This window comes from Salipaludibacillus aurantiacus, assembly GCF_900111295.1.
Taxonomy (GTDB): Bacteria; Bacillota; Bacilli; order Bacillales; family Salisediminibacteriaceae; genus Salipaludibacillus; species Salipaludibacillus aurantiacus.
This window is the reverse complement of sequence record NZ_FOGT01000010.1, coordinates 115,344-173,014: the sequence shown is the minus strand read 5'-3', so window position 1 is coordinate 173,014 and position 57,671 is coordinate 115,344. Positions and strand designations below refer to the sequence as shown.

Below are 57,671 nucleotides of genomic sequence, written 5' to 3'. Positions count from 1 at the left end.
TCAGGCCTCTTTTCAGCGCCTCCCGCTTAACCCACTTGCGGTATCCAACCTTCTGCACTTCCCCGGTCAATGTGTACTTTTTTCCATAAAGCTTGCCTTTAGGGGCAAGAGGAAGTTCAACCATAGCAGCTGATCGTGTCTTTAATGGTTCTACGATACTATTAAAGTCAAAATATAACGTCGAGCGTTCATCATTAGCCGTTTCAGGGAAATAAAAATCGATAAATTCTTTTGCAAAGTCCCTCGGCGTCCCTTCCATCGGGAATAAGTGGCCGCCTAATCCAGGCCGGGAATTGACTTCAATCACGACGCCTGAGCCGTCTTCATCATTTACGATGATGTCCACACCGCTTTGGGCTAAGCCCGGGATCGCTTTCGTGGCATCTCTCGCGATTTTTTCCAGTTCAGGTGACAATTCATTTGTCACGTCGACAGAATCTCCCCCGTTCGAGAGGTTACTTTGAACTCTGAGATAAATCCGCTTGTCCTTTTCAAGGACAGAGTCAAGTGTATAACCTGCCTGCTCGACCATATAAACCACTTCTTTATCGATGCGGATCATACGGCTAGTCAGGTGAGGATTTTTCTTTCTGAAAGCGTTCTTGCTTGCAATTAACTGTCTGATTGTCTGCTTACCGTCACCGACAACGTTAGCCGGGATACGGTGCATCGCTCCTAATACACGGTCTTCAATTACAATGACCCGGAATTCTTTCTCACCAGGCACGTGGGTTTCAACAATTACTTCAGGATATTCCAGCTCTTTTCTGACATATGGAATCGCGCCCTTCAAAACATCTTCATCCTGGACGTTTGCGAATACGCCTTTCCCGCCGTTTGCGCTGACCGGTTTTAATACAAGCGGATACCCTAATGAATTAGCATATTCCAGAATCTCTTCGTCTGTCGCTTCAGGAGAGAACTTTTTCCCCAGCGGCACTGGAACGCCTGCTTTAGATAAGTATTTCTTTGTTAAATCCTTATCATCGCAAATGTCAAAAGCTTCTTCAGTTACTTTATCGCCTTTCGATAAGGCAAAATGGTGCTCCCGGTCTTTGTACTTTAAACTGTAACGGACTTTCAACTTGTTCTCTTCGTCGAATGCACTGTAAAATCTGAGCCTGATGCCCCGTCGCCAGCCTTCGAGAGCAACGGTGTACGTACTAATTCGTTTGCCCTGCCCGGCTTTAGGCACGGCATCTTCCAAGTGCGGCAGCCATTTATACTTTGTATCAGTCACGGTGAATCCTCCATTTTCAAAAATGATCTATTTTTCTCTATGTCTCATTCTACCTGATTTTTTACAAAAAAATAGTTTTAATTTATCTAAAAAAGTCGTTTTTTACCTTTTTATCACTTTTCTAAACGGGCCGGCGGCTTTTGATAATGCCTGTTTCTTAAAGTTGCCGAGCCGCTTTTCAGCACGGTTAATATCTTTCGTAAGCAATTCATATTCGTCCAGTTTCTTCTCCCGTTCAATTATAAAGTCGCCTCCGTCCAGTACGCCCTTTTCAAGAATATCAAAGCGGGCACTGATCGGCCCGGCTGTATCCCCGGTGTGTACTTTTAACGGGCCGGCTTCATTAAGAATCTTTAAGAGAGAGTGGACAGCCTCTTCAACTGCCTCCTCTGACGGGTGGCCTAAAAGAAACTCAAACTGTTTGCTGCTGTTAATTTTAAAATAACCTGAAAAGCTCCCGGAAAGAAGATAATCTTTTACTTTGCTTTTCAGATGAGTCATCGGACTGGCCGATGTAATCACTGTTTTCTTAATGCAGAGCTTGTTCCCCGGGCAGGGAGCCATTTCCACTTCATCAGCCAGGTTTTGTTTCAGCACATATTCACTGTCCTTCATCCTGAAAAAAATGTTTGAGCCACTGGTAGAGATGTGCGCTGTTTCTGGAAAATAGTAATCGATAAGAGCTTTAGGAATATCTCTCCCCTTCCCTTCAATAGGAAAAAGGTGAGAGCCGAGCCCCGGCCTTGTATTCAGCTCTATAACAGCGGCTGTGTTATTTTCACGGTCCACAATCATGTCAAGCCCGCAATGGGTTAACCCGGGCACCGCTTTAACCGCAGCGGCTGCTATATCTTTCATTTCTTCTGTGAGCGTATCCGTTACATCAACAGGGTCGCCGCCTGCTGATATATTGCTTACACGCTTCAAAAACACCCGCTCCCCTTTTCCTGGAACGGTGTTTAGAGTGATGCCGAGCGCACGCGTTGTATTATAAAACTGTTTATCAAGTTTAATCGGCCGGTTGTATAAGTGCGGGACCATTTTTCTTTCTTCATTTTTCTCTTCAATGAGCTGGCCAATCGTTTTCTTGCCGTCTCCGATGACATTGGCAGGCAGCCTGTTCACCGCTCCCAGCACTTGTCCTTCCAATACAAACACTCTGTATTCTTCACCTTTAACGAATTTTTCAATGATCACATCTTTAAAGTGAAGCTGCTGGCGGACATAGGCTAGTCCTCTTCTGAGCTCTTCTTCAGAAGTGATATTGACGATGACCCCTTTACCGCCGGACCCGTTGGTAGGTTTCAGGACGAGTGGAAATCCAATTGTTCCTGCTTCTGAGACTATGTCATCATCCGTGCGGTCGTCACTGAATTTTACCCCGCGCGGCACAGGAACATTCTCCTTTAACAACGCTTCATAAGTTAAATGTTTATCATCGCAAATGTGCTGCGCTTCATCTGTAATTCTGTCGCCTTTCGACCCTTGAAAATGGTGTTCCCTGCCTTGATAGGCAAGAGAGTAGCGGAGGTGCCTTTCATTATCGTCTCCACGTTCCATATAAAATTTCAAGTCGAGGCCTCTTCGCCAGCCTTCGAGGGCGATCGTATAAATACTGATCTTTTTTTGGGTCGCCTCAATTGGAATAGCATCGATGAGGTGCGGAGGCCAATTAAACTGACCGGATTCCATAAGCATACCTCCGTTACGTTCAGTTATATGTCTTTATTTAAATGCCGTTTATTTGCCTGGCTCTTTTAAAGGTAAGTGTTGATCTTTAAATACACTCGCTTGTTTCCTGCGCCGCTCCGCTTGCTCGTCACACGAAAAGATCTGCCGCGGGCAAGGCTTCAGCTAATCGGGGAAAACCACCCCGATGGATCTTCTGCTTCTGCGCCACTCCGCTTGCTCGTCGCAAATGAATTAGCTCTTGCTTTTCCCGCAGGCGTCTCGTAATTTTAAAATCAACAAAGTATATTAACAGAGCCTTCTACTTCATGACGTTAACGGGAAGAACGGACCCGTGAGTAAACGTTTAAACCCGTCAGCATGACTTTTCTTTTGAGCCTGAGCCTTTTCAGCTTTTTATCGACCTTGTGTAAATCAGCCCGTCTCTGGTTCCGGGGCTCAACGATTCTGAATCCCTGTTTGAAAAAGGCCGGGGTCTCTGAGGCAGTGTCTTCTGTGAGATAATCCTCGCCGGTCAGTTCCTTCGCTTCATTAATAAAGTCGTTAAGCTGATCCGGTGTGCCGGAAGCCGCAGCTAACTCATAGTTATCAGATGAGCGGTATTTTAAGTATCCTTGAATATTCCGCTTCACTGCTTTTTCTGTCAGGCGTTTTTTGACTTCTAACCAGTTGAGAGGCCCGCTTACCGTAAACAGCCGGGTGCTAACCGGCGGGATTGGCGGGGCAGGCACTTTAACAGCCACGGCTATTTTCTTCTCCAACGGGAGGAGTGTTTCCTTAAAGTCGGGATAAACAAGCCTGTTAGCTTCTTTGACAGCCTTGGAAGCGGGAAAATAATAATCAATGATTGCTGAAGGGATATCCCGGCCTTTTCCCGTCATGGGGTATAATAATGAGCCGATTTGAGCGGTTGGATTCACTTCAATTACTTTAGCTGCCTCGTTTCTGTTTCCGTCTGCCGGAATGATAAGATCCACGCCTCCGTGCGGAAAGTCAGGGAATGCTTTTAACGCGTTAACCGCAACTATTTTGACCTCTTCGGGAAGATCATCCAGCCTGTCAACCGGATCCCCTCCGAGTGAGATGTTGCTTGTTTCTCTTAAAAAAATAACCTCACCTTCCGCTGGTACTGTCTGGAGCGTCCTGCCTCCCGCGGTTAAGTAGTGTTTGACCTGCTCATCAACCACAATTGGACAGGTGGCTAATCGCGGATTCTTTTTCCGCTCGCTGTTCTTGCTGTTTATTAAGTGATCGATGGATGATTTCCCGTCGCCCGTGACGTTTGCGGGCACCCGTTCAATCGCCGCTGCCGCCTTTTCACCTACGACATAAAGGCGGTATTCCGTTCCGGGCACATACTCTTCTACGATGACATCCTTGTAGCCGGATTTTTCCCTCACTTCGTAAAGGGCATTTGTAAGTTCCTGACTGTTCTTAAGGTTCGTGTAAACGCCTCTTCCGAAACTTCCGTCTACCGGTTTTAACACGACTGGATACCCTGTCTCTTCTGCATAACTGATCACCGACTGATCGGAGTCGGCAGCAGTAAACTTCTCCCCTGCAGGCGCCGGAACGCCGGCCTGCTTCAGAATATCGCGGGTCTGCTGCTTGTCAGCTCCGGCTTCCACTGCCTGATTAGATACTTTATCGCCTCTGGAGCGGAAAAAATAATGGCTCTCTGTTTCTGCAGATAATGAGAAAAGCTTTCCAGGCTTATGGACAAACCATGTCTTCATCGATTTAAATGGGGCGGCCTCACTGCTGTGCCACTTTAACGTTAAGCCCCGCCTCCATCCTTCAAGAGCGATCGCATATCCGCAGAGCAAATGGCCTTTCGCTTCCTCCATGACCTGGGGAGGAAGGTGGGAGAGCCATTCATATTCCTTTTGTGTCATCGTTCCTTCCTCCTTAAGATCGTTCATCGGTGGTGTTATTCCTGAATTCAGGAAACGGCTTGCCATTAAGCAAATCACTCATGAGCCTTCCTTCTGCCTGAAGGTAATACTCCCCCAGCAGCTGATCGGTCTGTTTATTAAAATGGTCGTAATTCCCCGGTTTAGGGGTGATTTCGCCAAAGATGAGCCCTTTATCGCTCGAAAGGAAATCGATCCGGCAAAAAGGAGCCGGGATTTTTAAGCTGAACGCTTCGACTTTTGCTAAGTCGGCTTGTGAAAATCCGTTTCCTTTCATCAGGGCTTTTTCATATTTACCTGTGCGGATCTGTTTGCCCTCCGGTGTCCACCAGCAGTAAGCCGGCTCTGGAAATCTCTTAACTTCAAGGATGAGAGCCGCTTTTCCGTAAAAACAGTAAAACTTTAAATCTCTAGCCGGTTCGCTATGGGCCTGATCATTGTAAAACAACTCCTCTGTTTTCCATTGATCGCTGCTGACCCAGTTCAGGTGGAGATCTTCAGCCATGTTTTCGTCAAGCTCGCTGACATTCGTTAACACTTCTGACCTCTTGACATCTAAGATACGGTCATTATTAACAATAAGGTAAACACCTCTCGCACCTGCTCCGTTTACTGGCTTAATGACCGTTCCTTTTTCTTTAGGAAGTGAAACTGACGTCCAGATTGACTCGTGCACTGCAGGTATGGTGAATCCGTAGTTTTCGGCAAACTTATAAGCGGCCTGTTTGTCGTCCAGCTCCCATTCAGGGAGAATTTCTCCAAGCTGACGCCTTCGCAGTCTCGTTGTCAGCTGGCCTCTGAATGAGGACAGCGGTTCAAGAGACGCTGTTTTGCGGTCTTCCATGCCCCGCAATAGAAATTCCGGAACTTCATCGGGTTTTAAGCCGTCCAGAATCTTCTCATAGACAGCCAGTTTTAACTCCTCGATTTCCCCTGCCGCCTTTTTCGCCACAGCCAGAAACGCCTCATTGCAGGAAGAATTTTTGCGGGTTTTTAAATCTGTGAGCCGGTCCAGGCTCTCAAAAATTTCTCCTTTTTCATACGCTGCTTTTACTAATTGGAGCAGCTCCTCAGAGCCTGCCTGATCCGTTTCTTCTTTTAACAGGCGGACTTCCGAGCGCAGCTGGTCCAGGGCATCTTCCGACTCTTTTAACCGGTCTTCTGTCGCCCTTAATCTTCGGCGGTATTTACCTGCCTCTGTTTTGAGCTTCCTGTTATCGATCTGCAGGCGGTTAAATGACCGCCCTGTTAAAGGGGTACGGAGTTTTCTTACGATTTTTTTCAGCAAGGTTTTTGCCTTTTTCACGTTTATGACGAGCCGGACGAGCGGATGACGCGAAAGGGCGTGGTGCTTTTCCCGAAGATCATCCAGCTGATCTTTCGTCTGTTCGTAATCAGTATGGACTTTTTTTCTTTGAGCCTCTTTTTTCATATACTGACGCCATTTTTCGTCGTTATGATTCCCCACACTCAGCCCTCCGTTTTCCCGGGTCATCCGTTATTCGGCATCTGTCTTAGGAAGATTCTCCAGTCCTGGCCAATACTGCGTTCTAAGATTGGCAAGTCCGTTTTTTCTTTTTGCAGCCTGGTCAATTTTGTTTTGAATGGCCGTGTCTGATGCAAACCACAGTGGCTTTCTGCCGAAATAGCTTTCAGCCCGCTCTTCGGTATTCCTGCTATTATCCGGCAGTTCAAGCGTTTGTCCTTTTGAAGATCCTTTAATAAGAATAGCAGTTTGTCTGCTTTTCACTTCAGGCACGAATTTCTGGTAGTCATCTAAAGTGGATGGTTCAGAAACGACGAGCCAGTCGCACGTTACTTTTTCACCGTAGACGATCATCTCTGCCACTCCGACGTTAACCAGATCCCTGTATAACTGATCTACGTCTTTATACGGTGAAGAAGTGTATTTATACAGCTGGATGAAACCGAGCCGCTTTCCTTCTTTCCGGGAGAGGGTGATCAGGCTGTCAATTTCCTGCTTTCGCAGAGCGTTTTTATTTCTAAAATCAGCCGCAACAATGATATCGAACGGTCTGAACCCGTCCTGATTCTCTTCTCTTACGGGACGCATCGGCTCCGGCACCGCAAATGGGCGTTCCGTTTGAGGGAACGGATAATAAAGATTCTCAGCCGACTGATGGTGGTCATCATGCGCCATTTCATACTCTCTCCGTGCGCCCATTTTAAAATTAGGCAACCCGAATACTTCATTGCCTGTTAAGGAATTGTCGCTTTGGCGCTGGTATGATAATGGCCCACTCTGTAATTCAGCTACCGCTTGTTCGCCAAAAATTTTATATACACGGTAAATAAACTCGGAGTCCCCTGCAAATCTGACGGAATCCCAGTAACCAAGTTTCTCCAAAACTTTCTCTCTTCTGAACATAAAAGAGGACATGTTTTTGAAAATATATTCCCCTTCCCGGTTGCGGCGGTAAAAAGTTAAGTCCTCTGTCATCCGGGCCTGTTCAGACATATTGCCGACATAGTTGGTATTGTTAATCAGGTGAAGAACCTGCTTTTCTATTTTTTCAGGGTGGGACCAGTCGTCCGCATCATTAATGGTGATAAAGTCCCCGGTTGCCTGTTCAAGCGCAAGGTTTCTCGCAACGTATGGGCCGCCGTTTTCAGGAGCTTCAATCAAGACAATTCTGTCATCTTTATCCTGATAGTTTTTAACAGTTTCTACTGTCTTATCACTAGACTTATCATCAACCACAATTATTTCAAGGTTTGTCCATGTCTGTGCCTGGATCGACGCCAGTGACGAATGGATCACTTCTTCAGCATTATATACCGGCATAATGACGGTCACCTTATTGTTCAGGAGCCGCTCATTTTCAACTAACGTTTTTTTGGCGCTTGGTACGAGCGAATCATAAGGCGACTTGCTTTTCATTTTGTCTTTGTCCAGTTCCACTTCCATAAGTTTATAATGCCTGTACACTTTATTCATCCAGTCTGCACGAGTCTCAAGCTCCTGTTCTGTATTGGCAGCTGCCAGGTAAACATCCGGGTGGGACTGCCGTCTTGCCAGGTAGCCTGTAATTTCCGCAGCTTTATCTGTATACCCGAGACGGTCAAACGCTTCTGCGGTCAGGATCGTAGCTCTTCGGATCACTTCGGGACGGACTTCATTTTTCAGAACGACCTCAAGGTAATCTAACGCTTTTTTGGCATCTTCTTTTGTTGGCTGGTTAGTGTGCCACACTGCAAGCTGCCATGCGATATACTTTTTAAGCTTCGGGCTGCTTGTTCGGTTGTAGAACGCTTCGAGATCTGCCTGCCCGCGTTCAGTGAATCCGAGGTTTTGCATTTTGTGTTTCATGCCGAGTACCCGGGCTGTTGGGAGGCCGATGAAAGGCAGCACCTTTTTAATTAATTCTTTTTGTTCCTTCGTCAGATTTTCTTTTAAAGCTTTCTTCACCTGCGTTATTTTGCTCATATGATGACAACCCCTTTTCTGATTAGTTTATAGAGTTAGGTTGTTTCCCTGCTTTCAGAACGCTTCTTCGCCTGCTTGCCTGCGGAACCGGCCAACCGGTTCTTTTTTCGCTTTTTAGTCTTTTTCTTAACGTTATATTTCTTTCTGTAAAGCTCAATTGCCTTTTCCGGCTCGCCGTCGTACTGGATTCTTCCCTGATCCATCCAGATCGCTCTTGTGCAGATTTTTTCGACGAATCCCATACTGTGCGAAACGATAATGACGGCTTTGGCCATCTCCATCATATCCTGAATCTTTTCACTCGCTTTCTGCTTGAACGCGATATCACCTGTGGAAAGCGCTTCGTCAAGAATGAAAATATCCGGTTTTAAGGTTGCGGCAATACTGAAACCAAGCCTTGCCTGCATCCCGCTCGAATAATGCTTAATTGGTTTGTCAATCGCTTTTTTCAGTTCAGAGAACTCAACAATTTTATCAAAATCCCTGTCTATTCTCTTTTTTGGAATGCCTAAAAGCATCCCATTCAAGTAAATGTTATCCGCACCGGTCAGCTGGCTGTTAAAGCCGGTGCCGTAGCCGAGGAGCGCCGTTGTTTCCCCTTGAAGATTCAGCGTCCCTTCATCCGGGGTTAATATATTTGTCATCAGCTTACAAAGGGTACTTTTTCCTGCCCCGTTATGGCCGATAATCCCGACGACTTCCCCTTCTTTAATTTCAAAAGAGTTATTTCTTAACGCCCAGAATTCTTCTTTATTTAACTGATAGGCCACACCGATATTTTCCGCTTTAACAATCGTGCGGTCTTTAATCGTTACATCTGTTTTATCAATTTCGAGACGCTTATTACGACGCGGCTTCCTTTCAGGGACAGAGGCTTTATACATCTCTGTGACTTCTTTCGGGTCGCCGTTTGCTTTGATTACCCCTTTATCAAGCCAGATCAGCCTGTCACAATTCCGCCTTGCGTACTTGAGACTATGGGTGACGAGAATAACTATCTTTGCTTTTTCTACTAATTCTTTCATTTTTTCCGCTGCTTTCTGGCCGAACGCAGCATCACCTGTATTTAACGCTTCATCCAATATGAGAATTTCCGGTTCCATAAATGCGGCAACACTGAAACCGAGGCGCGCTTTCATCCCGCTCGAATATGTTTTAATCGGCGTGTCCATAAATTTACCCAAACCTGAAAACTCGTGGATTTCATCGATAAACTCGTTTATTTTCGCCTTAGGAATGCCAAGCATCATTCCGTTTAAGTACACATTCTCCCGGCCGGTCAGTTCCTTATCAAATCCCATACCGAGGGAAAATAAGGCGGAAACCTTACCGTCTACGTGCAGATTGCCTTCATCAGGTTCGAGAATCCCCGAAATCATTTTGCAAATGGTCGTTTTACCAGACCCGTTCGAGCCGATGATTCCGAGAATTTCTCCTTTGTATCCTTTAAAGTTAAGGTTTTTTACAGGCCAGACAACTTCTTTTTCTTTTGTCTCTTTTTTACCGGTTAACAGGTTGAGCATGTGGGACTTATAATCGTCCGCGCTGTTGCCGGTAGTAAATGTGACACCGAGGTTGTCAGCCTGAATAACGACTTCCTGTTCATCACTATGCTGTTGAAGCCTTTCTGATTTGGTAACCATAACAAACCCTCTTTTTTATAATGCTTTAATAATCTTAAACTCGTTTTTACTGTAATAATACAAAAACATGGCGAGAAACAGCATCGAGGCTACCCCTATTGAAAATAATGCCACGAGGTTAGGCGACGACTGGTACATCAGAATGTCCCGGTACGAGTTAATGATCTGTGCCAGCGGATTAATATCTACTACCCATTGGTATTCATCAGGCATTCGTCCGCCCTGCCAAATTATTGGAGACGTATAAAACCAGATACGGGTGACATGGGAAAGCAGATTATCAACATCTCTTACAAAAACAGAAATATACGCAAGGAATAAACTGATAGCTAAAAGAAAGATTAATTGTACAAAAACGATTAACGGCATATAAATGATCTGCCAGCCTGGTATAATTCCGTAAACGGCCAGGAAGATTGCGACAATGATCAGCCCGAACGAAAAGTTTACGAGCTGGGAAAGTGTTCTTGTCATCGGAAAAATGGATTTTGGCAGGTAAACCTGATTGATAATTGACGAATATCTGAGAATCGCTTTGGCTGAACTGTTCAGTGTGGTACTTGTCCATCGCCAGGCGACAAGCCCGATAACGAGGAAGACGGCAAAGTTTTCCCCACCTCGTCCAAGAATAACACCAATAAGGAAATAATAAATAAGGACACCGATTAAAGGATCCAGCAGCCACCAGAAATAACCGAGATAACTGTTTCTATGTTCTGCTTTTAAACCTGATCTAATGAGATATATAATTAAATCTTTCCGTTTTACTATTTCTTCTAAATACTTTCGCATATGTGTTAGTGACACCGCCATTCTTATTCATATCAAGAGACAAAAAATATAATTATTTCTTTAAATACTTTTTGGTTTTCAAGTAAATATAATGAAGGAAATACCAAATGCTTTTCAGCAGACTGAGCTTTTCAATCTCCCGGTAGACTTTCCAGTTTTGTTTAGCCATCTTAAATTTATTGCTTGAAATAGACTCGCCTTTGATCCGATACAGGGCTAAAGGCTCTTTGAGGTTGTAGGCCGGAAAGCCTCTTTTGCATAATTCAAGCCACAGCACATAATCCTGGCGCGTGCGGATATTTACCATTTTAACCGGCCCTGTTTTCTCAAGGTCAAGCATCACTGTCAAACATCCTATCACGTTGCTTTTTATGAGCTGATTGTACTCTATTTTATCAGGAATTTCATCCTCGACAGCTCCTGCCTTTTCTCCAGCTTCATTTACAGGATAATACTGTGTAAATGAAAATGCGACATCATTGGCCTGCATAAACTGAAGCTGCTTTTCCAGTTTCTCCGGCAGCCACTGGTCGTCACTGTCTAAAAAAGCAAGAAATCTTCCTTTTGCTTCTGCGATTGAGGTATTCCTGGCCACCGCCGCCCCCTGATTTTTTTCCAGCTGAATCAGCTTAATCCTGTCCTCTTTCTCCTGGAAAGAACGAATAATGTCTATCGTCCGGTCGCTGGAACAATCATCTGTTATAATCATTTCCCAATCCTGCAAGGTTTGGGCCCTGACTGATTCTATCGTCTGGCTGATATGTGCTTCGGAATTATAAGCGGGGGTAATGACAGAGATAAGCGGTTTATTTAGTTGAGTGTCCATATTCCATCCCCCTGAATAAATGTTTTATGTGATCGAACGATACCAGTCGAGCAGCTTCTCTTCTTCTTTTCCCCAGTTAAGATGGTTCAAGACCGCTTCTTTCCCTTTTTCACCCATTTGCCGGGCCTCATCAGGATGTTCTTTTAAATAGTCAAGCGCCTCTGCAATTTCCTTTTTATTATAAGGGTCGACGTATAAGCCGCATTGGTAGGAGTCAATAAATTCTTTCCATTTAGGAAAGTCGGAACAGAGAACGGGAATACCTGCTGTCATATATTCAAAAAACTTCGTCAGCTCTTTTTTCATATAATGGTCAGTCGGCGGAAACAAAGCTATGCCTGCAAGCCATTCTCTGCTTAAATAAGCGTCATCAATTTCTTCTTTTGGAAGATACCTGTCAACACCTTCAATATGAAGCCGGTCTTTATCTTCACCTGCCTCATCTTCCATTTGTGAAGCCAGACTGCCAGGGCAGCGGCCGTACAAGTAAACCGAAACGTCCTGGTCCGCTTTTGGAATGGCTGCGTGAATGAGCGCTCCTCTGTCTGTTGTGACATTGCCTGTATAGAGAATCTCGCGGGCATCTCCGCTTTTCTCTGTACGATTATTGAGAAGCGATTCGTTAAGTAATGGATAATTCAGAATACATACCCCTTCTGGATACTTTTCTTTATAGTATTTTTCTGCAAGACACAATTCCATCTGTCTCGCCATTAATTTCTCAACCAATTTATAGATTTTAGCTAATAATTTTCTCGCTGGCAACGTTAAATAGTCCCGCTGTACGATGCCTGTTTCATAGTCTTCATGGATATCATAAATCACTGTATTATTTTTTCTTTTTAAAAGCCATGCAACCGGGATAAGCTCCGGATCGTGGAAATGGTACACATCCGCTTTCATCGCTTTCGCTTTACGGTAAGCTTCAATTGTACCGAAAACCATTCCTTTTAGCCGGCCTTTATGTTTTTTTATCGGCGAGACCTTCACTTCTTCATTTCCATTTAAGTCGTCGGACTCAGGCGCAATAAGCGTCACATCAAATCCGCCTTTCTGAAGTGAACGGCATTCTTTATAAAAGATCCGCGGATCTAACGGATGGTGCACCGTCGTTATATGTACTACTTTTTTCTTATCAGCCATAACACATCTCACCTTTTCCGTTACTTGTGTTTTCATATTGAATATGATTCTTGCCGGCAAGAGCCTGCAAGGCCCTCTTATAGTGTATGAATCGAGAGGTCGGTATGGGCTAAGAGGCACGAATACTCCAATTCATCATTATATCACACGGATTACCAGTTTTTTAAAAAACAAAATCAACTTTTCGACAACATTTATGTAAGAATATATTACAAAACGATTACATTCTACAAAACCCCCCAAAATTATGTAATAGTCTCATAGATTTCTCACATTTTTTGTAATAAAATGTTTCCCGTACGTAGGAATGAAAGGAGGTTTACAAGCAGCGCAAGCTGAAAACTTAATAAATTTGTATTGAATTAAGGAGCTGAAACAGTTGTCAAAGAAGTTTTTACGACAGTTTATGGTTGTCAATCTGGCTGGGCTGCTGTCGTTCTCTTCAGTTGTACCTGCTGCTGCAGGTGGAATTGAAGATCTGTTACATAAGGAGGATGAAGAAAGTTCCTTATTAACGGTCGAACCCCAGATTTTTAACCAGGCAAACGAAGAAGAACTCACTGTCACTTATGAAGGCGATGAAGAGAATCTCACCCTTTACTTATTTGATGCTGATAAAGAAGAACTTCTCGGAAAGTTTCCGGATGTCTCATTAAACAGTGAAAACAGCCAACTCTATAAGTGGGACTTCACTTTAGAAAATGGCGGGGAAAGTGACGTTATTTCCCTGGAAGATGGGATCTATTACATTACCTTAGCCGAAGAGCCTTTTGACGGCGAAGAAGATTTTGCCCAGGCTGCTCTTGATCAGGCAGTTTTTGTTCAAAATAGTGAACAACCTTCCCTAGAACTCAGCTTCCCCGGTGAAGAAGAGAATGTATTAGAAGAAAATATCCTTGAAGGTAAGGTCATTTCTTTATTTACGGAAGATTATTACAACGCTTTCCATGTCGGCCTCTCTTATACACTGGAACAAGAGGGCGATGTCTATGAGAATGGGGAACTTTCCCATGAAAGTGACGGTTCTTTCCTATTAGAGGATAAACTTCAGGAAGGTAGCACACTCGCATCTTTTCATCTGCTTGATCCTGCCGGGAACGAGCATGAAGAAAGCGTAGAAATTGAACTGGTTAAGGCTGAAGCTTCCATAAAAGAGGAAGACAGCGGGAGTAATGTAAGTAATGAAGCTGCCGATTCAGAAAAAGAAGCTTCGGAAGAAGATAGTGAATCAAATGAAACGTCTGAAGAAGATAGTCATGAAGAAGAGGCTTTAACTGAAGAGGAAGAGTCTGATAAGGATTCTGAGAAAGACTCTGAAGAAACCAAAAAAAATCAGGATGCAAAAGAGGAAGACACTGATCTTGATAGCGATAAAAGCAATGAAGAAGACGCTTTAGCTGAAGAAGAAGAGTCTGATAAGGATTCCGTGAAAGATTCTGAAGAAAACAAAAAAGATCAGGATATAAAAGAGAAAGACTCTGATCTTGAGGGCGATAAAAGCAATGAAGAAGACGCTTTAGCTGAAGAAGAAGAGTCTGATAAAGATTCTGATAATGAAAAATCAAAAGAAGAACAAAAAGAAGACCCTTCTGAGAATTCCACTTTAGAAGAGGAAGAGAAGGATCAAAAAAAGAATGATGAGGATGTGCAGCTTTTTTCAACTTCAACTGCCGATACGCTGACAAACGAAGAGACAGTTGAAATGAAAAATAATTTAAGCTTGCTTGGATTCGGGAACTTCCCAAGTGATCCGTCTACTACTTACGGCCCGGTCACTATGGGAGTCGTTGAAGAATTTCAAGCCGCTTACAGTCTTCCTATTACCGGAATTGCTGATGATGAAACATTAAATCTTATTGACCATCTTTTAGAAACAACTTTTTACAATGGCGCTGAAGGGCCTTACGTGCGGGATTTAAAAATGGATCTAACTAATCTCGGCTTTGGAAATTTCCCTTCCTATCCGTCTGAGCGATACGGACCTGTCACGATGGGCGTGGTCGAAGACTTCCAGCGCGCTTATAACTTAAGCGTGACGGGCATAGCGGATGCCGATACACTCGCTGCGATTGATGGAGCTTTGCAAACAGCTTATTACGATGGTGCTGAAGGCCCGCATGTGCGCGATTTAAAAATGGATTTAACTAATCTTGGCTTTGGGAATTTCCCTTCCCATCCGTCTGAGCGATACGGACCTGTCACGATGGGCGTTGTGGAAGACTACCAGCGCGCTTACAACTTAAGCGTGACGGGCATAGCGGATGCCGATACGCTTGCTGCGATTGATGGAGCACTACAAACGGCTTATTATGACGGTGCTGAAGGCCCGCACGTGCGTGATTTAAAAATGGATCTAACTAATCTCGGCTTTGGGAATTTCCCTTCCTATCCTTCTGAGCGCTACGGACCCGTCACGATGGGGGTTGTGGAGGACTTTCAAAGAGCCTACAACTTAAATGTAACGGGCATAGCGGATACCAATACGCTTGCTGCGATTGATGAAGCTTTAAAAACGGCTTTTTACGATGGCGCTGAAGGGCCGCACGTTCGCGATTTAAAAATGGATTTAACTAATCTCGGCTTTGGAAATTTCCCTTCCTATCCTTCTGAGCGCTACGGACCTGTCACGATGGGGGTTGTCGAAGACTTCCAGGGCGCTTACAATTTAAGCGTGACGGGCATAGCGGATGCCAATACGCTTGCTGCGATTGAGGAAGCTTTGCAAACGGCTTTTTATGATGGCGCTGAAGGCCCGCACGTTCGCGATTTAAAAATGGATCTAACTAATCTTGGTTTTGGTAATTTCCCTTCCTATCCGTCTGAGCGCTACGGTCCTGTCACGATGGGTGTTGTTGAAGACTTCCAGCGTGCCTACAATTTAAGTGTGACGGGCATAGCGGATGCCGATACGCTTGCCGCTATTGACCAGGCACTCACAACTGTTTTCTATGACGGCGCTGAAGGTCCTCATATACGCGAGTTAAAACTGGACTTAACTAAGCTCGGTTTTGGGAACTTCCCTTCTGATCCATCTGAAAGATTTGGGCCAGTTACTATGGGAGTTGTCGAAGATTTCCAAAATTATTACGGTCTTTCTGTTACTGGTATCCCGGATGAAAGAACGTTAGATTACATGGACAGTCTTTTTAATTCACCTTATTCAAACGGACAAAACGGTGATTATGTAAGGGAGTTAAAGCAGGATCTGACTCGGCTTGGTTACGGGAATTTCCCAAGCAGCCCGTCTACAGCTTATGGTTCTGTAACAGCCGGTGTTGTTAGTGAATTCCAGGAGCGAAATGGTTTAGTTGTCAATGGAATAGGCGACGGCCCCACTTTGGAAATGATCTCTCAATTAATAGAAGAAACTGCCCAGCAAGGCAGAGTCACGGCCACCTCCTTAAATGTCAGGAGCGGCCCGTCTACAAGTTATGGTACGGTGGGATCTTTATCTAATGGATCAATTGTCAGTCTGATCTCGCAGGAAAGCAACGGCTGGTACAAGATTGCATTTAATGGCGGCCACGCCTATGTTTCCGGCCTGTTTATCGAAGAAATTTATATTGATGAAGATTTTGACGGAAGCTCGATTATTGGCTACGTTAACGGCAGTTCATTAAATGTCCGTTCCGACCCTGGCACTTCAAATGGAGTGATTGATTCCCTTTCCAGAGACGACCGGGTCGAAATTATTTCAACTTACAGCCGTTCAGGCCAGAACAGCTGGCACCAAATCAGATATGACGGCGGCAAAACTGGATATGTATCTGCCGGATATATTCAGCTGGCTACTAAACAGCCTTCAAGTACCGGTCCATTAGTGGGCAAAACGATTATCCTCGATGCCGGCCATGGAGCTCAGGATGCTGGAGGTATTGGGGGCGGCATGCATGAGAAGGACGTCGTCCTGGATATCAGCGTTCGCGCTGAAAAGCTTCTGAGAGAAGCAGGTGCCGAGGTTATTATGATCAGACGTACTGATTTCTTCCTGTCTCTCAGCCAGCGGTCGTTTATCGCGAACAGATCTGGTGCGGACGTGTTTGTCAGTGTGCACACGAATATGTTTAATGGTACAGCAAGGGGAACAGAAACATTTTGGCACGGAAAATACGAACGTGCCAACAGTATTAAACTTGCACATGCGATTCAAGATGCCACAGTAGCTAAAATGGGTACTCACTACCGCCGGGTAGCTGAAGGCAATTATCACGTTGTGCGTGAAACCCAAATTCCAAGTGCGTTACTTGAAATAGGTTTTAAAGATTACCCTGACGACGCAGCAAAGCTGAGGTCAGATGCTTACCGTGATCGCGCTGCGGAAGGTATCCGCGACGGATTAATTAATTATTTCAGGTAAGGTGAATGCTTTAATAAGGCTTTACACGTGTTAGACGTGTAAAGCCTTTTCTATATAAAACGGCAGCTAGTCACATATGCTTTTATTTTTCCTTTTATCCCCATTATATAAATAATAGCCTTTCCTTGAGTGCTTATCCTTATACCAAAAATTAACACAGCCCTAACAGAAACCAATTTAAAATAATAGATAATATGTTAAAAAAAGCATTCTCAAATTAGTCTCCAAAACTGTCTATCATTTATGAAAAAATATAAAAATGCCGTCCGGGCCTCTTTTTAAATCCGAACGACATGACATTCCTTTGTAATACTCCTGTAATGTAAATATTTTACAAAACATTGGTGCATATTGATAAGTCACGGGAATAACCGGCTTATTTTAATTACAGGATCTAAACACAAAGTGTCAAAAAATTAAATTATATTACAAATTTTACAGAGACGTTATAGTTAGTTAACGTGTGGCAAATTCTATTGTTCTTTCATAATTTTTCATATAAACTTAGTTTTGGATCAAGAGATAACTAACTAACTTAAAAGATTAAGGGGAGAGTAACATAATGAAAAAAGTGGTTATGAGTGTAGTATTAGCAGGAAGTCTGCTTGTAATGCCGACAGCATACGACGCAGCATTAGGAGATCAGACATTACGCGAAGGAATTCGTCACGGTGACGTTACTGAGTTACAAGATGCCCTGCGGGACACAGGTCATTTCTCTGCTAACTCAACAGGCTATTTCGGAAGCATTACTAGACAAGCTGTTCGTGACTTCCAAAGAAGTGAAGGACTCGCTGTGGACGGGATTGCAGGACCACAAACATTCAGTGCGCTTGGTGTTTCAGGAAGCAGCTCTAATGCATCTCAAGTGAGCCAAAGCTCAGGGAATTCAACAATTTCTTTCAACACTGTTCTTCGTCGTGGTGCGCGTGGCGCGCAAGTACGTGAATTACAAAGTGCGTTGGCAGACCGCGGTTTCAAAACTAGCAGCCAGGTAGACGGTGTTTACGGCCCGCTTACTCAGCAAGCTGTTCGTGACTTCCAACGCAGCGCTGGAATCAGTGTGGACGGAATTGCCGGCCCGCAGACTTATGGTGCGTTAAATGGATCATCCAGCTCTTCAAGCAGCTCAAGTGCGTCAAGCAGTTCAAGCTCTAGCAGCTCAAGCAATGCGACAACAGTGAGCAGTTCTTCTTCTTCCAGCGTGGATGCAATGATTTCTACTGCTCGAAGCGTAATTGGTTCAAAATACCAATGGGGTGGAACAACTCCTTCAGGATTTGACTGCAGCGGTTTTATTAACTATGTATACAACCAGCACGGAAAAAGCATTCCACGTACTGTAAGCCAAATGTACAGTGCGGCAACTAAAGTATCCAGCCCAAGCCGTGGGGACATCGTCTTCTTTGAAACTCGTACAGGTCCTTCACACGCTGGAATCTACTTAGGAAACGGACAATTCATTCACTCAGGTGCGTCTACTGGTGTAACAGTTTCAAACATGAGCAACCCATACTGGAGCGCTCACTACATCGGAGCAGGCCGTCTGTAATTTAACAACTAAGTATTCGATCTACTAAACATCTGGAATTACGATTTGACATCTATAAAGCTACTTTCCCTCTATAAAATATACTAAACGTCAAATTTAACAATTTATTGGAATCCCCCTCGTCCAAGGGGGATTTTTTTACGTGGTTTTTTCACTTAGACAGGGACAGGAGCGAAGGATATCTGCATGGAAAACATGTTATGTATGTTCCTTTGAAGTGTTTGAAATCAGCTTCCTTATAGCTCAGTACATTATTTATTGAAACTACTTTTCTTCATAATAATTATAAAAAGCTGTAAACCTTTATTGGTTTACAGCTTTAAACGTATATTATTTTGCCCGGCGGGCTCCAAGGTAACGCGGAGACCAGTAACTGTTGTCCATGCTTGTAATCGTGACGCCTGTTGAGGAGCCGCTATGGATAAACTGATTGTTTCCTATATATATACCATTATGTGAAGGGCCTGCCCGGTACGTTGTAAAATAAACAATGTCGCCGACTTGCGGCTTTGAGACCGGCCTGGTCGCATCCCATTGCTGGGCAACCGTTCGAGGTAAATTAACTCCGTTATTACGGAAGACGTGCTGGATAAATCCGCTGCAATCGAACCCGGAAGCTGTGGTGCCGCCCCACACGTAAGGGACACCAATATAATTTGATGCATCTGCAATCAGGTTCATCGTATTAAAGCTTTGGGAGGAGCCGGAATTTGAACGGGATTCACTCATATGAACGGCAGCTACTTCTTCAAGCTTTTCCAAAGTGGCCTTTGTAGCAATCCCGTCAGCAATCAGTCCCCACTGGTTTTGGAACTTCCGGACCGCTTCTTTCGTTAACGGGCCGAATACGCCGGTAACCTGGCTTTTGTAGTGGCCCGTCGCTTTCAGCATATTTTGAAGTTCGCTGACATTTGAACCTCTGCTTCCTTCTTTCAGCACAGGCGCTGAGGAAGAACTGCTGCCTGATGAATTTGAAGAAGATCTGTATTCAACATTTTTTTCCAGCTGCCTGAAAGTTTGCGGGCCAAAAATACCGTCAACCGAAATGTTCGTCTGCCTTTGCAATTTACGCACGGCTTCGGCTGTTCCAGCTCCGTATGAGCCGTCCACTGACGATGTAAAGTAGCCTAAATCTTTTAACCGCTGCTGAAGTTCTCTTACCTGGCTTCCACTGGCCCCTTGTCTTAATACGACTCCAGAAAGATCTGTTGAGCTGCTGCTGTTTCCAGAGCTGGTTTGTGACGAGTTTCCGGAAGATCCGGAAGATGAACCAGAGCTGGATGAGTTTCCATTGTCCAGCTGACGGTAAGTCTGCGGGCCGAAAATGCCATCGACAGAAATGTTGGACTGGCGCTGCAATTCTCTCACCGATGCTGCTGTTAACGGTCCGTAAACCCCATCGATAGAGGAAGTGTAATATCCGAGGTCTTTGAGTCGTTTCTGCAGTTCCTCAACTGCGGCTCCTCTGGCCCCCTGTCTTAGTACAACTCCTGATAAACTTGATGATCCGCTGTTGTTAGAGACCGTTTTCGCTGAATTATCCGAACGGCTTGAAGATGACTTTGAAGGAGCAGTTCCTCCAATTTCTTTGTTCACTTTAGATAACGTTTGCGGTCCGGCTAACCCATCTGAAGTCAATCCTCTTGCCTGCTGAAAGTTGCGGACGGCCTGCTGGGTCATATTCCCATAGATCCCGGTTATTTGTGAGTGCTCGTAGAAACCGGCTTTTTTCAAGTAAGCTTGTAAACTTGAAACATCCTGATTTCTCGTTCCGTTTCGCATAACCTGGCTCGTATTATTAATAGAAGAAAGTGAAGATGATGATGCTGAACTGTATGTACTTGAAGCAGAGTTTTGTGACGAGTTATTTTCAGAACTTGACTGGCGCGATTGTCCTGAACTTGAACTGTTCCCGTTTAACACGCTGAAAGTCTGCGGACCTACAATGCCATCCTGCGAAAGGCCGTGCTCTTTCTGAAACTTAATTACTGCTTCCCTCGTCAATTCTCCAAAATAACCTGTAGCCGTATGGAAATCAAAAAAACCTTTCTCTTTAAGGCGCTCCTGTAAAACTTTCACATCCGTGTCTTCCATTCCAAAACGGAGATTTTTCTCCCCGAAGGATGCTTCAGCTAAATTCGGCGCTACAAGGACAGCACCTACTGTGGCAGCTGAAAAAAGGAGTGTTGAACGAACTTTAGATTCAAAAACAGACATACATCCACCTCTTTCCTCATATTTTTTAATTAAAAGGGTCTAAACTCCTAAAACAAAGACAATAGTAAAGGTAATCTTATCAATTTAATAGTTATATTAGTAGGTTCTAATGGACTATTTTCGTATTTTTGTCATTTAGTAGCATGTTTTAGATAAAATAGTCATACTTTAGGCTTAATAAATGTCCCGTAAAAGGTTTTTGTCCGTGTGTTATCTGCCCTGAGCGTTTCTATTTAAAACTTTTAATCATTTTTTTCGAAAATAATGTTTTAAGTCTCTGCATATGGGTATACTAGAATTAAGAGTTGAAATCCACCACTTTCATCTCTCCCCCCCTATCATTTTGATATATTTGCTTAGTAAAGACTGAGTCTTTACTTAAGCGAAGAAACAAGCGATGCTCCCCCGTCCCAGGGAGTCATCGCTTGTTTCTTTTTTTGTGTCATTTTAGATTCCAAAAGCTGGGGGGTCAGACCCCCCAGCTCTTTCCATTTATCCGCGGTAGAAGAGAGGAAGAATGTGGTTTTCTGCCCATGCTTGTTCATCCTCTTTATTGTATGAAGGAATTTTTACGACGTGAACGTACTCATTCTGGTCAGCCAAAAGATTCAGCTGGTCCTCAAGCTGCTCTGTCGGAGAGAGCCCTAAATGTTCAAATACCTCGTCACTGAATAAAATGTACGTTGTAAACGTATCGATTGACCGGTAGAGTGCTTCGAGAAACTCATACGTCTGGTCGACGGTCTCTTCCACACCTGTCATTCCGCCTTCTGCTATTTTAACTTCTTCATGTTCCAAATGATCGGCTATCAGATCAAAATCCAAAAGGACCACGTCCGGGCTCTGTGCACGAATATCCTTTGCAATTTTTCTGTAAACGGGGATTGGTTCTTCTTCCTCTTCTCCGAACCCGGAGTAAACCCCCGGCTTCCCTTCAGCCTGTTCTGACTCTTCCTCTTCTAACCTTTTTTCTTTTTCTTCTTCGATTGTTTCCATTATGACTCTTGATGCCTCGTTTGGAGGAAGAAAAGTAATATCAAGCATGTCCTGTGTGTTATATACTTCATTAAACCGGTTTGACACATGCACTAGCCATCCTGGCAGGTCTCTGATAGCTGTTTCGTCATTTACAGTAGTGAAGAAGACAGGGTCATCCGCTTCGTTTTCTGCTGTAAGCCCAGCGAAGGCACCATGTGTTTCGGCTGCCAGATCCTCTGATGGAAGCTGCATGACATGGAGCGGGACTTCGTCCATCATCCGGTGGATAATCCGGCTTTTTAAAGGGGCAGGCAGTCCTTCAGTAACCTCGACTAAGTGCGCAGGCAAATGGCCGTAGCGGGTCCATTCTTCTTCAAACGTCACAGATTCAATTGCTCTTTTTTCGGCGTTTGTCAAGTCCTCCTCATGCCTGAAAACGACCATAAACAGTAAGACAGCCGTGAGGAAAACGAGAGGGAACAGCAGGTGAAAGACTAGCCGTTTCGATTTTCGATTTACGCCCGGACGCTTGGACTCCTCCATGTTTCTCACCTTCTTTTCATAAGAGTCTTTCATGTGTGTGCAACGAGCTTACGGGGAGCAAGCGGGTTAAGGACCGGCCGCCGCATCAGTTCCTCTCATAATCTCTGCCGGTTCCCCGGCCGCTCCGGCCTCGTTTTCATCAGCCCCGCCTGCTTTTCCGCCACGCCTTGGGTCAGCGTATCCGTATAGCTCCTGTGTTGCAGCATCATAAACCGCCGCCTGGATGCCCCCGAAATACATCTGCCCGAATTCAAGGGTAACCGGATACCCCCGCTCTTTGAGCCCTTCGCGTATATCGGCGTAGCCTTCTAATTCGCGGAATTTCGGCTCCAGTCTGATTTCATATTCTCCGGCTTCATCATTGAAATCGTATTGGAAACGGGTCATATATGTCATCGCTTCTTCAAAATCCATCTCATACATGCTGTAAAAAACCATTATCTGCGCCATCATCATCGGAATCCGCGCGCCTCCCGGAGAGCCGAGGCCGATTAATTCTTCAACTTTGCCGCCATTTTCTTTTACTAAAATAGCCGGGCTCATGAAGCTTCGCGGACGCCTTCCGGGATAAGGCTCATTAATAGAACCTGGTGTTTCACTGAAATTACTGAGCTGGTCGTTTAAGAAGAAACCTTTATAATATTGCCCTGAGCCAAAAAAGTTGCTTAATGTATGCGTCGCTGACACCATCCGTCCCTCTTTATCAATGATGACAAAATGAGTCGTATTGTTGTGCTGGTTTATTTCTGCTTCAGCATCAAAGAATGATTCCGCCGTTCCCTGAGCGCGTTCAGACTGTTGAGCCGGCATGTCTGCAAGGGCAGCTGCTTCAAGGGGCTGACTGGCGTGTTTCCCGGCAGCTTTTCCGGCCATCATACCTTTTTTAACGTAAACGGGAGGAAGGTAGGATTCCGTTCCGTCTTCAAGGAAATCCTCTTCTCCTCCTTCTTCAAAACGGCGCTGATGCTCTCTTTTATCGAGATACTCATACCAGTTATTTACAAGTTCGCTCGATTTCTCCCAGGTTACTGCTTCAGCAAGTTTTTGCCTGGCTTCTTCAGACGTGTGAGGATCACCTATGTTTCTTAGCCTGTCCCTGTATGTTTCATAATTGATTCCAATCATTTTTTCTATAAAACCAATGTAAGAGTCTGTTTTTCTTAACTGTTCCTGTCTTTCGGCTTCTGTTATTTCAAGAGTGTCATCTTCAGCTGGCTTTTCCACATCTGTATACGCGTCCCTGTCCGCCACGTTTACACCTTCAGGCAGACGGAATATCTCGTGGTCGTCCACATTCATCAATTCAGCCATTTGCAGAGCCTGGATAAATACCGGTCCGCCAAGCGGAGCCGGAGCAGCATGAACAGTATACTCATCAAATTGTCCTGTTGCAGGCTTCTGATCTGTCAGAACCTCGTATTGCCGGAAATCCTCTTCGCTTAAAAGAGGAAATCTGGCGGCCATGTCTGTCGCGAATTCGTTAAGAAAATAAGATTCCAGGCTGTCTTTTGCTGCGATTTCCTGTAGAGTTTCCGCTAATTCCTTCTGAACAAGCGTATTTCCCTGCTGAATGAAATTATTTTCCGGGAAATAATGCGGAATGTCGGCAGGGTTCAACCGGTTCTGTGCATAATAAAATCGCTCTGCCAGATATTTATCCACTTCAAATCCGTTGTCTGCGAGCAGAATGGCCTGCTGTAAGAGCTCATCCAAAGGCATCGTCGCATAATTTCTGTGCAGATAATCCATCCCTTTGAGAAATCCCGGTACCCCGAAATCTGCCATCCCCGCTGTCAAATTATGGGGGGTCTGACCCCTTTGCTCATTTGGCAGGGCAAGGGGGGCGGTTTCACGGTAGTCTATATAACTGATTTTATCTTCTTCGTTGGCGGTTGGATCGTAGATAAGCATGGAACCGCCCCCGCCGATTCCTGACCCGTAAGGCTCCACCACCCCTAGTGTAAACGAGACAGCAAGAGCAGCATCAATGGCGTTCCCTCCATTCTCGAGAACGGCGGTTCCCGCATCCACAGCATAAGGGTTCGCGGCACTGACGATATATCCCGTATCGGCATCCACTCCTGTGAACGTATCATCTCTCACGATCTCATCAATCTCCTGAGCAGGGGACACTTCGATATAAGCCATCACTACAAATATAATGATGAGAGGAATGCCTATGACGTTTGTCAGTTTTCGTAACCGCATAGATGATCACTCTCCTGTCCCGGCTATGGCCCGCGAATGATTTAAAGGAATGACAACATTTCCGTCCCGCTTCTTCCACTGGTTTTTATCAAGGCGTTTCGTCAGCATCCGTTCGATGCTCCTTCGCCTGAAAGACTGCTCTCCCGGCGGTCTCACTTGCCCTTCATGCATGACAAACGGCACGAGCTCCACTTCCGCCTTTCCGTCTTCAAACAGACGGTAGTGGGCGAGGGCGGTCTGTCTTGTCCGCGACCAGCCCTGGTCAAAAATAAAGTTTCCGAGGCTGTAAAAAATGAGCGTATCGTTATACACTTCAACAGGCGCCAGAACATGAGGGTAGTGGCCGATAATGACATCAGCTCCTGCCCGTGACATCGCCCGGGCCAGTTCACGCTGCCTGTTTGTGACATGGGAATCGTACGCCTCTCCCCAGTGGGTGTGGACGATAACGAGATCTGCATTTTCGCCGGCTTTTAAAATAGATGAGATTACCAGCTCAGGACGGTCCAGAGGCATAATTCCGGGACGGAAAGTGGTCGCCGCTGAATTTGCCGCCACGATATCGGAAGCACCCAAAGTCGCAATCGTCATACCGTCATGCTCGAAATAAACCGCGTTCTCTACATCTTCCAAATCATTCATGACCCCAGCCGCGTCAATCGCTTCATGATCATCAAAAAAATTAACTGTCGACCTGAAACCGAGATAGCCGTAATCATGGATATTATTGTTGGCAATTGAAACGGATTTGAAATTCCTGTCAGCGAGTGCGTTCACCGCCTCCGGCTCAGCTGAAAAGACGACCTGCTGCTCCTCATTAGGCGGTAGATCTTCCCCCGGGACGTGGACCGGATGTTTGAAACTGCCTGTACAAAAATCCGACTCATTAAAGTACGGCTCCGAATACTCAAACAGATAATCATAGCCCTTCTCTTTAATAACGTCTTTAATATGCCGGTCGAACATTAAATCACCGACAAAGCTCGCCGTCAATACCGCCCCGTCAGCTTTATCCACTTCAGGCGCCTGGACGGCCGGCAAGTATTGGGATGATACGAGCACAAGCCCCAATCCCACAGCCAGCACAGACGTATGAAGAGTCAGCTTCTTCTTATGCGCCTTTGACCACCGCAGCAGCCGCTCCTTGTATGTAAACAGCTTATCCAACACTAACACCTCCACAAATTTCACAAAGGGGTCAGACCCCCCTTTTTTTACCAGATAAAATAGTAGGCTGTGATGAGGGCGAAGGTGATGCCGCTTAATACCATGGTGCTTGTTACGGTAATAAGGACGCCTTGTTTCTGAAAGGAATTGGCGATGAGTCCGGGGACGATCACTCCGATTCCGCGCAGTTCATATATCTCAAATGGCATCACCGGGTACAGGTAATCAAAAGCCAGCTTCAGGGCTACTCCTGTTAAAAGCATGGCAGCGAACTTTCGTCTCCCATATAAAATAGTCATACGGGCAAGCACATGAACAACTAAAAGATAGATAAGGCAGCTTATAAAAAAAATCGACATGATAAAGAACGGCTGGTCGAAAATAAGTGCCAGGTAACCAGGCACGATGATCCCGCCGGGAAGCACACCTGCTTTTTCCGCATATAAAAGGCTTAACACCACCCCTGTCACCAAGGTTATATACAAATCTGATCCGAACATCGATTGCCCACTCCTTTCTTTTTCGCCAGCCAGCCCGTGTCCCGCTCCCGCCATCAGCCTGATTTTAAATCTCACCGGTCTTTTTCCGCCCATCACTTCACTAAGCAATTCGCTCATCCGGTGACCGAATGAATGAAGGCTGCTGGAGATTAAGCCTTCTAATCTCCCCGAATGGGCTGCCCCTATTAAACAGCCTCCACCGTTTCGCTATCCTTCAAATAAGCAAGCAGCTCTTCCGCCGCCCCGTGAATATTGCCAATCCCAAACATAACATCACCGCTAACCCGCTGTTTAACAGCAGCTGCTGCCTCTTCCACGCTTTTGCCTTCCATATTTACAAGCTCTCCTGGCTGAATCGAACCATTACCGACGGCCTCTATAATTGGACCGACGCTTTCACCGATTAAAACGAGAACCGATATCTTCATTTCAGGAAGAACATCCCTCGCAAACTGTTCAGTCCGGTCGACCCTGTCTTCACGGCAGTTCATAATAACTACAGGACGCTCAGTCTCATAACCGAGCTGCTCCACCCGCCGCCAGATCGACAGCGTCGAATGGGCGTCATTCGCCGCAAATGCATTCACAAACGGTGACTTCTTCCCGTCACTTTCAATTTCTTCTATCCTTAAAGCCCCCGGGTCAGGCTGCGCATTAAGCATCCCCCGGCGCGCGGTCTCTTCATCGATTTGAAGCGCCTCAGCCACAGCAAGAGCCAAAGCTGCATTTTCAGGAAAAATCACGTATGGAAACTGACGCAAAAAGTCTTCAGTGATTCGTGAAGCGTCCGCGACGATCAGTTTCGTCTTTCTTTTTTCAGCTTCTTTCAAATAGAAGCTCACATACGGAGAATCATTCACAATCAGCTTGCCGTTATATGGAATGGTTGATATAAAAGATTCAGCCACATCGTCTAATGAAGGGCCAAGCATATCCATGTGATCTTCCAGCACGTTCACGATCACTCCGATATTAGCCTGGAGCATGATCGTCTGAAAGGTATTCTGATAGTCAGGGTTGACTGCCATACATTCACTGACAAGGGCTTCAGCTCCCCGATCAGCCGCTTCCTGGACCACCCTTTTCTGCTCTTTAATATTAGGGCCTTCCGGGTCACGCAAAATGGGCTTTTCTTCAGGTGTATCCCAGTAAATCATTCTTGCAGACGTTCCTGTCGTTTTGCCTATCGTTTTATAGCCCGCTTCTTTGACAATACCTGTGACAAGCCTTGTAACAGTAGACTTACCGCGCACGCCATTTATATTTATCCTTATTGGAATACTTTCCACATTTTTTTGGTGCTTTATTCTCTCAATGACCGCAAGAGTTAAAATAATAATTACTGAAAGAGGGATCAGATACATGAGTAACTTCCTTCCACCGTCTAAATTATCTTTAGTCTGTGTAAAAAAGCTGATTTTAGCAGAGGAATATTTTGAAAAGCCTGAGGAAGATTGAAGAAGGGGAGCAAAAATAAAAAAGAGAGGTGAAGAATCACCTCTCTAATCAATCGCTGCATTATTCGTTTCCAAGATCGTTTTCTTCGTTATCAAACTCGTCATTTTCGTCAAATTCATTATCGATTTCTTCATTGTCATCGCCGAAATCTTCTTCGGTGTCTTCTTCACCAAATTCGTTGTTATCTTCAAGGCCGTCATTATTTTCCATGCCTTCGTTATCTTCCATACCTTCATTGTCTTCAAGACCTTCGTTATCTTCAAGACCTCCGTTATTATCCATACCGCCGTTATCATTCATTTCAGTATTGTTTTCCATGCCATTGTTGTTTTCAAGACCCGGCTCGTTTTCACCGCCATTGTCACCACATGCGGCAAGTACTCCTACTGCTAAAACTCCTGATAAAATTGAAAGTGATAATTTCTTTTTCATTATAAAATACCTCCTGAGTATTAAATCTTTATACGAGTCTTTTTTTAAAAAAATTAGTAGTACCCGCATAGCTGATCATTCGCTGCTTTTGATCAACTGAGGTCATCTTACCCCGTAAACCGCCTGGCAGCAATACATTCTGCAGGTTTTATGAAGTCTTTCACATTATGCCGGATTTGTCATTAAATTGTGTAACTGAGTGTAAAAAAGTATGGCGAACGGTCAGAAACAGGCTAACTTTAAAAAAGCTGAAGTAAAGAAGAAAATATTGAGCAGCTCCCGGCAAAATCTTATATGCCCTAAACAGAGGCACAAAAAAAGACGCGTCACTGACGCGCCTTTTTAGACAGGAAAGTTATTAAGCATCTCCGTCGTTGTTATCCATTTCTTCATTCTCCATGCCGTCATTTTCCATGCCGTCATTGTTCATTTCTTCATTCATACCGCCGTTGTTATCCATTGTTGGATCGTTGCCGTTCTCACCACCGTCTCCACATGCTGCAAGTACTCCTAGAGCTAATACACTGGACAATGCTGTTAAAGCTAATTTTTTCTTCATGATAATCTCTCCTTTATTTTGTATTAATCGAATGAAAGACTCATCTCAGCTACTGCTAAATCTAAATAAGTAAATAATATCGGTTAACCGCTTTCTTGCGATTAACTGTAGTCATCTTACCGCGAAAAAAAGCACGCGACAATAGTATCAGCAAGTTTTATAAATTTTCCCATATTTTACCGCAATTCCTTATAACATTATGTAATTGTTCTCATATTTGCATTAACTGCACGTGCTCCATCACACAAAAAGACGCGCCTGAGGCACGCCTTTTTTTAGCTGGGTATGCTTTTATTACATATCTCCGCCGTTATTCATACCATCTTCATTCATGCCATTATTTTCTTCCATCATTGGATCATTCTCAACAGGTTCATTGTTTTCCATGTCTCCGCATGCACCGAGAACCCCTAGTGCGAGAACACTTGATAGTGCTGTAAGAATAAGCTTTTTCTTCATGTTCTTTCCCTCCTTTTTTTAAAAATCGAGTTAAGACTCATGATAGCTATTTACTGTTTCGCACCAATTTATGAGTTATTGTTTTCGTGGCCAGTCTCTCCGTCTAACATGTCGTCATCATCTTCATCATACATGTCCTCATCATCAATTATATCGCCGTCATCGACGCCGCCATCATTAACATCAACGTTATCATTCAGTCCGCCGGTATCGTTATTTATGCGGTCATCATTGTCCTGATCTCCGCACCCGGCAAGAACTCCAGCTGCCAGAACTCCTGACAGTAAGGAGAACGTTAATTTCTTATTCATAACTCTGCCGCCTCCTTTTAGCTTAAGTTTTATAAAAGTCCCTAAACGAGCTTTAGCGGCAGACGGACATAAGTCAGCGTCTGCCGCCATGGATTAGTTCCGGCTCTCTATTAAGAATTTTTCTTAGCTTTCACTCAAAGTGTGCTCAGGTTCCGGTAACTTCCGGGATCACTTACATATCCCCGTTATCGTTACCCATACCGTCGTCGTTCATACCGCCGTTATCTTCAACGCCGCCGTTGTCATTAAGGCCATCATTATTTTCCATATCACCGCAAGCGCCAAGGACGCCCAGAGTCAAAACACTTGATAGTGCTGTTAACATTAACTTTTTCTTCATGATCAGTCAACCTCCCATTTAGAATAGTTAATTTATGCTAACAAACCATTTGGTTTGGAGCTGGCTATTAAACGTTATTGTCGTCGTTATCCTCATCATTAAACATGTCGTCATCTTCATTATTGTCTTCATCTTCGAACATATCATCATCGTTTTCGTTATTCATACCATCGTCATTATCGTTCATTCCATCATTGTCATTTAGCCCATCGTCATTGTTCATTCCATTATTGTCATTCATGCCGTCATCATTGTTCATACCATCGTTATCGTTAAGGCCATCGTCATTGCCCATGCCATTGTCTTCATTCATTTCAGTGTTGTTACCGCCATTCATGCCACCGTTGTCTTCCATGTTATTGCCGCCGCCGTTATCTCCACAGCCTGCTAAAACACCTACTGCTAATACACCTGAAAGTACTGATAAAGTCATTTGCTTCTTCATGAATAATTCCTCCTGTTGAAAAAATTTGTTTAAATAAATGTTTAATTTATTTTTTATTAAATCGCAGCCGGGGATAATGCTATTCTTCCCCCAGCTACGTGATTACCGGCTTATCATTAACCTGTTTCATTAGCCGTTATTATTACCTTCATCCCTGACACCGTTATTGATGTCTGAGTTGTTCACGTCTTCTGTGGGATCGTTATTGTCCGCGCCCCCGCACCCTGCAAGGATGCCTGCAGCCAGGACTCCTGATAAAACGGAAAGAATGGTTTTATTTTTCTTCAAAACTCAATTCCTCCTTCAAACTCCTTATAAACTACAAATTTTGAAATATTTGTGTTATACAGAGGGCGAATTATACGTTTTCATCACTATTATTATTGTCTACATCGACATCTGTATCTTCGTCAGTGTCCACTTCAACATCAGTATCTGTCTCTTCATTATTCATGTCTGCATCATCGTTATTGCCATGTCCGGCATTGTTATTTTCCATTCCGTCATTTCCATTCTCATCGTTAAGACCACCGTTATTGTTTTCAGCGCCGTTATCGTTCATTCCGTCGTTTCCAGTATTCGCCCCGTCGTCACCGTTAAGGCCGCCGTCATTTTCCTCGACGCCGCCGTTATCGTTACCATTTTCGTTGATTTCGATATCGACGTTCTCGCCATTATCACCGCAAGCTGCGAGAATTCCTAATGATAAAACAGCAGATGCTGTCGTTAAAATTGCTTTCTTCATAAAACTGATACCTCCTGAAAAGTATAATAATTTTTTGCTAAAAATATATAAGTGCATTTAGCAATGTGTCTATCAGCCTTATTTCACGAAACTGTCAATACAAAACGTAGTTCATTGTTTTTAGATAATCTCTCATATTCTTCACACATAGTCACAAATTCCAAAAAAACAGTCCCTTCGTATATGGAAAAAAGGCTGGAATTGTCTAAAAATAGTTAATCAAACGTTTGAATACCAAAAGCTGGGGGGTCAGACCCCCCAGAGTTTTCCAATAAAAAACCCGCCGGGAGTGAAATACCCGGCGGGATCTTTGTTCTGTTATTCTTTTTTATCGCCTAAAGCAAACATAAGCTCCGCTTCGGCTACAGTATTGCCGTCTACCGTCGCGATGGCTTTGCCTTTTCCAATCGTTCCCCTCAGTCTTGTCATTTCAACTTCAAGGCGCAGCTGGTCGCCCGGACGAACTTGTCCTTTAAAACGGCAGCCGTCAATACCTGCGAAAAAAGCGAGCCGGCCGCGGTTTTCTTCTTTCTTCAGCATAGCTACTGCCCCTACCTGAGCCAGCGCTTCAATAATAAGGACTCCCGGCATGACCGCGTAATCAGGAAAATGGCCGTTAAAAAACTCTTCATTAGCTGACACGTTTTTAATGCCTACAGCTTTTTTGCCTTCGTCTACTTCAAGAATCTTGTCCACAAGCAGAAATGGGTAACGGTGCGGAATAATATCTTTAATCTCTTCAATGTTCAGCATGCGTTTGTGACCTCCTCATAATAACAGGGGATAAATCTGTACCCCTTTAGTTTACGTCTTTCTCTCTTTATGTACAAGTGCCGTTCTGAAAGGTCTTTATTTACGTGAGGTTTACCTGAATGCGGAACTAACCGTGTATTAAAATGCTTAGGCGCCCGCCCCAATAATAACCGTTCACCCGCCCCAGAGCCCCGCCACTTGCCGGGAGACCCTAACTGCTTTAAAAAAATACAAAAAGGAGCTGCCCTTAAAAGTTAAACTTTCGGGGCAGCTCTTGCTCTTTAACGTCCGCGCTCTGTTCCATCGAAAATAATGTCATAAATATGGAACCATGTTTGCGGATTAAACACTTCCATAGGGTTGCCGCCATCGCCTAAAATCCAAAAGCCGATCACCGCACCTAACACCATACTGACACCAAGCGCAAGGACTAATAACACGATCCTGAGCCATATCGGAAATAAACGGACCCGGCCTCTTTTATAAGTAGCCTCTTCCCGTTCTTTCCGTTTCTTTTCAGCTCTGCTGGCTTCAGCTTCCTGTTCTTCTTCCGGCTCTTCAGAAGTGTCACCGGCCGTTGGCGTACTGGCCGTACTGGCCGCCGCACCTTCTTCAACCCCTCTTAACGGATCCGTCCCTTTTGCTGTTTCATCCCCGTCTTGAGGTTCACTGGAAGGACGGCTGTCAGCCTTTCCTTCCTGAGAGCCACTTGTGCCAGAAGAAGATACATCGTCATTTCCTTCGGCAGCACCACCTGTGAAAGAAGTTACATCCTCATTTTCTTCGCCAGGTTCGCTCGCTTCAGATGAAGAAACTCCGGTAGTCCCTGCCGAAGCTGTGCCTCCAGCAGCTTCGCCTTCAGCAGCCCCTTCGGACTCCTCACTCTCACTGTAACTGTTCTGAGTGCCGGCTAACGGATCTTGCGTCTCTTCAGTCTCAGAGGGAGGGACTTCTCCCTCTTCCCCTGTTGATTCGTCACGGGGAGCTTTACCGGATATTCCGCCGCCTGCACCTGCCGTACCAGATGCCTCATCTGAGTCAGAACCCTCCCCTGAACGAACGTCCTGGGATGGATTGTCCTCGTTTTCAGACGTTTCTCCCGATTTTTCTCTGGAAATAAAGGGTTTCATGTACTCGTGTGACGTTTCTGTATTTTGTTGTGAGTTTGGACTGCTGCCGGTGCCGGTGGACTCGTCTTTAGTATGAGACTCGTGTGCTTTGCCGGTGCCGGATTGTAAGGTTTGATCTTTGTCTTCACTCATGGCTGGCTCCTCGTCGATTCCTTGTTAATCAATAATAACACGATTGATGACAGTGTGTCATATGAGAATAAAGGCTCTTCTTTCATTACGCCTACCGGAGATTGGTGACAATCCCCATCATTTGGTCAGTGATGCCAATAGCCCGGGAGTTGAACTGGTAAAATCGCTGGGCGTCAAGCATATCTGCCATTTCTTTCCCAGTGTCCACGTTAGACATTTCCAGTGAAAACTGGCTGATGATTTCTGTTCCGGCTGCTTCTTCAAGAACATCGCCAATGTCTGCGTCCAATACTTCAAGGTCGGGAAAAATAAAGCTGTTGGTGCCAATACTGGTTAAAAGCTGCGGTTTAGTGACGTTTACTATTTGAAGCTCCGCCACATCTTCTATCGTGCCGTCTTCAAGGGTGATCTGAATTGTTCCCGCTTCATTAATTCTTAAATCTTCATAAGTAGAAGGCACGCTTATCGGTTCACCTGTCGACGATAAGACAAATTCCCCTTCTGAATTGACGAGATGGTTCTCTCCTTGAGCCGCTGGATTCGGGCTTAAATAAAACGCGCCATCCCGTGTGAAGCGGCGGTCGCCGTCTTCAGTTTCAGCTATTTCAAAAAAATAACCCGGTTCAGTGAGAGCCACATCGAGGGGACGCCCGGTCTCCTGCATCGTCCCTTGCTGAAAACGGATCGCCGTCTGCGCGACTGCAGCCCCGGCACCTCGACGGATGCCATACGGGGTCTGTCTGCCCGCTTCCTGGGAAATCACCGGCTGATTGTTCACCTGCTGGACGAGAAGATCTGCGAAGTTCGTATCACGGCGTTTATAGCCGGTCGTATTGGCGTTGGCCAGATTATGACCGATGCTGTCCAGCTTTGTCTGCACCTGCCCCATCGTTACTGCCGAATTGATCATTGACTGATTCATTATCATTCACCTGCTTTCAAAGGGTCACGTCTTAAGGCCGTCAGCCAGCTGTATTAGCGTAGTCTTCCAATATCGTTGACTGCCCGCTCCATACTCTGGTCGTAAGCCTGCAGCACTTTCTGATTCGCTTCAAACGACCTGAGGGCCGACATCATCTCAGTCATCGTCTGTGATGCATCAACAGTGGACCTCTCCACGAACCCTTGCTGAAGCTGGTATGACACGTCATCGTTATCTATTGCGCTCGGCGTGTCGTTTTCGCCGTCATAACGCAACAGGCCGTTCCCTTCTTTTACAAGCTGCTCAGGGTCACTGATCACAGCTACGTTAATTTGGCCGAGAAGTTCATCTTCTGCGGAAAAAATGTCGCCGTCACTGTTCACACGAATAGTTTCATTCTGCACATTGACAGGTTCGCCATCGGCAGCCAGTATGTAATATCCCTGTGAACTGGTGAGGAAGCCTTCCGAGTCGATTGTTAAACTGCCGTTCCGTGTATAACGGAGATCTCCGTCACTGTTTAATGTTTCGAACAAAAGGACAGCGTTCTGGCCGGTTTCTTCGTCCTGCGGCACGCGCCCCTGAAGAATAGCAATATCTGTATTATTCCCTGTCTCCTGCATATCACCCTGATTAAACTTGGGTGTTTGTTCCTGCATATATACCCCTGTAGCCAGCTCTCCGACTCTGTTTGTCCCGTGCGACCTTGCATGGTCCGTTCCCATTGCGCTGATAAGCATATTCGGGAACGTGCGAAGGGAGGCCTGGTCAGCTTTAAAGCCAGGCGTATTCACGTTTGATAGGTTATTAGTCAGCATTTCCTGCCGTCTCTGCTGCGCAATCATCCCTGCGCCCGCTGCGTGCAATCCTCGTAGCATGTCTTTCACCTCTTTGATTATGAAGCTGCTCTCAGGCAGTTTTCTATTACTTATATCGGCCCGGCTTCAAAATCCTTTAAGGTTAAAGACGAACTCTCTGGTTTTTCAGACTTTTATTTTATTTCTGTTAAGCCGGTCTAAATTCTCCAGAAGTATACCTGTCCCGTTAGCTACGCAATCCATCGGTTCTTCAGCTATAAAAACCGGTACTTTCAGTTCTTCTGCAAGCAGCTGGTCGATGCCGTGCAAGTAAGCTCCGCCTCCGGTAATGATAATCCCGCGGTCAATAATATCCGCCGATAATTCAGGCGGGGTCTTTTCAAGGACGTTTTTGGCAGAGACGACAATGTGGGTAATTGATTCTTCCATCGCTGAGCAGACTTCTTCAGAAGTGACAGTGATGGTTCTTGGCAGCCCGCTTACCATATCCCGTCCGCGAATTTCAATTTGTTCCTCCCTCGAACCTTTAAACACCGTGCCGACTTCTTTTTTGATCTCTTCCGCTGTCCGCTCCCCGATAAGAAGTTTGTACTTCTTTTTAATGTAATGAAGAATGTCGCTGTCAAAGCGGTCTCCGGCCACTTTAATTGATTCTGCAGTCACAACTGATCCCATCGAAAGGACAGCCACATCGGTTGTTCCTCCGCCGATATCTACGACCATATTCCCGCTTGGCTGGTAAATATCCATTCCTGCCCCTACAGCTGCCACCTTAGGCTCTTCTTCAAGGTAAATATTTTTCCCGCCGCTTTTTTCCGCTGCTTCACGAATCGCTTTTTGCTCAACTGACGTAATATTCGTCGGGCAGCAAATGAGGATTCTAGGTTTTGAAAACCATCCTTTTACACGGATTTTTTCCAAAAAGTGTTTAAGCATGGATTCAGTTGTATCAAAGTCTGCAATGACGCCATCTTTTAACGGTCTGATGACAACAATATTCCCCGGCGTTCTGCCAACCATCTGGAAAGCTTCTTCGCCTACAGCAAGGACTTTTTTAGTAGACGCCTCAATCGCCACAACTGAAGGCTCGTTTAAAACGATGCCTCTCCCTTTGACATGAATTAAAATATTAGCTGTCCCTAAATCAATTCCAATATCCCTTCCAAACATTCGTTGTTTCCTCCCAGTAGTAATTTAGTTTGGCTGACTTTCCCGGCAAAACGCTGATTTTTTCTCCCGTCACTATATATGTACGCCTCAAAAAGGCCTGCTTTTTAAGAACTTCATTTATAGTTTTTACATCCAATATAATATTTTATCACAAATTGTCGTTTTAAAGGAGGAGAATTTGCCATTTCTTTGAGTCATAGGTGGTGTACGCCATAGTCTTTTCCACATATTGCCGAACTTATTAGCGGGCGGCAGCTTTATTCCGGGAAGCCTGCTGCTGGAGCAGCGTATACGCCTATTCACTTGCCTGCTGATTACACACAGTTTTTAAAGGTGAGAATTGTATCAGGTATTAAGAGGGGGAGCCTTGACCCTTTATAATAACTTCTTTCTTCAGGAATGAAAGCAGCAACGGATTAAATTTTGATAATAGGGCTGCTTGTAAGTGCAGAGCAAATAACGGGACCGAGCCGGCTTTCTAAGCTTTTTCATAAAGGAAGGAACCAGACTGGAAAACGCAGTTTCTGGCTGATTTTTTTCAAAAAAATGAAGACTGGGGCCATAAAAAGGCACCAGCCTGTTAGATTTATTGGCTATATGATTTGTCCCTCAGCGATCGTTATTACTTAAACGGGCATCTGGGCATTTATGGGAGCTCTTTTTGGGTTATTGAAGATGTGATGAGACCTCTGTTCAATTCCTCTGCCTGCTTCCCAGAGAAATGCACTTTTAAAGCAGTCTTTATGCCCGCGGTTACATTGCTGCTATTTATAACTCCTCCTTTTGTCAGCTGACGCTGGTTTCCCCCTGAAGACAAATTTTCAATACACGATACATCAAAATTTGTCCCTTTTGTACGGATACTTATACTTTGGTTTCGGCCATCTGGCTCTTTTCAGTAGATTGTTTGTATTTTACTTTCGTGGCTTCACCACCCCTCAGATGGCGGATCGATTTGTGGTAATCGAGAATGGTCTTTACTTCGTTTGCAAGTTCGGGATTTATTTCCGGCAGCCGCTCTGTTAAATCTTTATGAACGGTGCTCTTTGAGACCCCAAACTCTTTCGCTATGGTCCGGACTGTTTTTCTTGTCTCTACGATGTACCTCCCTATCTTGATAGTCCTCTCTTTGATGTAATCGTGCACATCTCTCGCCTCCCTTATCATTCTGGAGTTCAAAAAGACTAAGAAAAAGACAGCCTGAGTTAACAGAGGTGCCGGTAACATTCATCCCTCACTGCCAGCCCCTGTTCTAAACACAGTGTGCATTCTGTATCGACTAATGACTTTCAACCTTTTTACACACTACCGCTCGTCTGCCACCCTCATCCTCTTTGAACGACCTTCTCTTGTTGCATTAAGGTTTGTTAAATTTTATTAGAGGAATGGCGAAGATATGCCTAAAATGCACAAAAGGAAAAAGCTGGGGGGTCTGTCCCCCCAGCTTTTTCCTTTTTAATTTACTTATTTTTAAGACATTCCGCGTTCTTGCTCGATTTCTTCTTCCGGTTCTGGAACTTCTTCAGGGGCTTGCTGCTCATCCTGCTCTTCATCTGTGAAATCCGGTAAAGCGGTTAGTGTCTGATCCACGTAATCAAGTGGATTGACTGGTACATTGTCTTTTCTAATTTCAAAGTGGGCATGTACACCTGCATCTGTGTTATATAGGTTTCTGCCGGCTTGGCCAATGACATCGCCTTGTTTTACCGTTTGCCCAGGTTCAACAGTGACACCGTCAAGGCTTTGGTAAATAGTAAGGATATCTTCTTCATGCTCGATATGGACTACCTGTCCGAATAAAGCATCTTCTTCAGCTTTTACGACAGTACCGCTCATTGCAGCGCTGACATCAAATGGCTGATTATCGTCTCTGGCGAGGTCAATTCCCCGGTTTTGGTAGAAATAATTGTTGTAGCGAATGAACGCTTGCTCCTGATCTTCTACAGATGCTTCAAAGTCATGAAAGATACCTACAACTGCAACTTCGTTTTCGTCCACAACAGGCAATTCAAATACCTCATCATGGGAGACAGCTGGAACCGCCTCTTCTTCATCTGCTTCTGTGGATTCTGATACATCACTTAATCCTTCAGTTGACTCATCAGCGGACTCTTCTATATCAAACTCAGAGTCTCGTTGTTCGTCTGTGAGATCATCAGTTGATGTCATCCACAAAAATGTCGACAATACTACAGCGGACAATGTAAGATATACTGCTGGCAATGCCCAACGCTTTTTCATCAGGCGTTTCATTTTCGCCTGCACTTGCTCCCATTTGGAAGCTTTGTTTTCTTCATGATTATTCATGTAATCACCACCTCAGCAACCATTCTGATCAGATTGCCGAGAATATATACATAATTTTGAAAATTTTATTTTTTATGGGGGGACAGACCCCCCATTTTTTGTAAGATTACCCTACGTCGTCTGCTAGATTCTCATTTTCCTCGTGTTTTACTAGAACAGCTGAGGCTTCTTCTATACTAACTCCGTGGTAGTAGTGTTGAATAATGTCACGATAAGTATATCCTTCTTTAGCCATTCCGTCAGCGCCAAACTGGCTCATCCCGACACCGTGTCCCCATCCTCTTGTTTCAATAAGAATGCGGTCTCCTTGTCTTTCCCAAGAAAAATCGCTGGAATCCAGCTCAAGTGCATCCCTGATTTCCCTGCCGGAAAAGGTTTTTCCTCCTATCGCTACTTTGGCTACTCTTCCGCCTGTTGTCCGTGATTCAATTTCCCCTATGCCTTCTCCAGGCAGCTCCACCTGAAGCTTTTGCTGAAATTCCCCGACAGAGAGCTCCCGCGTCCCTTTATACCTTGGCGACTCCACATCCCACGGACTTTCTACACTTCTTAAATAAGGAAATTCACTTTCCCAGTATTCCTCTGAATTTTCAGTATAGCCGTTACTGGTAGAGAAAAAAGTAGCTGTGATAGGTTCGTCTTCAAATGTGATGACTTGGCCTTCCGTTTCATATACTGCCTGGCGAATACGCGACATTTTCCACTCAAATTCGCTTCCCCATGTTTCGATAAGTTCTTCTTCATTTTTAAAAACTTGATGAAGCACGGTATCCGTCACGTCCGCTCCTTCAGGAAGACTGAGATCGTGCCCATCCATTATTTGACGGAATAAATAAGTCCGCGCTGTCAGAGCCTGTGCTTTTAAAGCCTCCATTTCATAAGAAGCCGGCATTTCCGAAGCGACAACTCCTGCAATATATTCTTCGAGCGGAACTTCCTCTATCATTTCACTGCTTGAACGGAAAACAGAAACAGTCTGTACTTCAGGAGGAAGTGCACTTCCGGTATTTTCCTGTGAAGCAGGCTCGGCTTCCGCAGGTTCGGTTTCTTTCGTTTCAGTAACTGCCGGAATATGCTCTTCCACCCCCGGCGTCTCACTAGGAAAACTTGTCACAAGGATCGAAGGAACCACCAGGATGCCTATCATAAATATAAGACCTACTATTATTAAATTTTTTACCATACGACGTCCTCCCTCTCTTTGTATAAAATATTCCTGTCATCGCATGTCTATCTCATATCTATGAACTCTATTTAATGATTAGAACATTTGAGAAGGAAATTAGTAGTTTTGGTAGAGCCGTGTGAAAGCTACTTTATGATTAGCCGTGATCTTATGCCCCCAACTATGATTCTGCCCGGTTTCCCGACATCTAACACAGGTATTTCCACCTGTCTTAAAAACGCCAGGACTGTCCGTATGCCAGTCCTGGCAAATAAGTTCATTTACATAAAATCCCTTTAAAATTTACCAAATAAAAATTCCCACAAAAAAAACCCTGTGAGCGGCCATAAGTAACCGCCCACAGGGCTTAATAATAAGATATCTATTGAAGATAGCGATAAGACCAGATATCAGGAAGCAAAATTCGGATCCATTTTTAATGGTGCCGGTGCTTCTAAATTTTCCATTTCAACTTGCTCTTCTTCTTTTACCCGTTCAATGTCTGCTCCTAGTGCCTGTAATTTTTCCGCAAAATCAACGTAACCGCGGTCGATATGCTTTAATTCAGTGACACGGGTATACCCTTCAGCAACAAGGCCGGTTAACACCAGTGCAGCACCTGCGCGAAGATCGGTAGAAGCGACTTCAGCTCCTTGAAGTTTCATTGGGCCGTTAATAATAGCTGCCCGACCTTCAATTTTAATGTTTCCATTCATGCGGCGGAATTCTTCCACGTGCATAAAACGGTTTTCGAAGACAGTTTCAGTAATTACGCTCGTGCCTTCAGCGTTGAGCATCAATGCCATAATCTGTGACTGCATATCTGTCGGGAACCCAGGATGCGGCATTGTTTTGACATCAACAGCTTTTAATTTTTCAGGTCCGATCACCCGGACTCCGTTGTCTTCTTCAATGATGATGACGCCCATCTCGTTCATTTTTGCAATAAGCGGACGAAGGTGTTCCGTCATGACGTTTTCCACAAGCACGTCTCCGCCGGAAATTGCCGCGGCTACCATAAAGGTTCCCGCTTCAATTCGGTCAGGAATAATTGTGTGGTCTGCGCCGACAAGTTCATCTACACCATCAATTTTAATTGTACCTGTACCTGCGCCTCTGACTTTGGCGCCCATAGCATTCAAGTAATTAGCAAGACATACAATTTCAGGCTCTTCAGCTGCGTTTTCAATAATAGTCGTTCCAATTGCAGTTGTTGCTGCCATCATAATATTTTCAGTTGCGCCTACGCTCGGAAAGTCGAGGTAGATTTTGTTTCCATACAGACGGTCGTCCACTTTCGCTTCAATGAACCCGTTTCCGATTTCAACCTTAGCGCCCATGGCTTCAAACCCTTTAAGATGCTGGTCAATCGGACGTGATCCGATCGCGCAGCCTCCCGGTAACGCAATACGCGCATGACCCACGCGGGCAAGCAACGGTCCCATAACTAAGAAAGATGCACGCATTTTACGTACATATTCGAACGGGGCTTCCGTAGCTAATTCCTTCTGTGCGTCAACTTCTATATGGCGTTTTCCTTCGTAGGATACGTCTGCGTTAAGATTGCGTAAAACTTCATTGATTGTGTATACGTCAGCTAAGGCTGGTACATCATAAATGTTACTCTTGCCTTTACTTGCTAAAATGGATGCAGCGATGACTGGCAAAACAGCATTTTTGGCTCCTTCAACTCGGACAGTGCCGCTTAAGCGCCTGCCACCGCGGACGATAATTTTTTCCAATGTATTCCCCTCCGCGTCCAGATTGTATAATTCATTCATATTCACTGGTAATCATTCGTGTGCCAACCAGCGGGGTTGTTTACACGCCCATTCCGCTGGTGTGCGTCGCTTGCTGTGATTACCTGGGGTGTTTCTGTCTTCTTTCCAGCTGTGTCCTTCATGTAAGTATGAGGCGTGGAAAGGGCCTGGTGTTACTTATGTTTTTTCATGGTGTGGTGCCGAACTAAATTCTTCTGTTTATTTATTGCTGGCATTGCTTTGTCTTTTATCGTAATTAAGTGTTTATCAATTGTTAATGCAAATAGTGATCTAATTCGTTAAATTGTCATGTAGAGTGTCCAACCTGCTGATAAAAAATAAGCATGCGGTGTCCTTATTCCCATAAAAAACCAACGTTAAACCCAGCCTTTTATAGTTGCTCTTAATTAAATTGTTACCTGTAATTGGTTTATGATACATGGAAGTATCCGCTAATCAGCCGGTGTCCTGTGGTTTTCATCCACTCCTTCTTTCGCGTCTTAGTTTTTTCCTAAAAAAGATGTCTCAACATTGTTGACCAGTTTAAATAGTTCAGTAAAAAACTTGTTACCATATGCGTTAAAGCAAGTGTAACGATAATCACGAGTGCTTTTGCTTTCGCACCATCAGGGTTTTTTACAAACAAATCAAATTTGAATGATTGGACCGCCCACCAAACGACAGTTAAAACCATTAAACTGATTAGAATGTTAAATAATGACTGCTGTCCAAGTGAGTCGATCATGATGCTAACCCTCCGTGAATATACTGTCTCCTATTTCTTCTGATATCGATTCCACTCGGGAATCCTCACCTGCTCATTCTATTCAGCCATCACCCTTAATAACACACTTAGTGAAAAATTGAATAAACGAGCACAAAGATAATGATAACCGAAAACAACCCCTCCGGCTACAGTTTTTTTAACTTTTTCTTGTCTTTTCTGTTAGGTCTTTCGTATGTTTTTTTGGTATCACATCAATAAATTTCCATTAATCAGACCCAGCTTATGATTAATGTACACTTGCAACCGTTTTCTTAACGCCTGCTCTTTTTTTCACAAGAACATCATACGCAGAACCTCCTGCATTTTTGTCCGTTAATTTAATTTTTTTGTGGTAGGAGGTCAGATTGGGGGTCAGACCCCCCATTTATTGGAATTATTTTATTAACCAAATTGGGGGTTCGTACGTATCTTATAAGAGGTGAAGGATTAAACTTTTTAAGTCAGGAGTTAATGATTATGAAGAAAAAGAGTTTCAAACACCGTTATGAGCCGCCTAAATGGTCAGAATTAAATGAGGGAAGGTTAACACCGCTTGAGTCGCTGGCGGGGTCATGGCCGTTATTTTTTTTCAGAAGGAACCAGCGTAAACAAATTACCGATTTGCACGGAAGGTTAGTCAGTTTAAAAATTAAAAATCCATACTGCATTGACTTTAAAGGAGAAGAGTTAGAAGCGGTAAAAGAAACTCTGGCTAATCTGACTGATGAACAGAAAAAAATAGCGCGTTATTATGCCTTTGGTCCGCCCACAAAGCAGATCACTCCTGTTATTGACAGGCTGATTGACACTTACGGTGTCAACCCGCCGCGTGCCGCCAGAATTCTCGCTGTCACCCAGTCGGCTATTAATGATGCGATGATTATTAACTGGCGTTTTAAATATTTAACTGATATCGCCCGGCCTGACCAGGTGGATCCTGATTTAGTACCACTTCTCGAAACTCCGCCATTTCCGGCATATCCGTCAGGCCATGCGACGGCGGCAGGCTGTATGGAAGGTGTTTTAGGCTATTTTTTCCCAGCAGAAAAAGAAAGACTGCACGAGATTGCTGAAGAAAACGCTCTGTCACGGTTGTATGCAGGTGTACACTTCCCCGCTGACAATGAGGAAGGCCTCCGGCTAGGCCGTCAAGTCGCTGACGCTGTCGTCAAACATGTCAACAGACAGAGAGATGCCAGACATCGGCCGATTGACGACCCATTTACTGAAGACAGAAATGCCGTTTTGCCTCCTCCGCCGTATGAGCAGTTAATTCCGTTCCCTCCAGCGGAAAATGTTTCTCAGCGGCCACGGTTATATACATTTCCTTTTTAATTAATACGGCCGTTAGCACACAAAAGAGCACCCGCTTTTTGCAGGTGCTCTAACCACTTTTATTATGGTACTGTTTAAAGTTAAACATTTTTTAAAATTCTCGCTTGCTCCTGCGGTTACTCGTCGCATGTAACAGAACTGCCGCGGGCAAGGCTTCAGCTAACCGGGGAAAACACCCGGTGGATCTTCAGCTCTTGCTTTTCCCGCAGGCGTCTCGTTATTTTTTCAAAATCATAAATAAATATTTTTTAGAAAAAAGCCATCCAGTTAAAGGTGTTAAAGATGTCGAGCACGAGCCCTGGCAGAATACCGAGAATAACTGTTACAGCAAGTGACACAGTAACTACTGTCTGCATGCTTCCTGAAACCGCCAGTTCTTTATCGTTTGGCCTCGGGTCTGTCATAAACATCTGTTTAATAAATCCAAAGTAATAGAAGAAGGAAATGACACTGGTCACAATCATAATAATTGCAAGCCACAGCATTTCACCCGCTACTGCACCGAAAAAGATGTAGGCTTTTCCAATAAATCCTGCAGTTAACGGTAGTCCGGCCAATGACACAAGGAATACCGTCATGGCAATAGCCAGGTAAGGCGCACGCTGATACAGCCCTGCAAAACTGCTGAGGTCGCTCGTTCCTGTATCCTCCGTGACGAGAGTAATCACAGCGAAGGCGCCGAGTGTCATCATTAAATAAGCGACACTGTAGAACACTATCATGTTAATTCCTACGTCGCCTATCACTGTAGCGACCGGTACGAGCAGATAACCTGCCTGAGCGATTCCGGAATATGCCATCAGACGCTTCACGTTTGTCTGAGTCAAGGCAATAAAGTTACCTGCAATCATTGTAATTGCTGCAATGACCGCGATAATGAACGCCCATTCCTGAAAAACGCCGCCAAAGCCGAGGAAGAAAACTCTGAGAATAATCCCGAATCCAGCCAGCTTGGAAACAACTGATAAGAAAGCTGTAACCGGTGTAGGCGCTCCTTCATAGACGTCCGGGGCCCACATGTGGAAAGGCACAATGGAAATTTTGAAGCCGAACCCTGCGAGCATGAACAAGAAGCTCATCATGACGACAAAGGTATATTCTTCAAACAGCATTGGCACTGCCTGGCCGATTTCCAGCAGGCTTGTGGATCCTGTCAATCCGTAAAGGAAAGACATGCCGTAAAGAATAAATGCGGAAGCTGTGCCGCCGAGCACCACATACTTGATTGCTGCTTCTGTAGACGGGCGGGAATATTTCTTAAATCCTGCAAGGACATAAGATGAAATACTTAAAATTTCGAGCCCGATAAAGAGTGTGATCAAGTCCGCAGACGAGACCATAATCATGGCTCCCAGCGCGGCAAAAAGCATGATGGAATAATATTCACCCTGGTACACTTCTGCATTCCGCTCTCTGTCAAGAAAGTTCATGCTGATTAATATAACCATCGCCACGCCAATGAGAATGATCAGTTTAAATACCATCGCAAACGGATCTACGACAAACACTTCCGCGATCGACCCGCTCGTGCTGTTAGTAACGACGACCAAAACAGCTGTGACTAACAGGGATAATACCGACAACCTTCCGATAAAAGGCTTTTTCCCATGAATTCCTGTCATAAAGTCTATTGTAAAAACAAGTAAAGCTAATGCGGCTAAGACAATTTCCGGAGTCATTAAAGACCAGTTGGCATCAAAAGCTGTCATTGTCTTTAACCCCCTATCTTCGACACGATGTCGATTACTGTAGTGTTAATTACGTCACTTAGAAGATGCGGATAAACGCCGATGGCGATACTTAATACCAACAAACCAACCATTGGTACGTATTCCATTGGACGTGCATCCGGGAGTCCGACGTATTTTTCTTTCATTGGACCGAACGTCGTACGCTGCATTGCCCACAGCAGATACGCCGCAGTCAGGATGATCCCGATCGCACCGATGACGCCGATAGTATACGCTGCCGGAATCAAGTCAGCTGATGCTCCGAAAATACCGATAAAGGCCAGTAACTCACTGACGAAGCCTGACAGTCCAGGCAAGCCGACAGAAGCCATGGCTGCCGCAAGCATAAACCCTGCTAAAATCGGCACAGACTTAGATAAGCCGCCAAGCTCTGAAATCGTACGTGTTTTTGTCCGTTCGTAAATCGCTCCCACCATAAAGAAGAGAAGTGCTGAGATAAACCCGTGGGAGACAAGCTGGAAGATCGCGCCCTGCATCCCCGCGGTTGTGAACGAAGCCACACCGAGCAGAACAATCCCCATGTGACTGATACTTGAGTAAGCCACCAAAGACTTTAAATCTGTTTGTACGAGTGCGAGAAGCGCCCCGTAAATAATGTTTATAACCCCTAAAATCGCAATGAGGGTGGCAAATCTTGCTGCCTGGTCAGGAAGAACACCGAAACCGACACGGATAAGTCCGTAACCGCCCATTTTTAACAGCACACCGGCTAAAATCATACTTGCTGCTGTCGGTGCTTCAACGTGTGCGTTAGGAAGCCATGTATGGAACGGGAAAACCGGCAGTTTTATCGCAAAGGCAACAAATAAGGCGAGGAACAAACCGCCTTTTAAAGCCCCTGTCAGTACTTCCGGATTGGCCGGATTCGCATAGATTTCCGCGAGGCGGATCATGCTGAAAGATGTTTCCTGAAAGTTCATCGCCTCTGCCCCTTTAACGAACATGGCAATAAACGTAATAAACATAATCGCACTTCCGAGCCCTGTATAGATTAAAAATTTGAAGGACGCGTATTCTCTCATTTTTCCGCCCCATATTCCAATTAAGAAGAACATCGGAATGAGTGTTAACTCGAAGAAGAGGAAGAAAAGGAACATATCAAGTGCTACGAATACCCCGAGCATCCCTGTAAGTAATACGAGTGTCCAGACGTAAAATTCTTTAACTCTTTTTACTATAGAGAAGGATGCAAAGATCGACAGTGTGGTGACGATCGTTGTGAGCACTAAAAGCGGCATGGATAAGCCGTCAATTCCGATTTCATAGTTGATTTGTAAAAATCCGATATCGAACCACGGGGCAACAGTTTCAAACTGCATGCCTGAGACACCGCGGTCAAAGCCTCCCCATATAATGAGGGAAAGAACTAAGGCACTGCCTGATACGATAGCGGCAAGAGAACGAATGACATTGACGTTTTCTCTCGGGATCGTCAATATCAGAGCAGCCCCGATCAGCGGAACAAAGACGAGCCAAGTTAAGAGATTTCCCATCATCCGAAATACCCCCTTAGAACGAAGGCAAGTGCGATGACAACAATTCCTCCGAGGATAGATACCAGTCCGTAAGTTTGCAGCTGTCCGTTATGGCGTCTCCCGAATGAGCGTCCGGTCGAGCTTGTAGACCGTCCAATCAGGTTGACAATGCCATCGACAATGCTTTTGTCCATTTCCCAGAAGAAACGTCCGATCGCGACAGTCGGCCTTACGAAAACTGCTGTATAAATTTCATCTAAATAGTATTTGTTCAAAAGAAGGTTATGGACGCCGGGAGCTTTTTTGGCAAAGAAGTCTTCCGCAATCGCGCCTTTGTAATACATTGCCCAGGCTAGCGCGATCCCCGAACCCGCTACAACTAATGACAGGATTGCAAGCCAAAGGGCGCCATGAGGCTGTGCTCCAAGGTTAAGCCCTTCTGTCAGGAAGCCTTCAAGCGGATGGCCCATAAACGGCAGGTTCACTAATCCGGCAACCACCGCTAAAGATGCGAGTACAATGAGCGGTAATGTCATAAAGCCCGAGTTCTCTTCAGGTGAGTGATGGTGGTCATGATCCTCAGCTGGAGGAACATGAGCTTCTTTATCCATGGAATCATCGCGCGGATTATCTGCTTCAGCCACATCTGCTGCCCCGTAAGCATCAACTTGCGGGTCGTCAGCATGAGGGTCATCGTGGTCCCCTCCGCGATATTCACCTGTAAATGTTTTAAAGAATAGACGGAACATATAAAACGCCGTCATAAATGCTGTGATAAGAGCTATTGCAAAAAGGAAGCCGTCTCCGTTCAGCAGCGCCGAAGCGAGAATTTCTTCCTTACTCCAGAAACCGGCCAGCGGGAATACCCCTGCGATCGCCAGTGCCCCTATCAAAAAGGTGACAGAAGTAATTTTCATTTTTGACCATAAACCACCCATATCCCGAATATCCTGCCGGTGGTGTACGGCGAAGATCACGCTTCCTGCCCCAAGGAAAAGGAGTGCTTTAAAGAAAGCATGCGTCATCAAGTGGAACAGACCTGCTACATAGCCTGCCGTTCCTAATGCTAAAATCATAAATCCTAACTGGCTGATTGTTGAGTAGGCCAGGACCCGCTTAATGTCAGTCATGACAAGAGCCATTGTCGCGGCGAAAAATGCCGTAATCGCTCCTGTATAGGCTACAACTGTCATGGCAGTCGATGAAGCAAGGAATAACGGATACATAACACCGACTAAGTACACCCCGGCGGCAACCATTGTCGCTGCGTGGATAAGGGCACTGACAGGTGTTGGACCTTCCATAGCATCAGGTAACCAGACGTGAAGCGGAAACTGAGCCGACTTACCAACAGCACCAAGGAAAATAAGAAGAGCGGTAGCTGTGATCAGCGTGTCATTAATCAGTCCGTTTTCAACTGCAGCATAGATGACGCCATAGTCGAAGCTTCCGGTCTGATTAAATAAAATGACAAGACCTAACAGTAAGCCTACATCCCCAATACGGGTTGTTAAGAACGCTTTTTTTGCAGCAGCTGCTGCTTCCGGTTTAAAATACCAGAACCCTACAAGAAGGAAGGAACATAAACCGACCAGCTCCCAGAAGATGAAAAGCTGCAGCACGTTCGGTGCAAGAACAAGGCCCAGCATGGAAAACGAGAACAATCCGAGATAAGAATAAAAAACGTGAATCCTGTTATCGTCGTGCATATATTCACGGGAGAAAATATGAACCACCAGGCTGACAAGAGTTACGACAATCAGCATCATCGCATTTAAAGCGGTGACCTCGTAGCCCATGGTAATCGCACTTTCTCCAAAGGTAATCCATTCAATAACAAACTTGTAAGTTTCTCCGCCAATCCGTTCAAACAAAACCAGTACGGAAACGATGAACGACAGGGCCAATGCTGCTATTCCTACATAAGAAGCCTTCTCTTTAAGAAATCTTCCAAAGAATAACAGAATAAGGAAGGCGATAAGCGGAAAAACCGGGATTAACCAGGCATTCTGTATCATACCATCACCTTTTCTTCAATTAGTCTCTTTCATAATTAGACAGTGTTCAAAAAGTCCGAATTCCATTGTCCGCTTTTTAAACACGTTAAGTTAATAAATTGTTGCGGTTGTTTTACCAGCGCAGCAGGTCGTGCTTAATCACATCTATGGAATTTCTGTTGCGGTACAGTGCAATGAGGATGGCCAGGCCAACCGCGGCTTCCGCTGCTGCAACAGTGATAACGAACAGTGTAAACACTTGCCCTGTAATATTGGCGAAGGGTCCGATTGCAGAAAACGCAACCAGGTTAATATTCACTGAGTTAAGCATTAATTCAATACAGACAAGAACGATGACGAGATGGCGCCTCGTTAATACCCCGTACAATCCGATGCAAAATAAAATGGCCGCTAGTGCTAAAAAGAAGGTTACAGGCACCATATTAATCGGCCTCCTTTCGTGCGATCACTATCGCTCCGATAAGAGCGGAAGTTAAAAGAAAAGCCGATCCAAGGAATGCAATAAAATAGTGCCCGTAAAGCTCCAGTCCAATTGCTTCGACACTTCCTACAAAAGGCTGGGTCGATTCGTGCATATCCAGCGTTGATATGCCGTACAGCATAAGCCCCAACAGTGTTGCTACTCCGACAAAACTGAGAGCCTGCTGCCATTTTCTTGGATCTGGTCCGAAACTTATATTTCTGTGGTCGGTCATCATCATACCAAACACGAATAAGATCGTTATCGCACCGACATAAACCATAATCTGGATAATGCCGATAAACTCTGCCCCCAAGAGAAAGTAAAGGCCGGCAACAGCCATGAAACTGAATGCCATGGAAACAACACGGTGGGAAATCCGTTTAAGTGCAATAATTAAGACGGCTCCGGTAATTGCGATCAATGCAAAGATGATAAAGAAGATCATTTGCCCAGTCACTTGTCGTCACCTCTTCCCGCTCCATCCCCTTCGTTGTTTCTGTCCCGTTTGTTCGTATCAGCTTCAGGTTTCGGGTCTGTGTCAGCTTTTTTGTCTGCTGCTGGTTTAGGCATTGCTTCAGGATCCGGAAGCGGATTCGGTTTGGAATCAGCTGCTGATTCCTTGCGGGCTGACGGTTTCTGTTCGTCAGGTTTGGCCTCTGTTTTTTGGTCAGCTGCTGGTTTGGCGTCAGCTTTTCGGTCAGCTGCTGGTTTGGAACCGGCCTGCGGCTTTTCAGCCTTCGTTCCTTTTTCTGTTTTTTCCGCCGGTTTTGCTTCAGCTTTACCGCCCGACTCAGGCTTTGAGGCAGCCTGGGATGTTTTTTCAGCGCCGGACTTGGCTGACGGTTTTGCTTCGTCTTTGCCTTCAGCTTTCGCTCCCGCCCCTACTGCCGCTTTTTCTTTCTTTTCAGCAGCCGGCTTTTCTGCCGCTTTTTTCTTCGGCTTATCTTCTTTTGGTTTTGTTTCAGTGTAATTTCCGTAGTGTTTGTTGTTTGTAAGCCATTCAATATCTTTAAAGTGAGCGGCCCGGTTAAATTCACTTAAGTTATCGTAACGCGCAGTCATGACAATGGCTTCTGTCGGGCACACTTCAGTACAGAAATCACAAAGGATACATCCCTGAAAATCAATGTTGTAGGTGTCGATCACTTTTTTCTTAGGATTTTCCTCGCTCTTCTTGCCTGAAAGTGTAATGACGTCTGTCGGACACGCTTGCACACATAAATTACATACAATACATTTTTCCGGGAAAAAACGGTGGATTCCGCGGAATCGTTCAGGCATAACCACTTTTTCTTCTGGATATTGGATGGTAATATTCTTTTTTCTGAAATAGTTTAAGGTTACGCCGAACCCCTTTAGTAAACGAAACATTTAATCACCCCATCCACACTTTATATATCGACGTAAGCACAATGTTGAGCAACGCTACCGGGATGAGCACTTTCCAACCGAAATTCATGAGCTGGTCCACGCGTGCCCGCGGTAAAGTAGCTGTCAGCCAGAACCAGATGAACATAACCGCGACGACTTTCAGCATAAACCATACGATTTCCGGCAAAAATGCAGGTCCTAGCCAGCCACCGAGGAACAAGGTTGTGGCAAGACCGGCAATGGCTATAGCATACGTATACTCCGCTAACATAAACATGGCGAAACGGAAGCCTGAGTACTCTGTAAAGAACCCTGCTACAAGTTCCGATTCAGCTTCAGGCAAGTCGAAAGGCGACCGGTTTAATTCGGCAATTGATGATATCATATAAACCGCGAAACCAAGGAACTGCGGAACGATAAACCACATGCCCATATTCGCCTGATAGTTGACAATATCGGTAAGGTTGAGTGAACCAACCATAATAATGACCCCGATAATTGAAAGAATGAGCGGCAGTTCATAACTGACCATCTGGGCAACCCCTCGTATAGAACCGAACAGGGCGTATTTATTGTTGGAACTCCAGCCGCCCATTAACACTCCCAGCATTGTGATCGATGATACGCCTAAGAAATAAATGACACCGATGTTAATATCGGCTCCGCCTACCGTACTGCTGTAAACGAGCACTGCCATAACGGAAAAGGCAGGTGCAAAGGCAAGAACAGGCGCAAGAACGAATATTTTCTTATCTGCATTTGCAGGAATCACGTCTTCTTTCAGTAAAAGCTTTAATACATCAGCTATTGTCTGGAAAACTCCCCAGGGGCCGTGGCGGTTTGGACCTGGCCTCAGCTGCATTGCTCCAATGACTTTACGTTCGGCAAGGATGGCAAATGTTACCCCTCCGAGTAAAACCATCAAAACAGCCACAGCGTACAAAAACATGAGTAAGTAGTCCACTATGCATCGACCTCCCCGAGTACAACATCGAGACTTCCGAAAATGGCTACGAGGTTTTGAATCGATTCGCCCACCAGCATGTGCTGGAGAATAGAAACATTAACGAAAGAAGGCCGGCGCAGTTTGATCCGGTACGGCTTATTTTTTCCGTTACTGATGGCGTAAACCCCGATTTCACCCTTAGAAGCTTCAGCGCGCTTATACACTTCTCCTGCCGGCGGTTTGATCATCATCAGCCTTTTCCCCTTTTTGGTGATGATGTCTCCTTCAGGAATCTGTGCACAAGCTTGCTCAATAATTCGCAAAGACTGGAACATTTCCTCAATACGTACCTTATATCTGGCGAATACATCGCCGTCTTCCTGGGTTGGTATATCGAAATCAAACCGGTCATATATAGAATACGGCTCTGTTTTCCTGAGATCTATCGGGATGCCGCTGCCGCGTGCAATTGGTCCTGATAATCCCCAGTTGATGACTTGATCTTTTGACAACTTTCCGACTCCGATGGTTCGCGCACGGAATACTTCGTTTCCGGTAACGAGTGTGTCAAATTCCTGTATGTTCTCATACAGTTCTTTAACTGTTTCCTGCACTTTTTCGATCCAGCCTTCAGGCGCGTCCCATTTTACGCCGCCGATGCGGTGATAGTTAAACGTCATCCTCGCGCCGCTGATTTCGTTAAGGCGGTCAAGAATCGTTTCGCGGTCACGGAAAGCATAAAGGAATGGACTCATTGCCCCGATGTCCAGCAGATAGGTTCCCCACCAGACAAGGTGGCTGGCGATCCGGTTAAGCTCCATTGTAATTACGCGCAAGTATTCAGCCCGTTCCGGCACTTCCCACTCGAGCAGTTCTTCAATGGCTGCACAATAAACATAGTTATTCGTCATAGCGTTCAAATAATCTAAGCGGTCAGTGTATGGTATAAACTGCGAATATAGAAATCTCTCAGCTAATTTTTCCGATCCACGGTGAAGGTACCCCATCACAGGTATCGCTTCCTTGATCGTCTCCCCGTCTACTTTAAGCTGCAACCTGAAAACCCCGTGTGTACTCGGATGCTGCGGCCCCATATTCAGCGTCATTGTTTCTGTTTTTAACTCCGGCATTTACTACGCACCCCCTAATCCAAGCCCAGGGCTTTTTTGTCTGTTATATAATCTTTTCTAAGCGGGTGACCTTCCCAGTCATCTTGCAGCAAAATACGTTTTAAACGCCAGTGACCAGGGAAATCAATACCAAGAAGGTCGTATGTTTCACGTTCCATATAGTCGGCTGATTTCCAGACAGGCTCAGCAGACATGACGGTCGGTTCTTCTCTGGATGTTTTGATTTTCACATACACATAGTGATCGAGAATAGTTGAGTAGAAATTATAGATGACTTCCATGTGCTCTTCATAATCCACACCTGTTACGCAGGACAGGAAGTCAAACTGCAGTGCTTCGTCGTCGTGGAGCAGTTTGGCAGTGGCTAAATCCCAATTTCCGGAATCGAGGACGATCATCGGCTTCCCGAAGTTGAGGACAGGTTCTTCAATCGTTTCTTTTCCGTGAAGGGTGTGAACTTTATTTACGATTAAGTCGAGAAGCTCCTGGCTCATCCTTCCGTCACCCTCTCTCCTTTAGCCTCCAAACGGATTTTTTCGCGCAGTTTATCGACGCCGTCCAGTAAGGCCGGTGGAGTTGGAGGACACCCGGATACATAGACATCGACTGGTACTATTTTATCGACTCCGTTTAAGACGCTGTAGGCTTCTTTATAAGGGCCTCCGCAAGTTGCACAGGAACCCATAGCGATAACCCATTTCGGTTCAGGCATCTGATCATATAGTGTTCTTAAAACAGGAGACATCTTGCTTGTAACGGTTCCTGCGACAATCATGACATCGGCATGCCGCGGTGACGCTCTGAAAATAACCCCGAATCTGTCAAAGTCATACCGTGAGCCGCCTGTCCCCATCATTTCAATAGCGCAGCAGGCCAGCCCGAAACTTAAAGGCCAGAATGACCTTGTACGCGACCAGGCTTTCAACTGATCCAGTTTAGTGAAAAAGACATTCTTTTTTATGTCTTCCAAAACCCTTGGATCATACTTTTCTGATTCTTGAAATCCTTTTAGTTCCATTCTAGCACCTTCTTTTTCCAAGAATATGCAAGGCCCAAAGCCAGTATGGCGATAAAAATCAGCATCAAGTTCAGCCCGACCCAGCCAAGCTGGTCAAGTGCGACCGCCCACGGAATTAAGAAAACGGTTTCAACATCAAAAATGATGAATTCCAGCGCTACTATATAGTAGGCCACGTGGTAACGGACTTGTGCGTCCCCTTCTGGTTGGATCCCGCTTTCATAGGTGGTGATTTTCTCCGCATACGGGTTCTTAGGTCTTACAAACCTTCCAAACGTCAGAGAAACAACTGGAAGAGCAACCCCAAGCAGCATAAAGATTAATACGAGTATATAATTATCGTAATATGCTCCCAGCCCCATACCTTCACTCCCCTCCGGTAAAGTATTTTTTGCAATTCCAACTCACACTAAAATTATAACAAAGCAATGAAAATACTTCTATATTATTCTGAATTCTCAGATTAATAATGTAACTAAGTTGTTTATAGTGTTAACACTGTCACCGCGCGGTTTACGACGGGTGGAAAAATGTGGTGTATGTGTTGGTGCTATTAGGTTCAGAGAGTGTGTCGTGTGAATTTTCAGTATAATTTTAATGTTTTGAGCGGCGATAATTATTGTTAAGTTAGAATAATTATTTTTGGTGGCGCGAGAAAGGTGTTATGGTGATTTCGAAGCTCTGTTTGTTTTAGGTGGAAAATTGTGGAATTAATTTTTGGGCTTTGTGAATTGACTGATTATTTTGATATCTGTGAGAAAACGTTGTTGTTGCGCTCTTTTCGGACGCTTAAAGTAAACGTTCAACACTAAACAAACGATATAACAGGTGTTGGGGTTGAGTTGTAACAGGAGTCTTTACATACATTTTAAACGATTTTGTTGCAAAAATGTGACTTTTTATTGAATTTTTCTGGATGAAAACTGGGACTTTTATTTCCAGTCAGAACAAATACAATTTGGCTGTACTTTGACGGGGCTGCATGTCCGGCCACCACTATATATAAGCACTATTCGCTCTTTTTATGCTATCTTTTTTGCTCTCTCAAAAGTGTGGTGAGAGGATTATTTTTCTATTTTTTACATTAATTACTTGAGGGGCGGCAGGGGGGCAGGATGTTTGCAGGGGAAGGCAATGAAGTTTCGGCAATCATGGGAGGAGGACAATGACGCCGGGTTCACAATCAATCTCGGATGGCGCTAATAACGCAACGTTAACAATTAATCACGGGCGGTCCAAATACGCACGTGGAACACTAACAAAAATGGGTGAGCGACAATAGCAGGCCGCTCACAAACAATCATGGATGGTCGACAATAGCATGCAGCCGATAATTATATGAGTCAGGATGATCGGAAAATGCCAGAGGTTTTCAGCGAATTGTTTTTAGGGATGAAGCTTCGCTTGTAGATTAAAGGCCTAATATGCAGTTGAATTACGGGCGGGTTTATAGTATTATTTTCCTGTGACTCCTCACCCCTCGTTTTTTGAATGACGCTGATAGCTCCAGCTCACCCGTCCGACTCGGCTTTAACAAATCTGATTGGTCGTCTATTAACCCAGCAAAAGCCGTGTTGAATGTGCTGCTTCCTTTAAGCCCGTCTTTTATGGCCCCAGATTTAGTAAGCGCCTTGATTTATATCCATCATCTAATCGCAGTTTTTACACCTTGCCTCTCAGTAAGTTGCTTCGCCCCCTCTTTTGCAGTTATCCCCAACCGTGTTAAAAGCATCAATTAAATCAGTAATTTAAAAAAGGAGATGGTTTAATGCCGCATGTCCCGAGAAATTGGATTCCTAATGTTCATTATCACATTATTAGTCGATCAAATAGAAAGGATGCTCTCTTCAAAAATGAAGCTGATTACGAATTTTTTATTTTTCTCCTCGAAGAAACCTCTAAAAAGCACCCTTTTAAAATTGCCTCCTATATTCTTATGAGAACTCACTTCCACTTACTTTTACACTCTGAAACAATTGATTACTCCCAAATTATGTATCATATTAAAAAGAAATACGCTACTTATTTTAATAAGAAGTATAACCAAAGAGGCCATTTATTTGATAAGCGGTATTCTGCAAAGCCTGCTACTTCCACTCGCACATTATTATTTATGAGCAGATATATTCATTATAATCCAGTAGAAATTAATCTAGTTAAACGCCCAGAAGATTACAGATGGAGCAGTTTCCCTGTACTTCTAAAAACAGATGGAACTAACCAGCTTCCTGACTATATTAACTTTAATCCCTTATTCCAACAGTTTAGAGGAAATATTGAAGAGAGAAAAAGGGAGTATGTTTACTGGTGTAAATTCCATTGAATAGCTGTGGGAACAAGGGCACGGACATAAAAGGTAATTAGTTATTAAGTTTTTGGTATTTTGGATTTAAGGTCGCCCCCTGTTGATGTTCCTGTGCTGCTGTGCTTGCTTTTGGCAGCTGAATAATGCTTTGCCTGTTTCACCCATCTTTTTATTACCTCTTTTTGCTTCCGTTTGCTCTCTTTTTCGTCCTGATCCATTTGTTGGTGCTACACGCGTTGCACCTACCTTCTTTTTACCCTTTTTGGCTTCTTTTTGCTTTCGTTTGCTCTCTTTTTCGTCCTGATCCATTTGTTGGTGCTACACGCGTTGCACCTACCTTCTTTTTACCCTTTTTGGCTTTTTTTTGCTTCCGTTTGCTCTCTTTTTCGTCCTGATCCATTTGTTGGTGCTACACCTGTTCCACCTACCTTCTTTTTACCTTTTCTGCTTCTTTTTGCTTTCGTTTGCTCTCTTTTTCGTCCTGATCCATTTGTTGGTGCTACACGCGTTGCACCTACCTTCTTTTTACCCTTTTTGGCTTCTTTTTGCTTCCGTTTGCTCTCTTTTTCGTCCTGATCCATTTGTTGGTGCTACACACGTTGCACCTACCTTCTTTTTACCCTTTTTGGCTTCTTTTTGCTTCCGTTTGCTCTCTTTTTCGTCCTGATCCATTTGTTGGTGCTCCTGCGCCGCTGCGCTTGCTCGTCGCAGGGGAAGATTGCTACACGCGTTGCACCTACCTGACCACCGACACCATCCACCCCCCCACCTCCCGACAACTTCCTACCATACAAAAACGCTGTTTGCCTTTAGGCAAACAGCGTCTGTTTTGGTTGTTACATGCGGTTTTCGGAGACTTCCAGGCGGTTGATGGCACGTTTGAGTGCCAGTTCGGCGCGCTTGAAATCGACATTTTCCTTCCTGGCTTCAGCCAGACGGCGTTCGGCGCGTTCTTTAGCGGCGCGGGCGCGGGTAATATCGATATTTGATGGAAGTTCTGCCGATTCCGCGAGAATGTTCACTTCATCTGGACGGACTTCCATGAAGCCGCCGCTGACTGCGATGAGTTGAACTTTGGAATCTTTTTTGATGCGGATGGCGCCGATGGTAAGGGGCGTGACAAGAGGCAAGTGACGAGGTAAAATACCGAGTTCGCCTTCTTGTGTTTTGACGCTTACCATCTCTGTTTCTCCGCTGAATACACTGCCATCAGGAGTGACGACATTGGTTTGCATCGTCTTCATGGTTCATCCTCCTTATTAAAGGGACGATTCACCGGCTGGCCAGAGTGGTTTTATTCGGGTCTGCTGCTCAAGGTGCTTACCAGTCCGGCGCGGCGCAGGGCGCCGGGGGCTGGATATGGCAGCGGACACGGGGTGCGTTCATCCGGCATGGAAGGTCCTGGGCCCGCCTGGGCATGAGACCGGAGTGCCGGAGTATGGCCCGTGATTTTTCCCGGAAAAAATGGTTCTGGCCTTTGGGAATATCGCTTCCTATTGCATTTGTTTCGCGCGTTCTACGACGTCTTCGATGCGGCCGACGAGTCGGAAGGCGTCTTCAGGGATGTCGTCGTGTTTTCCGTCAAGGATTTCGCGGAATCCTTTGATGGTTTCTTTAACAGGGACATAGGATCCTGGCTGGCCTGTGAACTGTTCGGCTACGTGGAAGTTTTGTGACAGGAAGAACTGAATGCGTCGGGCGCGGCTTACTGTCAGCTTGTCTTCTTCAGATAGTTCGTCCATCCCCAGAATGGCGATGATGTCCTGAAGTTCTTTATATTTCTGAAGCGTAACCTGGACTTCACGGGCAACTTTGTAGTGATCTTCACCTACGATTTCAGGTGAGAGGGCACGGGAAGTTGATGCGAGCGGGTCTACGGCTGGGTAAATACCCATTTCGGATAGTTTACGCTCCAGGTTAGTTGTTGCATCCAAGTGGGCGAATGTTGTTGCTGGCGCCGGGTCAGTATAG

Annotated in this window: 54 protein-coding genes (2 of these 54 cut by a window edge); 5 read left to right on the top strand and 49 right to left on the bottom strand. The window is 44.9% G+C overall.

What is annotated here, in order from left to right:
- Together BMW59_RS13660 and BMW59_RS13655 are read right to left on the bottom strand one after the other, a co-directional pair.
- Positions 1–1,240, bottom strand: the 5' portion of a protein-coding gene (locus tag BMW59_RS13660; RefSeq protein ID WP_093053222.1) for an acylphosphatase. The gene continues 344 nt to the left of window position 1, outside the view; only the first 1,240 of its 1,584 coding nucleotides appear in the window; its start codon is at positions 1,238–1,240; the stop codon falls past the left edge of the window.
- Between the two features lie 102 nt (positions 1,241–1,342).
- Positions 1,343–2,932 carry an ATP-grasp domain-containing protein gene (locus tag BMW59_RS13655; protein ID WP_177174348.1) on the bottom strand — a complete coding sequence of 530 codons (1,590 nt, stop codon included), beginning with the start codon at positions 2,930–2,932 and terminating at the stop codon, positions 1,343–1,345.
- A gap of 75 nt (positions 2,933–3,007) precedes the next feature.
- On the opposite strand from BMW59_RS13655, the gene BMW59_RS21420 reads away from it, so the two are divergent.
- On the top strand, positions 3,008–3,196 hold the full coding sequence (locus BMW59_RS21420; protein ID WP_177174347.1) for a hypothetical protein: 189 nt from the start codon (positions 3,008–3,010) through the stop codon (positions 3,194–3,196).
- Positions 3,197–3,243: 47 nt separating this feature from the next.
- Here BMW59_RS21420 and BMW59_RS13650 read toward each other — a convergent pair whose 3' ends face one another.
- The 7 genes from BMW59_RS13650 to BMW59_RS13620 are packed head-to-tail and all read right to left on the bottom strand — an operon-like array spanning position 3,244 to position 12,694.
- Entirely contained in the window at positions 3,244–4,824 is a 1,581-nt protein-coding gene (locus BMW59_RS13650) for an ATP-grasp domain-containing protein (RefSeq protein WP_177174346.1), read from the bottom strand.
- A gap of 13 nt (positions 4,825–4,837) precedes the next feature.
- The gene (locus tag BMW59_RS13645) at positions 4,838–6,310 is read right to left on the bottom strand and encodes an ATP-grasp fold amidoligase family protein (protein ID WP_177174345.1); all 1,473 of its coding nucleotides are present in this window, start codon (positions 6,308–6,310) and stop codon (positions 4,838–4,840) included.
- Between the two features lie 30 nt (positions 6,311–6,340).
- Positions 6,341–8,290, bottom strand: a complete 1,950-nt coding sequence (locus tag BMW59_RS13640) for a glycosyltransferase family 2 protein (protein WP_093053211.1) — start codon at positions 8,288–8,290, stop codon at positions 6,341–6,343.
- 35 nt (positions 8,291–8,325) lie between these two features.
- The gene (locus BMW59_RS13635; RefSeq protein WP_093053208.1) at positions 8,326–9,933 is read right to left on the bottom strand and encodes an ABC transporter ATP-binding protein; all 1,608 of its coding nucleotides are present in this window, start codon (positions 9,931–9,933) and stop codon (positions 8,326–8,328) included.
- A 15-nt stretch (positions 9,934–9,948) separates the two neighbouring features.
- On the bottom strand, positions 9,949–10,725 hold the full coding sequence (locus BMW59_RS13630) for an ABC transporter permease (RefSeq protein WP_093053205.1): 777 nt from the start codon (positions 10,723–10,725) through the stop codon (positions 9,949–9,951).
- A gap of 52 nt (positions 10,726–10,777) precedes the next feature.
- Positions 10,778–11,551 carry a glycosyltransferase family 2 protein gene (locus BMW59_RS13625; RefSeq protein WP_093053203.1) on the bottom strand — a complete coding sequence of 258 codons (774 nt, stop codon included), beginning with the start codon at positions 11,549–11,551 and terminating at the stop codon, positions 10,778–10,780.
- A gap of 24 nt (positions 11,552–11,575) precedes the next feature.
- A complete protein-coding gene (locus BMW59_RS13620) occupies positions 11,576–12,694 on the bottom strand; it encodes a glycosyltransferase family protein (protein WP_093053200.1) in 1,119 nt (372 codons plus the stop codon).
- A 379-nt stretch (positions 12,695–13,073) separates the two neighbouring features.
- On the opposite strand from BMW59_RS13620, the gene BMW59_RS13615 reads away from it, so the two are divergent.
- Together BMW59_RS13615 and BMW59_RS13610 are read left to right on the top strand one after the other, a co-directional pair.
- A complete protein-coding gene (locus BMW59_RS13615; RefSeq protein ID WP_093053197.1) occupies positions 13,074–17,051 on the top strand; it encodes a peptidoglycan-binding protein in 3,978 nt (1,325 codons plus the stop codon).
- Positions 17,052–17,613: 562 nt separating this feature from the next.
- On the top strand, positions 17,614–18,603 hold the full coding sequence (locus tag BMW59_RS13610) for a C40 family peptidase (protein ID WP_093053193.1): 990 nt from the start codon (positions 17,614–17,616) through the stop codon (positions 18,601–18,603).
- Between the two features lie 330 nt (positions 18,604–18,933).
- On the opposite strand, the gene BMW59_RS13605 is transcribed toward BMW59_RS13610, so the two are convergent.
- From BMW59_RS13605 to BMW59_RS13505, 24 genes are all read right to left on the bottom strand, one after another.
- On the bottom strand, positions 18,934–20,820 hold the full coding sequence (locus tag BMW59_RS13605) for a C40 family peptidase (RefSeq protein WP_093053190.1): 1,887 nt from the start codon (positions 20,818–20,820) through the stop codon (positions 18,934–18,936).
- A 492-nt stretch (positions 20,821–21,312) separates the two neighbouring features.
- Positions 21,313–22,341: a hypothetical protein gene (locus BMW59_RS13600; RefSeq protein WP_093053187.1), complete on the bottom strand. Its 1,029-nt coding sequence runs from the start codon at positions 22,339–22,341 to the stop codon at positions 21,313–21,315.
- Between the two features lie 66 nt (positions 22,342–22,407).
- Complete coding sequence (locus BMW59_RS13595; protein ID WP_093053184.1) at positions 22,408–24,549, bottom strand: gamma-glutamyltransferase; 2,142 nt, start codon at positions 24,547–24,549, stop codon at positions 22,408–22,410.
- Positions 24,550–24,555: 6 nt separating this feature from the next.
- Positions 24,556–25,716 carry a CapA family protein gene (locus BMW59_RS13590; RefSeq protein WP_093053181.1) on the bottom strand — a complete coding sequence of 387 codons (1,161 nt, stop codon included), beginning with the start codon at positions 25,714–25,716 and terminating at the stop codon, positions 24,556–24,558.
- A 47-nt stretch (positions 25,717–25,763) separates the two neighbouring features.
- Positions 25,764–26,216 carry a poly-gamma-glutamate biosynthesis protein PgsC gene (pgsC, locus tag BMW59_RS13585; RefSeq protein WP_093053262.1) on the bottom strand — a complete coding sequence of 151 codons (453 nt, stop codon included), beginning with the start codon at positions 26,214–26,216 and terminating at the stop codon, positions 25,764–25,766.
- Positions 26,217–26,401: 185 nt separating this feature from the next.
- Positions 26,402–27,580 (bottom strand): poly-gamma-glutamate synthase PgsB, encoded by a 1,179-nt coding sequence (pgsB, locus tag BMW59_RS13580; RefSeq protein ID WP_093053178.1) that lies wholly within the window; start codon positions 27,578–27,580, stop codon positions 26,402–26,404.
- A 154-nt stretch (positions 27,581–27,734) separates the two neighbouring features.
- Complete coding sequence (locus BMW59_RS13575; RefSeq protein ID WP_093053175.1) at positions 27,735–28,106, bottom strand: hypothetical protein; 372 nt, start codon at positions 28,104–28,106, stop codon at positions 27,735–27,737.
- A 358-nt stretch (positions 28,107–28,464) separates the two neighbouring features.
- A complete protein-coding gene (locus BMW59_RS13570) occupies positions 28,465–28,665 on the bottom strand; it encodes a hypothetical protein (RefSeq protein WP_093053172.1) in 201 nt (66 codons plus the stop codon).
- A gap of 294 nt (positions 28,666–28,959) precedes the next feature.
- Positions 28,960–29,124, bottom strand: a complete 165-nt coding sequence (locus tag BMW59_RS21805) for a hypothetical protein (protein ID WP_177174344.1) — start codon at positions 29,122–29,124, stop codon at positions 28,960–28,962.
- Positions 29,125–29,192: 68 nt separating this feature from the next.
- Positions 29,193–29,435: a hypothetical protein gene (locus BMW59_RS21800; protein WP_177174343.1), complete on the bottom strand. Its 243-nt coding sequence runs from the start codon at positions 29,433–29,435 to the stop codon at positions 29,193–29,195.
- Between the two features lie 172 nt (positions 29,436–29,607).
- On the bottom strand, positions 29,608–29,775 hold the full coding sequence (locus BMW59_RS21795) for a hypothetical protein (RefSeq protein ID WP_177174342.1): 168 nt from the start codon (positions 29,773–29,775) through the stop codon (positions 29,608–29,610).
- 67 nt (positions 29,776–29,842) lie between these two features.
- The gene (locus tag BMW59_RS13560; RefSeq protein WP_093053166.1) at positions 29,843–30,220 is read right to left on the bottom strand and encodes a hypothetical protein; all 378 of its coding nucleotides are present in this window, start codon (positions 30,218–30,220) and stop codon (positions 29,843–29,845) included.
- A 129-nt stretch (positions 30,221–30,349) separates the two neighbouring features.
- Positions 30,350–30,508 carry a hypothetical protein gene (locus BMW59_RS21790; RefSeq protein WP_177174341.1) on the bottom strand — a complete coding sequence of 53 codons (159 nt, stop codon included), beginning with the start codon at positions 30,506–30,508 and terminating at the stop codon, positions 30,350–30,352.
- Positions 30,509–30,578: 70 nt separating this feature from the next.
- The gene (locus BMW59_RS13555) at positions 30,579–30,965 is read right to left on the bottom strand and encodes a hypothetical protein (RefSeq protein ID WP_093053163.1); all 387 of its coding nucleotides are present in this window, start codon (positions 30,963–30,965) and stop codon (positions 30,579–30,581) included.
- 318 nt (positions 30,966–31,283) lie between these two features.
- Positions 31,284–31,718: a 3-hydroxyacyl-ACP dehydratase FabZ gene (gene fabZ, locus BMW59_RS13550; RefSeq protein ID WP_093053160.1), complete on the bottom strand. Its 435-nt coding sequence runs from the start codon at positions 31,716–31,718 to the stop codon at positions 31,284–31,286.
- Between the two features lie 281 nt (positions 31,719–31,999).
- Positions 32,000–32,980, bottom strand: a complete 981-nt coding sequence (locus tag BMW59_RS13545) for a DNA-directed RNA polymerase subunit beta (protein WP_093053157.1) — start codon at positions 32,978–32,980, stop codon at positions 32,000–32,002.
- Between the two features lie 91 nt (positions 32,981–33,071).
- Entirely contained in the window at positions 33,072–33,902 is an 831-nt protein-coding gene (locus BMW59_RS13540) for a flagellar hook-basal body protein (protein WP_093053154.1), read from the bottom strand.
- Positions 33,903–33,955: 53 nt separating this feature from the next.
- Entirely contained in the window at positions 33,956–34,780 is an 825-nt protein-coding gene (locus BMW59_RS13535) for a flagellar hook-basal body protein (protein WP_093053151.1), read from the bottom strand.
- A gap of 105 nt (positions 34,781–34,885) precedes the next feature.
- Positions 34,886–35,890, bottom strand: a complete 1,005-nt coding sequence (gene mreB / locus BMW59_RS13530; protein WP_093053148.1) for a rod shape-determining protein — start codon at positions 35,888–35,890, stop codon at positions 34,886–34,888.
- Between the two features lie 864 nt (positions 35,891–36,754).
- Entirely contained in the window at positions 36,755–37,036 is a 282-nt protein-coding gene (gene spoIIID, locus BMW59_RS13525; protein ID WP_093053145.1) for a sporulation transcriptional regulator SpoIIID, read from the bottom strand.
- A gap of 324 nt (positions 37,037–37,360) precedes the next feature.
- Positions 37,361–38,197 carry a stage II sporulation protein SpoIIQ gene (gene spoIIQ / locus BMW59_RS13520; protein WP_093053142.1) on the bottom strand — a complete coding sequence of 279 codons (837 nt, stop codon included), beginning with the start codon at positions 38,195–38,197 and terminating at the stop codon, positions 37,361–37,363.
- A gap of 106 nt (positions 38,198–38,303) precedes the next feature.
- Positions 38,304–39,380 carry a stage II sporulation protein D gene (gene spoIID, locus BMW59_RS13515; protein WP_093053139.1) on the bottom strand — a complete coding sequence of 359 codons (1,077 nt, stop codon included), beginning with the start codon at positions 39,378–39,380 and terminating at the stop codon, positions 38,304–38,306.
- Positions 39,381–39,772: 392 nt separating this feature from the next.
- Complete coding sequence (gene murA, locus BMW59_RS13510) at positions 39,773–41,104, bottom strand: UDP-N-acetylglucosamine 1-carboxyvinyltransferase (protein WP_093053136.1); 1,332 nt, start codon at positions 41,102–41,104, stop codon at positions 39,773–39,775.
- 529 nt (positions 41,105–41,633) lie between these two features.
- Positions 41,634–41,867: a DUF1146 domain-containing protein gene (locus BMW59_RS13505; RefSeq protein WP_093053133.1), complete on the bottom strand. Its 234-nt coding sequence runs from the start codon at positions 41,865–41,867 to the stop codon at positions 41,634–41,636.
- A gap of 498 nt (positions 41,868–42,365) precedes the next feature.
- Between BMW59_RS13505 and BMW59_RS13500 the strand changes: the two genes are divergently transcribed.
- Complete coding sequence (locus tag BMW59_RS13500; RefSeq protein WP_177174340.1) at positions 42,366–43,223, top strand: vanadium-dependent haloperoxidase; 858 nt, start codon at positions 42,366–42,368, stop codon at positions 43,221–43,223.
- Positions 43,224–43,471: 248 nt separating this feature from the next.
- Here BMW59_RS13500 and BMW59_RS13495 read toward each other — a convergent pair whose 3' ends face one another.
- From BMW59_RS13495 to BMW59_RS13445, 11 genes are all read right to left on the bottom strand, one after another.
- Positions 43,472–44,932: an NADH-quinone oxidoreductase subunit N gene (locus tag BMW59_RS13495; protein ID WP_093053127.1), complete on the bottom strand. Its 1,461-nt coding sequence runs from the start codon at positions 44,930–44,932 to the stop codon at positions 43,472–43,474.
- Between the two features lie 5 nt (positions 44,933–44,937).
- The gene (locus BMW59_RS13490; protein ID WP_177174339.1) at positions 44,938–46,470 is read right to left on the bottom strand and encodes a complex I subunit 4 family protein; all 1,533 of its coding nucleotides are present in this window, start codon (positions 46,468–46,470) and stop codon (positions 44,938–44,940) included.
- Positions 46,467–48,467 carry an NADH-quinone oxidoreductase subunit L gene (gene nuoL / locus BMW59_RS13485; RefSeq protein WP_093053124.1) on the bottom strand — a complete coding sequence of 667 codons (2,001 nt, stop codon included), beginning with the start codon at positions 48,465–48,467 and terminating at the stop codon, positions 46,467–46,469. Before nuoL ends, BMW59_RS13490 begins: the two co-directional genes overlap by 4 nt.
- A gap of 112 nt (positions 48,468–48,579) precedes the next feature.
- Complete coding sequence (gene nuoK, locus BMW59_RS13480) at positions 48,580–48,894, bottom strand: NADH-quinone oxidoreductase subunit NuoK (RefSeq protein WP_143051239.1); 315 nt, start codon at positions 48,892–48,894, stop codon at positions 48,580–48,582.
- A complete protein-coding gene (locus BMW59_RS13475) occupies positions 48,890–49,387 on the bottom strand; it encodes an NADH-quinone oxidoreductase subunit J (RefSeq protein ID WP_093053118.1) in 498 nt (165 codons plus the stop codon). Before BMW59_RS13475 ends, nuoK begins: the two co-directional genes overlap by 5 nt.
- Complete coding sequence (locus tag BMW59_RS22365) at positions 49,384–50,301, bottom strand: NuoI/complex I 23 kDa subunit family protein (RefSeq protein ID WP_093053115.1); 918 nt, start codon at positions 50,299–50,301, stop codon at positions 49,384–49,386. Before BMW59_RS22365 ends, BMW59_RS13475 begins: the two co-directional genes overlap by 4 nt.
- A gap of 4 nt (positions 50,302–50,305) precedes the next feature.
- Positions 50,306–51,265, bottom strand: coding sequence for an NADH-quinone oxidoreductase subunit NuoH (gene nuoH, locus BMW59_RS13465; protein WP_093053112.1), 960 nt, complete (start codon positions 51,263–51,265; stop codon positions 50,306–50,308).
- Positions 51,265–52,377 (bottom strand): NADH-quinone oxidoreductase subunit D, encoded by a 1,113-nt coding sequence (locus tag BMW59_RS13460; RefSeq protein ID WP_093053109.1) that lies wholly within the window; start codon positions 52,375–52,377, stop codon positions 51,265–51,267. The genes nuoH and BMW59_RS13460 overlap by 1 nt, the downstream gene beginning before the upstream one ends.
- Before the next feature lie 14 nt (positions 52,378–52,391).
- Positions 52,392–52,871, bottom strand: a complete 480-nt coding sequence (locus tag BMW59_RS13455) for an NADH-quinone oxidoreductase subunit C (RefSeq protein ID WP_093053106.1) — start codon at positions 52,869–52,871, stop codon at positions 52,392–52,394.
- Positions 52,868–53,395, bottom strand: coding sequence for a NuoB/complex I 20 kDa subunit family protein (locus BMW59_RS13450; RefSeq protein ID WP_093053102.1), 528 nt, complete (start codon positions 53,393–53,395; stop codon positions 52,868–52,870). Before BMW59_RS13450 ends, BMW59_RS13455 begins: the two co-directional genes overlap by 4 nt.
- Positions 53,386–53,757, bottom strand: a complete 372-nt coding sequence (locus BMW59_RS13445; RefSeq protein WP_093053099.1) for an NADH-quinone oxidoreductase subunit A — start codon at positions 53,755–53,757, stop codon at positions 53,386–53,388. The genes BMW59_RS13450 and BMW59_RS13445 overlap by 10 nt, the downstream gene beginning before the upstream one ends.
- Before the next feature lie 1,406 nt (positions 53,758–55,163).
- Between BMW59_RS13445 and BMW59_RS13440 the strand changes: the two genes are divergently transcribed.
- A complete protein-coding gene (locus BMW59_RS13440) occupies positions 55,164–55,718 on the top strand; it encodes a transposase (protein ID WP_093053096.1) in 555 nt (184 codons plus the stop codon).
- 66 nt (positions 55,719–55,784) lie between these two features.
- Here the strand turns inward: BMW59_RS13440 and BMW59_RS13435 are convergent, their stop codons facing one another.
- The 5 genes from BMW59_RS13435 to atpD all read right to left on the bottom strand — a co-directional run.
- Entirely contained in the window at positions 55,785–56,009 is a 225-nt protein-coding gene (locus BMW59_RS13435; protein WP_093053093.1) for a hypothetical protein, read from the bottom strand.
- Positions 56,010–56,044: 35 nt separating this feature from the next.
- Positions 56,045–56,281 carry a hypothetical protein gene (locus tag BMW59_RS13430; RefSeq protein ID WP_093053090.1) on the bottom strand — a complete coding sequence of 79 codons (237 nt, stop codon included), beginning with the start codon at positions 56,279–56,281 and terminating at the stop codon, positions 56,045–56,047.
- Positions 56,226–56,372: a hypothetical protein gene (locus BMW59_RS21785; protein ID WP_177174338.1), complete on the bottom strand. Its 147-nt coding sequence runs from the start codon at positions 56,370–56,372 to the stop codon at positions 56,226–56,228. Before BMW59_RS21785 ends, BMW59_RS13430 begins: the two co-directional genes overlap by 56 nt.
- 164 nt (positions 56,373–56,536) lie before the next feature.
- On the bottom strand, positions 56,537–56,944 hold the full coding sequence (locus BMW59_RS13425) for a F0F1 ATP synthase subunit epsilon (RefSeq protein WP_093053087.1): 408 nt from the start codon (positions 56,942–56,944) through the stop codon (positions 56,537–56,539).
- A 249-nt stretch (positions 56,945–57,193) separates the two neighbouring features.
- A protein-coding gene (gene atpD, locus BMW59_RS13420) for a F0F1 ATP synthase subunit beta (protein WP_093053084.1) crosses the window boundary here: on the bottom strand, positions 57,194–57,671 show its end. 935 nt of this gene lie beyond the right edge of the window; 478 of the gene's 1,413 nt are visible here — the last part of the coding sequence; its start codon lies off the right edge, out of view — the gene reads right to left on this strand; the stop codon is at positions 57,194–57,196.

Bases quoted from the DNA above. Each gene is read 5' to 3' on its own strand.
- BMW59_RS21795 (WP_177174342.1), bottom strand. From the start codon at position 29,775: ATGAAGAAAAAGTTAATGTTAACAGCACTATCAAGTGTTTTGACTCTG.
- BMW59_RS13495 (WP_093053127.1), bottom strand. From the start codon at position 44,932: ATGACAGCTTTTGATGCCAACTGGTCTTTAATGACTCCGGAAATTGTC.
- BMW59_RS13560 (WP_093053166.1), bottom strand. From the start codon at position 30,220: ATGAAGAAGCAAATGACTTTATCAGTACTTTCAGGTGTATTAGCAGTA.
- BMW59_RS13635 (WP_093053208.1), bottom strand. From the start codon at position 9,933: ATGGTTACCAAATCAGAAAGGCTTCAACAGCATAGTGATGAACAGGAA.
- fabZ (WP_093053160.1), bottom strand. From the start codon at position 31,718: ATGCTGAACATTGAAGAGATTAAAGATATTATTCCGCACCGTTACCCA.
- BMW59_RS13620 (WP_093053200.1), bottom strand. From the start codon at position 12,694: ATGGCTGATAAGAAAAAAGTAGTACATATAACGACGGTGCACCATCCG.
- pgsB (WP_093053178.1), bottom strand. From the start codon at position 27,580: ATGTATCTGATCCCTCTTTCAGTAATTATTATTTTAACTCTTGCGGTC.
- BMW59_RS13425 (WP_093053087.1), bottom strand. From the start codon at position 56,944: ATGAAGACGATGCAAACCAATGTCGTCACTCCTGATGGCAGTGTATTC.
- BMW59_RS13625 (WP_093053203.1), bottom strand. From the start codon at position 11,551: ATGGACACTCAACTAAATAAACCGCTTATCTCTGTCATTACCCCCGCT.
- BMW59_RS13490 (WP_177174339.1), bottom strand. From the start codon at position 46,470: ATGATGGGAAATCTCTTAACTTGGCTCGTCTTTGTTCCGCTGATCGGG.
- BMW59_RS13440 (WP_093053096.1), top strand. From the start codon at position 55,164: ATGCCGCATGTCCCGAGAAATTGGATTCCTAATGTTCATTATCACATT.
- spoIIQ (WP_093053142.1), bottom strand. From the start codon at position 38,197: ATGAATAATCATGAAGAAAACAAAGCTTCCAAATGGGAGCAAGTGCAG.
- BMW59_RS13655 (WP_177174348.1), bottom strand. From the start codon at position 2,932: ATGGAATCCGGTCAGTTTAATTGGCCTCCGCACCTCATCGATGCTATT.
- BMW59_RS13540 (WP_093053154.1), bottom strand. From the start codon at position 33,902: ATGAATCAGTCAATGATCAATTCGGCAGTAACGATGGGGCAGGTGCAG.
- BMW59_RS21800 (WP_177174343.1), bottom strand. From the start codon at position 29,435: ATGAATAAGAAATTAACGTTCTCCTTACTGTCAGGAGTTCTGGCAGCT.
- BMW59_RS13600 (WP_093053187.1), bottom strand. From the start codon at position 22,341: ATGGAGGAGTCCAAGCGTCCGGGCGTAAATCGAAAATCGAAACGGCTA.
- BMW59_RS13575 (WP_093053175.1), bottom strand. From the start codon at position 28,106: ATGAAAAAGAAATTATCACTTTCAATTTTATCAGGAGTTTTAGCAGTA.
- BMW59_RS13505 (WP_093053133.1), bottom strand. From the start codon at position 41,867: ATGATCGACTCACTTGGACAGCAGTCATTATTTAACATTCTAATCAGT.
- BMW59_RS13610 (WP_093053193.1), top strand. From the start codon at position 17,614: ATGAAAAAAGTGGTTATGAGTGTAGTATTAGCAGGAAGTCTGCTTGTA.
- BMW59_RS13500 (WP_177174340.1), top strand. From the start codon at position 42,366: ATGAAGAAAAAGAGTTTCAAACACCGTTATGAGCCGCCTAAATGGTCA.
- BMW59_RS13455 (WP_093053106.1), bottom strand. From the start codon at position 52,871: ATGAGCCAGGAGCTTCTCGACTTAATCGTAAATAAAGTTCACACCCTT.
- BMW59_RS13605 (WP_093053190.1), bottom strand. From the start codon at position 20,820: ATGTCTGTTTTTGAATCTAAAGTTCGTTCAACACTCCTTTTTTCAGCT.
- BMW59_RS13460 (WP_093053109.1), bottom strand. From the start codon at position 52,377: ATGCCGGAGTTAAAAACAGAAACAATGACGCTGAATATGGGGCCGCAG.
- BMW59_RS13570 (WP_093053172.1), bottom strand. From the start codon at position 28,665: ATGAAGAAAAAATTAGCTTTAACAGCATTGTCCAGTGTATTAGCTCTA.
- BMW59_RS22365 (WP_093053115.1), bottom strand. From the start codon at position 50,301: ATGTTTCGTTTACTAAAGGGGTTCGGCGTAACCTTAAACTATTTCAGA.
- BMW59_RS13450 (WP_093053102.1), bottom strand. From the start codon at position 53,395: ATGGAACTAAAAGGATTTCAAGAATCAGAAAAGTATGATCCAAGGGTT.
- BMW59_RS13535 (WP_093053151.1), bottom strand. From the start codon at position 34,780: ATGCTACGAGGATTGCACGCAGCGGGCGCAGGGATGATTGCGCAGCAG.
- pgsC (WP_093053262.1), bottom strand. From the start codon at position 26,216: ATGTTCGGATCAGATTTGTATATAACCTTGGTGACAGGGGTGGTGTTA.
- BMW59_RS13555 (WP_093053163.1), bottom strand. From the start codon at position 30,965: ATGAAGAAAGCAATTTTAACGACAGCATCTGCTGTTTTATCATTAGGA.
- nuoL (WP_093053124.1), bottom strand. From the start codon at position 48,467: ATGATACAGAATGCCTGGTTAATCCCGGTTTTTCCGCTTATCGCCTTC.
- BMW59_RS21805 (WP_177174344.1), bottom strand. From the start codon at position 29,124: ATGAAGAAAAAGCTTATTCTTACAGCACTATCAAGTGTTCTCGCACTA.
- mreB (WP_093053148.1), bottom strand. From the start codon at position 35,890: ATGTTTGGAAGGGATATTGGAATTGATTTAGGGACAGCTAATATTTTA.
- BMW59_RS13640 (WP_093053211.1), bottom strand. From the start codon at position 8,290: ATGAGCAAAATAACGCAGGTGAAGAAAGCTTTAAAAGAAAATCTGACG.
- BMW59_RS13595 (WP_093053184.1), bottom strand. From the start codon at position 24,549: ATGCGGTTACGAAAACTGACAAACGTCATAGGCATTCCTCTCATCATT.
- BMW59_RS13630 (WP_093053205.1), bottom strand. From the start codon at position 10,725: ATGCGAAAGTATTTAGAAGAAATAGTAAAACGGAAAGATTTAATTATA.
- BMW59_RS13650 (WP_177174346.1), bottom strand. From the start codon at position 4,824: ATGACACAAAAGGAATATGAATGGCTCTCCCACCTTCCTCCCCAGGTC.
- BMW59_RS13445 (WP_093053099.1), bottom strand. From the start codon at position 53,757: ATGGGGCTGGGAGCATATTACGATAATTATATACTCGTATTAATCTTT.
- spoIID (WP_093053139.1), bottom strand. From the start codon at position 39,380: ATGGTAAAAAATTTAATAATAGTAGGTCTTATATTTATGATAGGCATC.
- BMW59_RS21785 (WP_177174338.1), bottom strand. From the start codon at position 56,372: ATGGATCAGGACGAAAAAGAGAGCAAACGGAAGCAAAAAGAAGCCAAA.
- BMW59_RS13430 (WP_093053090.1), bottom strand. From the start codon at position 56,281: ATGGATCAGGACGAAAAAGAGAGCAAACGGAAGCAAAAAGAAGCCAAA.
- BMW59_RS13545 (WP_093053157.1), bottom strand. From the start codon at position 32,980: ATGAGTGAAGACAAAGATCAAACCTTACAATCCGGCACCGGCAAAGCA.
- BMW59_RS13435 (WP_093053093.1), bottom strand. From the start codon at position 56,009: ATGGATCAGGACGAAAAAGAGAGCAAACGAAAGCAAAAAGAAGCCAAA.